Source organism: Streptomyces pactum, from assembly GCF_002005225.1.
GTDB lineage: Bacteria > Actinomycetota > Actinomycetes > Streptomycetales > Streptomycetaceae > Streptomyces > Streptomyces pactum_A.
Genome location: NZ_CP019724.1, coordinates 4,085,302 through 4,140,896, shown reverse-complemented (window position 1 = coordinate 4,140,896; position 55,595 = coordinate 4,085,302). Strand labels below are relative to the sequence as shown.

The 55,595-nt window shown below is 72.4% G+C and carries 54 protein-coding genes (1 of these 54 running past the window's edge); 34 read left to right on the top strand and 20 right to left on the bottom strand.

The window, feature by feature from the left end; all coding sequences use genetic code 11:
- Window positions 1-161 precede the first annotated feature (161 nt).
- From B1H29_RS17365 to B1H29_RS17335, 7 genes are all read left to right on the top strand, one after another.
- Window positions 162-1,097, top strand: a complete 936-nt coding sequence (locus tag B1H29_RS17365; protein WP_055418743.1) for an alpha/beta hydrolase — start codon at window positions 162-164, stop codon at window positions 1,095-1,097.
- 248 nt (window positions 1,098-1,345) lie between these two features.
- Window positions 1,346-2,335 (top strand): alpha/beta hydrolase, encoded by a 990-nt coding sequence (locus tag B1H29_RS17360; protein WP_055418742.1) that lies wholly within the window; start codon window positions 1,346-1,348, stop codon window positions 2,333-2,335.
- Window positions 2,328-3,605 (top strand): acyltransferase family protein, encoded by a 1,278-nt coding sequence (locus B1H29_RS17355; protein ID WP_079160281.1) that lies wholly within the window; start codon window positions 2,328-2,330, stop codon window positions 3,603-3,605. Before B1H29_RS17360 ends, B1H29_RS17355 begins: the two co-directional genes overlap by 8 nt.
- The gene (locus tag B1H29_RS17350) at window positions 3,598-4,974 is read left to right on the top strand and encodes a sensor histidine kinase (RefSeq protein ID WP_055419009.1); all 1,377 of its coding nucleotides are present in this window, start codon (window positions 3,598-3,600) and stop codon (window positions 4,972-4,974) included. Before B1H29_RS17355 ends, B1H29_RS17350 begins: the two co-directional genes overlap by 8 nt.
- Complete coding sequence (locus B1H29_RS17345; protein WP_055418741.1) at window positions 4,971-5,657, top strand: response regulator; 687 nt, start codon at window positions 4,971-4,973, stop codon at window positions 5,655-5,657. The genes B1H29_RS17350 and B1H29_RS17345 overlap by 4 nt, the downstream gene beginning before the upstream one ends.
- 13 nt (window positions 5,658-5,670) lie before the next feature.
- On the top strand, window positions 5,671-7,095 hold the full coding sequence (locus B1H29_RS17340; protein ID WP_055418740.1) for a histidine kinase: 1,425 nt from the start codon (window positions 5,671-5,673) through the stop codon (window positions 7,093-7,095).
- Window positions 7,092-7,766, top strand: coding sequence for a response regulator (locus B1H29_RS17335; RefSeq protein ID WP_055418739.1), 675 nt, complete (start codon window positions 7,092-7,094; stop codon window positions 7,764-7,766). Before B1H29_RS17340 ends, B1H29_RS17335 begins: the two co-directional genes overlap by 4 nt.
- Here B1H29_RS17335 and B1H29_RS17330 read toward each other — a convergent pair.
- Window positions 7,736-8,170: an ATP-binding protein gene (locus tag B1H29_RS17330; RefSeq protein WP_055418738.1), complete on the bottom strand. Its 435-nt coding sequence runs from the start codon at window positions 8,168-8,170 to the stop codon at window positions 7,736-7,738. The genes B1H29_RS17335 and B1H29_RS17330 overlap by 31 nt on opposite strands.
- A 305-nt stretch (window positions 8,171-8,475) precedes the next feature.
- Here B1H29_RS17330 and B1H29_RS17325 point away from each other — a divergent pair, with 305 nt between their 5' ends.
- Both B1H29_RS17325 and B1H29_RS17320 read left to right on the top strand, forming a co-directional pair.
- Window positions 8,476-9,249 (top strand): DUF5753 domain-containing protein, encoded by a 774-nt coding sequence (locus B1H29_RS17325; RefSeq protein ID WP_234393036.1) that lies wholly within the window; start codon window positions 8,476-8,478, stop codon window positions 9,247-9,249.
- Window positions 9,249-9,437 carry a DUF397 domain-containing protein gene (locus B1H29_RS17320; protein ID WP_055418736.1) on the top strand — a complete coding sequence of 63 codons (189 nt, stop codon included), beginning with the start codon at window positions 9,249-9,251 and terminating at the stop codon, window positions 9,435-9,437. Before B1H29_RS17325 ends, B1H29_RS17320 begins: the two co-directional genes overlap by 1 nt.
- 83 nt (window positions 9,438-9,520) lie before the next feature.
- Here the strand turns inward: B1H29_RS17320 and B1H29_RS17315 are convergent, their stop codons facing one another.
- Window positions 9,521-10,660: an endo-1,4-beta-xylanase gene (locus B1H29_RS17315; RefSeq protein ID WP_055418735.1), complete on the bottom strand. Its 1,140-nt coding sequence runs from the start codon at window positions 10,658-10,660 to the stop codon at window positions 9,521-9,523.
- Window positions 10,661-10,817: 157 nt separating this feature from the next.
- On the opposite strand from B1H29_RS17315, the gene B1H29_RS17310 reads away from it, so the two are divergent.
- Window positions 10,818-12,134 (top strand): cytochrome P450, encoded by a 1,317-nt coding sequence (locus tag B1H29_RS17310; RefSeq protein WP_234393035.1) that lies wholly within the window; start codon window positions 10,818-10,820, stop codon window positions 12,132-12,134.
- Here the strand turns inward: B1H29_RS17310 and B1H29_RS17305 are convergent.
- From B1H29_RS17305 to B1H29_RS17290, 4 genes are all read right to left on the bottom strand, one after another.
- Complete coding sequence (locus B1H29_RS17305; RefSeq protein WP_055418734.1) at window positions 12,117-12,377, bottom strand: hypothetical protein; 261 nt, start codon at window positions 12,375-12,377, stop codon at window positions 12,117-12,119. The two genes, B1H29_RS17310 and B1H29_RS17305, sit on opposite strands and share 18 nt — an antisense overlap.
- A gap of 60 nt (window positions 12,378-12,437) precedes the next feature.
- A complete protein-coding gene (locus tag B1H29_RS17300) occupies window positions 12,438-12,902 on the bottom strand; it encodes a cupin domain-containing protein (protein ID WP_055418733.1) in 465 nt (154 codons plus the stop codon).
- Window positions 12,903-13,089: 187 nt separating this feature from the next.
- Window positions 13,090-14,694: an ABC transporter permease gene (locus B1H29_RS17295; protein WP_055418732.1), complete on the bottom strand. Its 1,605-nt coding sequence runs from the start codon at window positions 14,692-14,694 to the stop codon at window positions 13,090-13,092.
- On the bottom strand, window positions 14,691-15,626 hold the full coding sequence (locus tag B1H29_RS17290; protein ID WP_055418731.1) for an ABC transporter ATP-binding protein: 936 nt from the start codon (window positions 15,624-15,626) through the stop codon (window positions 14,691-14,693). The genes B1H29_RS17295 and B1H29_RS17290 overlap by 4 nt, the downstream gene beginning before the upstream one ends.
- A 74-nt stretch (window positions 15,627-15,700) precedes the next feature.
- On the opposite strand from B1H29_RS17290, the gene B1H29_RS17285 reads away from it, so the two are divergent.
- Window positions 15,701-16,195, top strand: coding sequence for a GbsR/MarR family transcriptional regulator (locus B1H29_RS17285; RefSeq protein WP_199832349.1), 495 nt, complete (start codon window positions 15,701-15,703; stop codon window positions 16,193-16,195).
- Window positions 16,196-16,542: 347 nt separating this feature from the next.
- Here B1H29_RS17285 and B1H29_RS17280 read toward each other — a convergent pair whose 3' ends face one another.
- Entirely contained in the window at window positions 16,543-17,436 is an 894-nt protein-coding gene (locus tag B1H29_RS17280) for a hypothetical protein (RefSeq protein ID WP_055418729.1), read from the bottom strand.
- 185 nt (window positions 17,437-17,621) lie between these two features.
- Between B1H29_RS17280 and B1H29_RS17275 the strand changes: the two genes are divergently transcribed.
- The 5 genes from B1H29_RS17275 to B1H29_RS17255 all read left to right on the top strand — a co-directional run bounded on the left by B1H29_RS17275 (window position 17,622) and on the right by B1H29_RS17255 (window position 21,186).
- Window positions 17,622-18,905 (top strand): adenylosuccinate synthase, encoded by a 1,284-nt coding sequence (locus tag B1H29_RS17275; protein WP_055418728.1) that lies wholly within the window; start codon window positions 17,622-17,624, stop codon window positions 18,903-18,905.
- A 129-nt stretch (window positions 18,906-19,034) separates the two neighbouring features.
- Window positions 19,035-19,556, top strand: a complete 522-nt coding sequence (locus tag B1H29_RS17270; RefSeq protein WP_055418727.1) for a DUF3515 family protein — start codon at window positions 19,035-19,037, stop codon at window positions 19,554-19,556.
- Window positions 19,557-19,611: 55 nt separating this feature from the next.
- A complete protein-coding gene (locus B1H29_RS17265) occupies window positions 19,612-19,836 on the top strand; it encodes a hypothetical protein (RefSeq protein WP_055418726.1) in 225 nt (74 codons plus the stop codon).
- Window positions 19,837-19,978: 142 nt separating this feature from the next.
- Window positions 19,979-20,857 (top strand): sigma-70 family RNA polymerase sigma factor, encoded by an 879-nt coding sequence (locus B1H29_RS17260; protein ID WP_055418725.1) that lies wholly within the window; start codon window positions 19,979-19,981, stop codon window positions 20,855-20,857.
- A gap of 38 nt (window positions 20,858-20,895) precedes the next feature.
- The gene (locus B1H29_RS17255; RefSeq protein ID WP_055419008.1) at window positions 20,896-21,186 is read left to right on the top strand and encodes a hypothetical protein; all 291 of its coding nucleotides are present in this window, start codon (window positions 20,896-20,898) and stop codon (window positions 21,184-21,186) included.
- Between the two features lie 73 nt (window positions 21,187-21,259).
- Here B1H29_RS17255 and B1H29_RS17250 read toward each other — a convergent pair whose 3' ends face one another.
- The 3 genes from B1H29_RS17250 to B1H29_RS17240 all read right to left on the bottom strand — a co-directional run bounded on the left by B1H29_RS17250 (window position 21,260) and on the right by B1H29_RS17240 (window position 24,249).
- Window positions 21,260-21,910, bottom strand: coding sequence for a hypothetical protein (locus B1H29_RS17250; protein WP_055418724.1), 651 nt, complete (start codon window positions 21,908-21,910; stop codon window positions 21,260-21,262).
- 144 nt (window positions 21,911-22,054) lie between these two features.
- The gene (locus tag B1H29_RS17245; protein WP_055418723.1) at window positions 22,055-22,756 is read right to left on the bottom strand and encodes a GntR family transcriptional regulator; all 702 of its coding nucleotides are present in this window, start codon (window positions 22,754-22,756) and stop codon (window positions 22,055-22,057) included.
- A 137-nt stretch (window positions 22,757-22,893) separates the two neighbouring features.
- Window positions 22,894-24,249 (bottom strand): aspartate aminotransferase family protein, encoded by a 1,356-nt coding sequence (locus B1H29_RS17240; protein WP_055418722.1) that lies wholly within the window; start codon window positions 24,247-24,249, stop codon window positions 22,894-22,896.
- A gap of 189 nt (window positions 24,250-24,438) precedes the next feature.
- Between B1H29_RS17240 and B1H29_RS17235 the strand changes: the two genes are divergently transcribed.
- From B1H29_RS17235 to B1H29_RS17225, 3 genes are all read left to right on the top strand, one after another.
- Complete coding sequence (locus B1H29_RS17235) at window positions 24,439-25,074, top strand: type 1 glutamine amidotransferase family protein (protein WP_055418721.1); 636 nt, start codon at window positions 24,439-24,441, stop codon at window positions 25,072-25,074.
- A complete protein-coding gene (locus tag B1H29_RS17230) occupies window positions 25,071-25,556 on the top strand; it encodes a MarR family winged helix-turn-helix transcriptional regulator (protein ID WP_055418720.1) in 486 nt (161 codons plus the stop codon). Before B1H29_RS17235 ends, B1H29_RS17230 begins: the two co-directional genes overlap by 4 nt.
- Before the next feature lie 89 nt (window positions 25,557-25,645).
- Window positions 25,646-27,697 (top strand): serine/threonine-protein kinase, encoded by a 2,052-nt coding sequence (locus B1H29_RS17225; protein WP_055418719.1) that lies wholly within the window; start codon window positions 25,646-25,648, stop codon window positions 27,695-27,697.
- Window positions 27,698-27,894: 197 nt separating this feature from the next.
- Here B1H29_RS17225 and B1H29_RS17220 read toward each other — a convergent pair whose 3' ends face one another.
- Window positions 27,895-28,650, bottom strand: a complete 756-nt coding sequence (locus tag B1H29_RS17220) for an SLATT domain-containing protein (protein ID WP_055418718.1) — start codon at window positions 28,648-28,650, stop codon at window positions 27,895-27,897.
- A gap of 262 nt (window positions 28,651-28,912) precedes the next feature.
- Here B1H29_RS17220 and B1H29_RS17215 point away from each other — a divergent pair, with 262 nt between their 5' ends.
- From B1H29_RS17215 to B1H29_RS38145, 5 genes are all read left to right on the top strand, one after another.
- Window positions 28,913-29,260 (top strand): YbaB/EbfC family nucleoid-associated protein, encoded by a 348-nt coding sequence (locus B1H29_RS17215; RefSeq protein WP_079160280.1) that lies wholly within the window; start codon window positions 28,913-28,915, stop codon window positions 29,258-29,260.
- A gap of 73 nt (window positions 29,261-29,333) precedes the next feature.
- Window positions 29,334-29,933 (top strand): recombination mediator RecR, encoded by a 600-nt coding sequence (gene recR / locus B1H29_RS17210; protein WP_055418716.1) that lies wholly within the window; start codon window positions 29,334-29,336, stop codon window positions 29,931-29,933.
- Window positions 29,926-30,585, top strand: coding sequence for a DUF5063 domain-containing protein (locus B1H29_RS17205; RefSeq protein ID WP_055418715.1), 660 nt, complete (start codon window positions 29,926-29,928; stop codon window positions 30,583-30,585). Before recR ends, B1H29_RS17205 begins: the two co-directional genes overlap by 8 nt.
- A 394-nt stretch (window positions 30,586-30,979) precedes the next feature.
- A complete protein-coding gene (locus tag B1H29_RS17200) occupies window positions 30,980-31,165 on the top strand; it encodes a DUF397 domain-containing protein (protein ID WP_055418714.1) in 186 nt (61 codons plus the stop codon).
- 284 nt (window positions 31,166-31,449) lie between these two features.
- On the top strand, window positions 31,450-32,475 hold the full coding sequence (locus B1H29_RS38145; protein ID WP_055418713.1) for a hypothetical protein: 1,026 nt from the start codon (window positions 31,450-31,452) through the stop codon (window positions 32,473-32,475).
- A gap of 229 nt (window positions 32,476-32,704) precedes the next feature.
- On the opposite strand, the gene B1H29_RS17185 is transcribed toward B1H29_RS38145, so the two are convergent.
- Entirely contained in the window at window positions 32,705-34,894 is a 2,190-nt protein-coding gene (locus B1H29_RS17185) for an FG-GAP repeat domain-containing protein (RefSeq protein WP_055418712.1), read from the bottom strand.
- A 303-nt stretch (window positions 34,895-35,197) separates the two neighbouring features.
- Here B1H29_RS17185 and B1H29_RS17180 point away from each other — a divergent pair, with 303 nt between their 5' ends.
- The 4 genes from B1H29_RS17180 to B1H29_RS17165 all read left to right on the top strand — a co-directional run bounded on the left by B1H29_RS17180 (window position 35,198) and on the right by B1H29_RS17165 (window position 39,938).
- Window positions 35,198-36,475, top strand: a complete 1,278-nt coding sequence (locus B1H29_RS17180; protein ID WP_055418711.1) for an aspartate kinase — start codon at window positions 35,198-35,200, stop codon at window positions 36,473-36,475.
- Entirely contained in the window at window positions 36,475-37,551 is a 1,077-nt protein-coding gene (locus B1H29_RS17175; RefSeq protein WP_055418710.1) for an aspartate-semialdehyde dehydrogenase, read from the top strand. The genes B1H29_RS17180 and B1H29_RS17175 overlap by 1 nt, the downstream gene beginning before the upstream one ends.
- A gap of 474 nt (window positions 37,552-38,025) precedes the next feature.
- Window positions 38,026-38,601 (top strand): SigE family RNA polymerase sigma factor, encoded by a 576-nt coding sequence (locus B1H29_RS17170; RefSeq protein ID WP_055419007.1) that lies wholly within the window; start codon window positions 38,026-38,028, stop codon window positions 38,599-38,601.
- Window positions 38,598-39,938, top strand: coding sequence for a hypothetical protein (locus B1H29_RS17165; protein WP_055418709.1), 1,341 nt, complete (start codon window positions 38,598-38,600; stop codon window positions 39,936-39,938). Before B1H29_RS17170 ends, B1H29_RS17165 begins: the two co-directional genes overlap by 4 nt.
- Window positions 39,939-40,066: 128 nt before the next feature.
- On the opposite strand, the gene B1H29_RS17160 is transcribed toward B1H29_RS17165, so the two are convergent.
- A complete protein-coding gene (locus B1H29_RS17160; protein WP_279636555.1) occupies window positions 40,067-40,870 on the bottom strand; it encodes an SURF1 family protein in 804 nt (267 codons plus the stop codon).
- Window positions 40,871-41,012: 142 nt separating this feature from the next.
- Here B1H29_RS17160 and B1H29_RS17155 point away from each other — a divergent pair, with 142 nt between their 5' ends.
- Window positions 41,013-42,872, top strand: a complete 1,860-nt coding sequence (locus tag B1H29_RS17155) for a S9 family peptidase (protein ID WP_055418707.1) — start codon at window positions 41,013-41,015, stop codon at window positions 42,870-42,872.
- 220 nt (window positions 42,873-43,092) lie between these two features.
- Here B1H29_RS17155 and B1H29_RS17150 read toward each other — a convergent pair whose 3' ends face one another.
- On the bottom strand, window positions 43,093-44,988 hold the full coding sequence (locus tag B1H29_RS17150) for an NAD-binding protein (protein ID WP_055418706.1): 1,896 nt from the start codon (window positions 44,986-44,988) through the stop codon (window positions 43,093-43,095).
- Window positions 44,989-45,254: 266 nt separating this feature from the next.
- Here B1H29_RS17150 and B1H29_RS17145 point away from each other — a divergent pair, with 266 nt between their 5' ends.
- Both B1H29_RS17145 and B1H29_RS17140 read left to right on the top strand, forming a co-directional pair.
- Entirely contained in the window at window positions 45,255-45,764 is a 510-nt protein-coding gene (locus B1H29_RS17145) for an NfeD family protein (RefSeq protein WP_055418705.1), read from the top strand.
- 109 nt (window positions 45,765-45,873) lie between these two features.
- Window positions 45,874-47,436, top strand: coding sequence for a flotillin family protein (locus B1H29_RS17140; RefSeq protein WP_055418704.1), 1,563 nt, complete (start codon window positions 45,874-45,876; stop codon window positions 47,434-47,436).
- A 30-nt stretch (window positions 47,437-47,466) separates the two neighbouring features.
- On the opposite strand, the gene B1H29_RS17135 is transcribed toward B1H29_RS17140, so the two are convergent.
- The 4 genes from B1H29_RS17135 to B1H29_RS17120 all read right to left on the bottom strand — a co-directional run bounded on the left by B1H29_RS17135 (window position 47,467) and on the right by B1H29_RS17120 (window position 49,876).
- Entirely contained in the window at window positions 47,467-48,546 is a 1,080-nt protein-coding gene (locus tag B1H29_RS17135) for a PucR family transcriptional regulator (RefSeq protein WP_055418703.1), read from the bottom strand.
- A gap of 116 nt (window positions 48,547-48,662) precedes the next feature.
- The gene (locus B1H29_RS17130; RefSeq protein ID WP_055418702.1) at window positions 48,663-48,974 is read right to left on the bottom strand and encodes a zinc-ribbon domain-containing protein; all 312 of its coding nucleotides are present in this window, start codon (window positions 48,972-48,974) and stop codon (window positions 48,663-48,665) included.
- Between the two features lie 180 nt (window positions 48,975-49,154).
- Window positions 49,155-49,379 (bottom strand): helix-turn-helix domain-containing protein, encoded by a 225-nt coding sequence (locus B1H29_RS17125; protein ID WP_055418701.1) that lies wholly within the window; start codon window positions 49,377-49,379, stop codon window positions 49,155-49,157.
- Complete coding sequence (locus tag B1H29_RS17120; protein WP_055418700.1) at window positions 49,379-49,876, bottom strand: DUF2975 domain-containing protein; 498 nt, start codon at window positions 49,874-49,876, stop codon at window positions 49,379-49,381. Before B1H29_RS17120 ends, B1H29_RS17125 begins: the two co-directional genes overlap by 1 nt.
- 144 nt (window positions 49,877-50,020) lie before the next feature.
- On the opposite strand from B1H29_RS17120, the gene B1H29_RS17115 reads away from it, so the two are divergent.
- The 3 genes from B1H29_RS17115 (at window position 50,021) to B1H29_RS17105 (ending at window position 53,617) form a co-directional block, all read left to right on the top strand.
- Window positions 50,021-51,145 carry an amidinotransferase gene (locus B1H29_RS17115; RefSeq protein ID WP_055418699.1) on the top strand — a complete coding sequence of 375 codons (1,125 nt, stop codon included), beginning with the start codon at window positions 50,021-50,023 and terminating at the stop codon, window positions 51,143-51,145.
- A gap of 345 nt (window positions 51,146-51,490) precedes the next feature.
- Window positions 51,491-51,802: a DUF3040 domain-containing protein gene (locus tag B1H29_RS17110; RefSeq protein WP_055418698.1), complete on the top strand. Its 312-nt coding sequence runs from the start codon at window positions 51,491-51,493 to the stop codon at window positions 51,800-51,802.
- Window positions 51,803-52,057: 255 nt separating this feature from the next.
- Entirely contained in the window at window positions 52,058-53,617 is a 1,560-nt protein-coding gene (locus B1H29_RS17105; RefSeq protein ID WP_055418697.1) for a potassium/proton antiporter, read from the top strand.
- A 457-nt stretch (window positions 53,618-54,074) separates the two neighbouring features.
- Here B1H29_RS17105 and B1H29_RS17095 read toward each other — a convergent pair whose 3' ends face one another.
- Both B1H29_RS17095 and B1H29_RS17090 read right to left on the bottom strand, forming a co-directional pair.
- A complete protein-coding gene (locus tag B1H29_RS17095; protein ID WP_055418695.1) occupies window positions 54,075-55,055 on the bottom strand; it encodes a zinc-binding dehydrogenase in 981 nt (326 codons plus the stop codon).
- Window positions 55,056-55,167: 112 nt separating this feature from the next.
- A protein-coding gene (locus B1H29_RS17090) for an ABC transporter permease (RefSeq protein ID WP_055418694.1) crosses the window boundary here: on the bottom strand, window positions 55,168-55,595 show its 3' portion. It continues 364 nt past the right edge of the window; only the last 428 of its 792 coding nucleotides appear in the window; its start codon lies off the right edge, out of view; its stop codon occupies window positions 55,168-55,170.

The following is a 55,595-nucleotide window of genomic DNA, read 5'->3' as shown; positions in this document are numbered from 1 at the left end:
GCGGTGGTGTGACGGGCGGGTGGGGGCCGGGCGGTTCGCTCGGTCCTCACCCAGCGTTACATCCCCATGTCCGCGCACGTCACCGGCCTGATAACGTCCCGCCAACGGCCGATTTCATTCCCCCGGTCGGCCAACACCGTTTTGCCGCTGAGAGGTTGAGCATGCCGGACGCCGCCGCAGAACCGGGCACCGCTGCCGCCAGGGACGCCGCGAGGGATGCCGCGGAGGCCGCCGAGGAGAAGTCGGCCTTCTCGCACCCGGCGGTCGACCCCGACAGCACCGCCGTGTACGGCGGGCATCCGGACCAGGTGATCGACTTCTATGCCCCGCGTGGCGTGCGGGGTGTGGGCGGCGCCGGTGGTGCGGGGGGATTGGGCGGTGCCGCTCCCGTCGTGGTGGTCCTGCACGGAGGTTCGTGGCGGGCGCCGTACGACCGCCGCCATGTCAGCCCGTTCGCCGGCTTCCTGACCCGCCGTGGCCTCGCCGTCGCCAGCGTGGAGTACCGGCGCGGCACGGAGGGCGGGGACGGTCTCGTCGCGGGGCGCTGGCCCGACACCTTCGACGACGTCGCCGCCGCGCTGGACGCGCTGCCCGCGCTGATACGGCAGTACCTCCCGCAGGCCGACGCGCGCCGGGTCGTGCTCACCGGCCACTCCGCCGGGGGCCACCTCGCCCTGTGGGCGGCCGCCCGGCACCTGCTCCCCGCCGACGCTCCCTGGCGCACCGACCGCCCGGCGCCCCTGCGCGGTGTGGTCGCCCTGGCGCCGATCGCCGACTTCGAGGTCGCCGACAAGCTCGAGGTGTGCGGCGGTGCGGCCCGGCAACTGCTGGGAGGCGCTGAGCTGTTCGCCGAACGCCGGCCCTACGCCGACCCGGCCCTGCTGCTGCCCACCGGCATCGCGACGACCCTCGTACAGGGCCGCGCCGACGTGGACGTTCCGCAGGCGGTCGCCGAGGCGTATGCCGACGCGGCGGCGAAGGCGGGGGAGGTGGTGGGCGTGACGCTGCTGGAGGACGTCGGCCACTATCCGCTGATCGACCCGGCGGCGGACGCGTGCGCGGTGGTGGCGGAGGAGATCGCGCAACTGGCTTGGTGAGAACGGTGCCGGCGCCTCTGGGCTCCGCGGTCGTGCCTTCGGGGTCGGGTCCGGCCGTACGTGGTGGACCTGTTGTACCCGTCGCACCCGCCGGGCCCGTTGTGCCTGTCGGTCGGGCCCGTTGTACCCGTAGTACCTGAGAGCTACGTCGCAGGTGAGTTCCCTGGCGGGACGCGGGTTACCCGGCGCGATTCATAACTTCCTTCACAGACGAGCCCGGTGGTCGGGCGAGCTGGAGGGGAGAGGCCATGGGCGCCGGGACGACGGTACGTTGGCGGCGGCGCGTGAACAGGTGGCGTCGCGGTGTCCTCGCCGCGCTCATCTGTGGCGCCACGGTCCTCCCCCTCTCCGGCGCCGCGCGCCCCGACATCCCCGCTCCGGAGCCCGCCGCGCTCGCCGCCCCGACGGCGGACACGCTGGAGGAGGCGTACGCCGCCAACCGGGCCAACGCCGCCGAGGCGTCCCGGATGTCGAGCGCTCACGGTGACCGGCACCGCGCGGCGGCGGACCGCTCGATGGCCGACCCGGCCCGACGTCTGCTCGCCTTCGACGGCCGGGGAGCCGGACTGGCCACGGAGGTCTTCGGCGACCTGGCCCACGCGGACCGCGTCGCCGTCCTGGTCCCGGGCTCCGACACGAGCCTCGACACCTACGACCGCTTCCGTGCGGCGGCCCTCGCCCTGCACCGGCAGCTCGCCGCCCAGGCTCCCGAGGGCGACGGCACCGCGGTCGTGGCCTGGCTGGGTTACGAGACGCCGGGCACCGTCAGCACCACCGTCGTCACGACCGACCGCGCCGACCGGGCCGCCCCGAAGCTGCGCGCCCTCGTCGACACCCTGCGCGGGGTCACCGCCCCCGGCACCCGCCTCGCCCTCCTCTGCCACTCCTACGGCTCGGTGGTCTGCGCCCGCGCCGCCGGCGGCCTGGACGTCGCCGACATCGCCCTGGTCGGCAGCCCGGGCACCGGCGCCGACACCGCCGCGGACCTGCGTACCGGCGCCCGGATCTGGGCGGCACGGGGCACCGACGACTGGGTGGAGCACGTTCCGCACCTCAGCGCCGACCTCTTCGGCACCACCGTCGGCTTCGGCACCGACCCGGTCTCCCCGGACTTCGGCGCCCGGGTCTTCGCGGCCGGCGACGGCGGCCACAGCGACTACTTCGACACCGGCTCCGTCTCCCTGACGAACCTGGCCCGGATCGTCCTGGGCGAGACCACGGAGGTGACCCATGACTGACGTGACCCGAGCGACCCGGCCGAGTCCTCCGCACGGCGCGCCGGGCCGGTGGAGCGCCGTCGCCCGGCAGGGTCCGCGTCGCGCCGCCGTCCAGCAGGGGCTGCGCCGCGCCGCCGCCCGGATCGACGCCGCGACACCCGCCTCGCGTGACCGGGCCGTCGACGCCCTGCGTGCCTTCGCCATCCTCGGCGTGGTCCTCGGCCACTGGCTGGTGACGGCCCTGGTCGCCGACGGCGACACACTGCACGCGGCCAGTCCGCTGCGGGACATGCCCTGGCTGTCCCCGATCTCCTGGGTCTTCCAGACCCTCGCCGTGTTCTTCCTGGTCGGCGGCCATGTCGCCACCCGCGGCTACGCGTCGGCCCGAGCCCGCGGCACGTCCTACGGCCGCTGGCTGTCCGCCCGGCTCTCCCGGCTGTTCCGTCCGGTCGGGGCCGTCCTCGGCCTGTGGACGGTGACGGCGGTGCTGCTGCTCCTGACGGGCGCCGACTTCGTGACCGTCCACACCCTGGTGAAGCTGGCCCTGTCCCCGCTGTGGTTCCTCCTGGTCTTCGCCGTACTGACGGCGGCGACTCCGCTGCTTGCCCGGCTGCATCCGCTGTGGCCACTGGCCGTCGTCCTCCACGTCGACCTGCTGCGTTTCGGATTCGGCGCCCCGTCCTGGCTCGGCTGGATCAACCTCGCCGCCGGCTGGCTGGTCCCCTACTCCCTCGGTGCCGCCTGGACCCGCGGCGAGCTGGACCACCGCCGTGCGGGCTGGGTCCTGCTCACCGGCGGTACGGCGGCGACCGCGGCGCTCGTCGCCTGGGCGGGCTACCCGGCGTCGATGGTCGGTGTCCCCGGCGCCGAGGTGTCGAACCTCAACCCGCCGACGCTGGCCGCCGCCACCTTCGGCCTGGCGCAGTGCGGTCTGGCGCTGCTGCTGCGCGAGCGGCTGCGCCGCGCGATGCGGCGGCCCGTGGCATGGGCGGCGGTCGCGCTGGTCAACCTCTTCGCGATGACGGTCTTCCTGTGGCACCAGACCGCGTTGATGGCGACCACGGCCACCGGCCTCCTCATGGGCCGCCTGCCCGGCCTGCACACGCTCCCCGACGGCCTGGGCTGGGTCGCGGCCCGGCTCGCCTGGCTCCCGGTGTTCATCCTCGTCCTGGCCGGCTGCTGGGCCGCCTTCCGCTCCTTCGAGCGCGGCGGTGGCCGGCGCCGCACCCGGGTCGTCCGCGCCCCTCGCCCGCCGGGACGGACGAGGGCGGCGGGCGCACGTCATGTCTAGGGTGGGCCGGGTGATGCTTAGGGGGAGCCGGCGGATGATCACGGGGGGCCCGGTCAAGCGTGCGCTGCGGGTGCTCCACGACGACCTGTGGACCTGGCGGGCGGATCCGCTGCCGCCGTCGGTGTGGCTGCGCTGGTTCCCGCACGGGATCGTCTGTCTGGCCGCCCTGGGCGTGCTGCTCGGTGGCGCCGCCCAGCTCAACGACAACGGCAGGGTCGAGCCCGGGTTCGCCTTCCTGATCGCCCTCGCCCAGGCCGGCGCGATGGTGCTGGCGCTGTGGCGGCCGGTCTCGGCGTGGTGGCTGTCGATGGCGGCGATGCTGGTGGGGGCCATCGCCGTGCGGGCCGAGATGGTGGCGGGCGGCTACAAGTTCACCTGGCCCTGGACGGCCGCCGGGATCATCGGGCACCTGTTCGTCCTGCTGCTGCTCGCCCTGCGGGTCCGTACCCGGGTGTCCGCGGAGGCGCTGGCCCTGACCGCGCTCGCCACCTACGTCGTGCAGGGCCTGGTGGGCGGGCTGAACTACCAGCCGACCGGTGAGCTCGCCGTCATCCTGTTCGCGGTCGTCGTCGTGCTCGGCACCGCCCTGCGCGGACTTCGCGAGGCCCGCATGGAACTCGCGCAGCAGACCTCGCTCACCGCCGAGGAGAGAGCCCGGCGCACCCTGCTGGAGGAGCGCGGACGCATCGCGCGCGAGCTGCACGACGTGGTCGCCCACCACATGTCGGTGATCTCCATCCAGGCCCAGGTCGCCCCCCTCCTCGTCGAGAACCCGCCGGACGAGCTGAAGGAGAACCTCGCGGGCATCCGGCAGAACGCGCTGGAGGCCCTCACCGAGCTGCGCCGTGTGCTGGGCGTGCTGCGCTCCGAGCACCCCGACGCACTGGAGACGCCCGACGGGGCGGACGCCGCCCCGCACGCCCCGCAACCCACCCTCGACCGGCTCGACACGCTGGTGGAGAACATCCGGGCCGCCGGTCTGACCGTCACCGCCGAGACGAGCGGGACACGCAGACCCCTGCCGCCCGGGGTGGAGCTGTCGGCGTACCGGATCGTGCAGGAGGCGCTCAGCAACATCCTGCGGCACGCGCCCGGCGCGACCGCCCGGGTCCACCTCACGCACCTTCCGATCGGGCTGCGCGTCGACGTGTCCAACACCCGCCCGCAGCGGGCCCCGGCGCCGTCCCAGGGGGCAGGGCACGGACTGCTCGGCATGCGGGAACGGGTGGCGATGCTCGACGGCACCCTGACGGCGCGGTCACTGCCGGACGGCGGCTACCAGGTGGCCGCGTTCCTGCCGGCCGACGGCCCCGACCTTCTTGCCCCCGACCATTCTGCTCACGACTCCACCGAGGACGACACCCGATGACGACCAGCAGCAACGGCCGCGTGATCCGTGTGCTGATCGCCGACGACCAGCAGATGGTCCGGCAGGGATTCACCGTGCTGCTCAACACCCAGCCCGACATCGAGGTGATCGGGCAGGCGGTGGACGGCCTGGACGCCGTGGCCAAGGTCGCCGAGCTCGCCCCGGAAGTCGTCCTGATGGACATCCGCATGCCCGAGCTGGGCGGTATCGAGGCCACCCGACGCATCACCGTGGCGACCCCGGAGATCAGAGTGCTCGTGCTGACCACCTTCGACCTCGACGAGTACGTGTACGAGGCGCTGCGGGCCGGCGCGTCCGGTTTCATGCTGAAGGACGCCTCCGCCGACCAACTCGCCGAGGCGGTCCGGGTGGTGGCGGCCGGGGACGCGTTGCTCGCGCCGGGCGTCACGCGGCGGCTGATCGCCGAGTTCGCCCGGCTGGACGACCGGCCGCGCGCGCCGCTGAAGGCTCGTGTCGGTGAGCTGACCGAGCGGGAGACCGAGGTGCTCGCCCTGATCGCGCAGGGCCTGTCGAACGCGGAGATCGCCCAGCGGCTGGTCGTCGCCGAGCAGACGGTGAAGACGCACGTCGGCCGGATCCTGGTGAAGCTGGGGCTCAGGGACCGGACGCAGGCGGCGGTGTTCGCGTACGAGTCGGGGCTGGTGCGGCCCTCGGGGTACTGAGGAGCGACGGTCAGTGGCCCATGTAGTACCTGAGACGGACGCCCGGGAACCCGTCTCGGCGGGGACGACCGCCCACGCCTGGTCGGCCTACCGTGTGAACGTGACCGAGACGACTCACCAGCAGCACGGGTACGCGACCCGAAGCCAGGAATACCGGTTGTTCCGGAACGCCCTGCGGGGACTGCGCCAAGACATGTTCCATGACCCCTTCGCCTACCGTTTGCTGCCGCCTCGGCATACGGACGGTCCGTTCGTCCGTCGGCTGCCCGGCCGGCTGAGGGCGGACGCGCGGTACCTCCCGCACGCGGTGGTGGGTGGGATCGCGCTGCTCGCCCTGGTCGTCGGCGCGGTGGGGGGCAGCCTGCCTGGCGGTGACCTACCTGCCCTGGTGACCGGCGTACTGTGCGCTCTCCCGGTGGCCGCCACGCTGGTCCGGCCGATCGGCGCGTTCTGGTTGTCGCTCGTCGTGACCCCGCTGGTCGCGCTCATCAGCGGCAACGGGTTGGAGTGGCCGTGGATGCCCGGCGCGTTCATCTCCCATCTCACGGTCGTGATCGTCGTGGCGCTGCGCACCCGGCCCCGCACCGCTGTCTGGATGTGGGTCCTGACGACCGTGTACGCCTTCCTCTCGGACGTCTTCCTCGGCGGGTCGTACTACTACACGAACAGCGGCCCCATGATGGTGACGTCCGCGTTCGCCCTGCTCCTGGTCTGCCTCTGGCACATCCGGCACACCGCCCAGCAGGAGGTGACCGCCCAGCAGACCGTCACGGCGCACGAACGCTCCCGCCGCACCGCGCTGGAGGAGCGCACCACCATCGCCCGCGAACTGCACGACGTCGTCGCCCACCACATGTCGGTGGTCGCCATCCAGGCGGAGGCCGCGCCCTACCGGGTGGAGAATCCACCGGAGGAGCTGGAGCGGGCCTTCGCCACCATCCGGGAGAACGCGGTGGCAGCCCTCACCGAGCTTCGCCGCATCCTGGGAGTCGTCCGCGCCGAGGACTACGAGGCCCCGGACGCACCCCAGCCGACGCTCTCCGACCTGGACGCCCTGCTTGCCAACGTGCGCGAGGCGGGCCTGGCCGTGGACAAGGTGGTGACCGGCGCGGTGCGCGAGCTGCCGCCCGGTGTGGAGCTGTCGGCGTACCGGATCGTGCAGGAGGCGCTGAGCAACTCCCTGCGGCACGCGCCCGGCGCGACCGCCCGCGTCGAGGTCTCCTACGTGCTGGGCGGCCTGGGCCTTCGGATCGTGAACGGTTCGATGCCCCAGCCCTCCCTGGTCAAGCCGTCGCCGGGCGCCGGGCACGGCATCACCGGCATGCGCGAGCGTGTGACGATGCTGGACGGCGAGATGACGGCGGACTCCACCGACGACGGGGGTTACGAGGTGGCGGTGTTCCTGCCGGTCACCGCGCGGACCGAAGGGGAAGCATGACTGACCACCCGATCCGGGTCCTGATCGCCGACGACCAGATGATGGTGCGCGAGGGCTTCTCGGTCCTGTTGAACGCGATGCCGGGCATCGAGGTCGCCGGTGAGGCGGTCAACGGCCGGGAGGCGGTCGACAAGGTCCGGGAGCTGGCCCCCGACGTCGTCCTGATGGACATCCGTATGCCGGAGTTGAACGGCATCGAGGCGACCCGGGAGATCGTCGCGGCGGACGGCGCGGCGAAGGTCCTCGTCCTCACCACCTTCGACCTCGACGAGTACGTGTACCAGGCGCTGCGCGCGGGCGCCTCCGGCTTCCTCCTCAAAGACGCCTCGGCCCGCCAGCTCGCCGACGGTGTCCGGGTGGTGGCCGCCGGCGAGGCGCTCCTCGCCCCCTCGGTCACCAAGCGTCTGATCACCGAGTTCTCGAAGCTGTCCGATGGCCCGCGTCCGCTCTCCTCGGCGCAGGGGGCGTACGGCGAACTGACCGAGCGGGAGACGGAGGTCCTGGTTCTCATCGCGCAGGGCCTGTCCAACTCGGAGATCGCCGAGCGCCTGGTGGTCGCCGAGTCGACGATCAAGACGCACGTCAGCCGCGTCCTGGTGAAGCTGGGCCTGCGGGACCGCACCCAGGCGGCGGTCTTCGCCTACGAGGCGCGGTTGGTGACGCCGGGCTGAGGGGCACCGAGCTCGCACCACACGTACTTGCCCCGGTTGCCGAACCGGGAGAGCGGTTGCCAGCCCCACAGGTCGGAGCAGGCCCTGACGAGGGCGAGCCCCCGGCCGTTCTCGTCCTCGGCCACGTCCGCAAACCGGGCGGGAGCGTCCGGGGGTTCAGGGTCGGCGTCCCACGCGCCGATCCGCAACACCCCGGCCGACCACCGCACGCGCAGTGCCGCAGGGCCCTTGGTGTGCAGCACGGCGTTGCCGATCAGCTCCGCCGCGAGCAGCTCCGCGACGTCGACGAGACCGATCAGCCCGTGCATGGTCAGGATCAGACGGAGGGTGCGGCGACTGATGGTGACGGCGCGGGGGTCGTTCGGGATGTACAGGGAGTACTCCCAGGAAGTGTCTTCGGGCATGCGTCGACTCCGTTCGTGAGGGAGGGGTGTCGCTGCCGCCGGGCGGTGTCATTGCCGCAGCCGCCATGACAGGACGGAGCGGTGCGCTTCCGGTGCCCCGGGGTTTCGCAGCGTGTGCGTCGCGTCACCGACGGTATTTCCTAGTCTTAGGAAACTACAACCCGCTGTCGTATCCTGACGCTCGAACGAGGGATGCTCCCTGAGGAGTTGGACCAAGGAGGCACGGTTTGCCGCCGAAGAGGCATCTCACCGCTCGACGGGTTCGATTGGGGGCTGAGCTGCGCAAACTGCGTGAGGCGACGGGCATGACGGCCAGGGAGGCCGCAGAGCTCCTGGAGGCCGACGCGGTTCAGGTGAGCCAGATCGAGTCCGGCACCGTCGGAGTGAGCGCCAAGCGCGTGCGCCGCCTCGCGGACAACTACACGTGCACGGACTTGGCGTTGGTCGACTCACTGGTTGCGATGGCGACCGACCGCACGCGGGGTTGGTGGGAGGAGTATCGGGGCGTCCTGCCGCCGGCATTCCTCGACACGGCCGAAGCCGAGTACCACGCGACGTACCTGCGCGAGGTGGTGATCATGCATGTGCCGGGTCTGTTGCAAACCGCCGACTATGCACGTGCGGTCTTCAGCTACATGCGGCCCGAACTGCCCGAGAGTGAGGTGGCGGCGCGTGTGGAGCACCGGATGAACCGACGCGTGATCATCGAACGCGACACTCCGACGCCGTACGAAACGGTTATCCACGAGTTCGCCCTGCGAGTCCACGTGGCTGACCGCCAGGTGTCGCGTGTTCAACTGCACGAGATTCTGGATGCGATTGAGCGTGACCAGGTCACGGTGCGCGTCATCCCCGTCGACTGCGAGGGATTCGCGGGTGCCGGGGCGTCGATGGTGTACCTGGGCGGTCCAGTGCCTCAACTCGATACCGGTCTGCGTGATTCGCCCACTGGTGCTGCCTTCTGCGATGCGGAGGAGCAGTTGGAAAACCTCCGCACGCTGTTTCGTACGGTGAAGAGCGCGTCGCTGGACCCCGTGGCGTCGCGCGGCCTTATCCACCGGCTGGCGAAGGAGCTGTAATGAACTGGCGTAAGTCCACCTATTCCAGCGGCGGTGACGGCGACACCTGTGTCGAGATCGCGGAGTTGGCCACCCACATAGCCATCCGTGACTCCAAGGCCCCCGCTCGCGCCACCCTCTCCGTGTCCGCGCCCTCCTTCACCGCCTTCGTCGAGGGCGTCAAGAGGCTGCCCCGGCCCGGGGTCTGAGCCACGGGGGCGGGCTCCGCCGCGGGGTGTGGGGTGACGGCCCCGCGGCGGACACGGCGGATGTGGTGGGCGGACAGCGGAGGTCAGTGCTTGTGGGCCGCCGCCTTCAGGGTGTGCCGCAGGGCGTGGAAGGCGGGCTTGCGGTGGTAGTCGTCGGTCATGACCGTTGCGGAGCCCTCGCCCTCGAAGAACACCGGCACCCATGAGTACTTGTCGGTGAAGCCCCAGATCGTGAACGAGTTGCAGTCCTCGACGGCCAGGCAGGCCGACAGGGTCCGCTGGTAGTAGTCGGCCTGCTGCTTCTGCTGCGCGGCGGTGGGCTTGCCGTCGGCCGGCAGGTCCATCCGTACGTCCAGCTCGGTGACGGCGGTTTCCAGGCCCAGCGCGTCGAAGCGCTTCAGGTTCGCCTCCAGGTCGCCCGGGAAGCCGTACCGCGTGCTCAGGTGCGCCTGGACGGAGAAGCCGTCCACCGGCACGCCCTGCCGGAGCAGGTCCTGGGTGAGGGCGTAGTAGGCGTCGCTCTTGGCGTTGACGCTCTCGACGCCGTAGTCGTTGAAGAAGAGCTTCGCCTGCGGGTCGGCCTCGTGCGCCCAGCGGAAGGCGTCCGCGATGATGCCGGGGCCGAGTTCGCGGATCCAGATGTTGTCCTGCGTGCGGAGCTTGCCCTGGTCGTCGAAGATCTCGTTCGCGACGTCCCACTGCTGGATCCGGCCGGCGTACCGGCCGACGACGGTGGTGATGTGCTCACGCAGGATCGCACGCAGCTCCTCGTCGGAGAAGTCGCCCTGCTCCAGCCACTGCGGGTTCTGGCTGTGCCACAGCAGCGTGTGACCGCGTACGACCTGGCGGTGGCGCTCGGCGAACTCGACGATGGCGTCTGCCGCCGCGAAGTCGTACCGGTCGCGCTCCGGGTGGATGAACTCCCACTTCATTTGGTTCTCGGGGGACACCGAGTTGAACTGGCGCCCGAGGACCTTCCGGTACTTCCTGTCCGAGGTGAACGGGTCCGGGTAGTCCTGCTCCAGGTGGTGGCCGCCGCCCGCCACGGCGGTGCCGACGTAGAAGCCGTCGGGGGCGGCCTCGCGCAGCCGGTCGAACTTGGCGTGGGAGTGCGGCGCGGGGTGCCGACCGGAGGACGGGTCGGCCGTGGCGGTTCCCGCGACGAGCGGCAGCGTCAGGGCGGCGGTGGTGAGGGCAACGGTGGCGAAACGAATGGTTCTCATGCGGGGAGTCTCATTCCGTCGTGCTCCGAAAGTTTCGAAATGATTTCCGAAACATTGGTGAAGGAAGCTAAGGCTCCGGCGGCGCGAGGTCAAGACCCGTGCACGCGGGGCCGCGGGACTCTGGGCACCGGGCCGGTCGAGGACTTACTGTCCGTCCATGACGGCTGCATCCGATCCCGCATCCGATCCCGCGTCCGGCCCCGCGTCGGGCTCTGCGTCCGGCCCCGCGTCGGGCTCTGCGTCCGGCCCCGCATCGGGCCCCGGGCCCGGCCCCGCGTTCGACCCGTGGGACCCGGCGTTCGTCGCCGACCCGTACCCCGCCTTCGCCGAGCTGCGGGCCCGGGGGCGCGTGCTCTACTACGAGCCGAGCGACCAGTGGCTGGTCCCGCACCACGCGGACGTCTCGGCGCTGCTGCGCGACCGCCGCCTCGGCCGCACGTACCGGCACCGCTTCACGCACGAGGACTTCGGCCGCACCGCGCCCCCGCCGGAGCAGGAGCCCTTCCACACGCTCAACGACCACGGGATGCTCGACCTGGAGCCGCCGGACCACACCCGTATCCGGCGTCTGGTGTCGAAGGCGTTCACGCCGCGCACGGTGGAGAGGCTGAAGCCGTACGTGCACGGGCTGGCCGACGACCTGGTGTCCCGGCTGGTGGCGGACGGCGGCGGCGACCTGCTGCGGGACGTGGCCGAACCGCTCCCGGTCGCCGTGATCGCGGAGATGCTGGGTATCCCGGAGTCGGACCGGGCTCCGCTGCGCCCCTGGTCGGCGGAGATCTGCGGGATGTACGAGCTGAACCCGTCCGAGGAGACGGCGGCGAAGGCGGTCCGCGCGTCGGTCGGCTTCTCGGAGTACCTGCGCGGACTGATCGCGGCCCGCCGCAAGGAGCCGGGCGACGACCTGATCTCAGGGCTGATCGCGGCCCACGACGAGGACGACGACCGGCTCACCGAGCAGGAGATGATCTCGACCTGCGTCCTGCTCCTGAACGCCGGTCACGAGGCCACGGTGAACGCCACGACCAACGGCTGGCTGGCCCTCTTCCGCAACCCCGGCCAGCTCGCAGCCCTCCGCGCGGACCACTCCCTGGTCCCGTCCGCCGTGGAGGAGCTGATGCGCTACGACACCCCGCTCCAGCTCTTCGAACGCTGGGTGCTGGACGAGATCGAGATCGGCGGGACGACCGTTCCGCGCGGCGCGGAGGTGGCGATGCTGTTCGGCTCCGCCAACCACGACCCGGCGGTCTTCACCGCCCCGGACCGCCTCGACCTCACCCGGCGCGACAATCCCCACATCTCCTTCAGCGCCGGCGTCCACTACTGCATCGGCGCCCCACTGGCCCGCATCGAACTGGCGGCATCCATGACGGCCCTGCTGGAACGGGCCCCGGCGCTGCGCCTGGCGTCGGAACCGGAGCGGAAGCCGAACTTCGTGATGCGAGGGCTGGCGGGGCTACGAGTGGAGGTCTGAGCGGCGGCGGCGTTCCAGCAGCCAGGCACCCAGCGCCCAGATCAGGGCCGGCGCGAGGGCCCCGGCGAGCAGGGCGAAGGGCAGTTCGGTGCAGAGCACGCTGAGGTCCATGCCGTTGTTCTCGAAGGCGTGGCCGAAGTGCCGCCGGGTGCGATCCGACATCCCCCAGGCGAGCACCGCCCCCGTGGCTCCCACCGCCGACACCAGGCACCCACCGCACGTCATCGCGTCACGCCGTCCCATGGCCACCAGGACGCTCCCGACGTCCTGCCCGGTTTCGAGGCACCGCCGCCGGGCCCGGGCTCACGCGTGAGGCGGGCCGTCCAGGAGGGCTATGCCGTACTGGGTGAGCCTGTCCGCGTGGTCCGTGTCGCGACGCGCGTCGGCGTCGCCGACCGACCGGAAGTAGCCCTCGACGGCTCCCGGGTTGTTGATGACCAGCACGTCCGCCGTCGTGGTGAGCGGCTGGAAGGTGTGGGGAACCGACCGGGGGCCGAAGGCGTAGGCGCCCGGCTCGGCGTCATGGACCTCGCACGCGTCGAGTGAGGCCGATCCGACCCAGAACCGGACGCGGCCGGCCAGGACCACCCAGCTCTCGTCCTCCCGGCTGTGGACGTGCAGGGGCGGCGCGTCCGACCGGCGCATGCTCAGCCGCGCGACGGTGACCACTCCCCGCGTCTCGGTGTTCGACACGACCTGTTCCTGGACGCTGTCGTAGTAGCGGTAGACGGTGCCTTCGCCGGGGTTGCGCACGAGTGCGATGCTCATGTGCGTTCTCCTCTTGTCTGCGCATGAGGGACGGCGATGGCCGGGCCGTGGGGCAGCCACTCGTCCGGGCATCGCCCCGGGCGTACTAGTTGACGATTCAACCATTGCTCGCGCTGAGATGCCCGCGCAAGAGACCGAGGCGGACCGAGGCCGATTGGCTTGTTCTGGGGGTGCTCTCCCGGCTCGGCTACGTCACATCCCGTCGCCGCAAGCCCACCAGCCCCGCCACCACCAGCACCACCGCGATCGACGTGAGCACCAGCACCGGCGACCAGCTCATCTCCCCGCCCGGCAACTTCGGCAGATGCCCGAACGGCGACACGTCCAGCACGCTCTGCGGCACATCCAGCGCCGGCCCGACCCACCCGAGCAGCAGCACGGCGCCGGCGACTCCCCACGCGGCCACCGCACCCCTGGGCAGCACCCCGTGCAGCAGCACCGCCGCCCCGCCGATCACCCACACCGCCGGCACCTGCACCAGACACGCGCCCAGGATCGCCCCGGCGTCCTGGCCGTACCCGAGCGCGAAACCCAGCCCGGCGAGCAGCATGATGAGCGCCGCGCCGCCGAAGGCGATCACCAGGTGCCCGGCGGCCCACCGCAGCCGTCCCACCGCGCCGGCGAGCACCGGCTCCGCCCGTCCGGACGTCTCCTCGCCGTTCAGCCGCAGTACCGACGCGACGACATACAGCGCGGCGATCAGTCCGAGCATCCCGACCATCGCCGACACGAAGGCGTCGGTCAGCCCGGCCTGCCCGCCCATCCGCTCGATGATCCCGCGGGCCTGCTCGTTGTCCCCGACCAGGTCGGCCGCGCCCTCGGTCATCGAGCCGTAGACGACCCCGGCGAGGAGGAAGCCGATGCTCCAGCCGAGCACGCCGCCCCGCTGCAGCCGCCAGGCCAGCGCACCGGCCGTGCGCAGGCGCCCGGCGGCCGGCCCGGGCCGGGTCGGCAGGAAGCTCATGCCGAGGTCCCGGCGGCCGGCCAGCTCGTAGGCCACCACGCCCTGCACCACCACCGCGCCGGCGATCAGCAGCAGCACCCACCACCGTTCGGCGGCGAAGGCCCGCAGGTTCTCCAGCCAGCCCAGCGGCGACAGCCAGGTCAGTACCGACGAACCGTCGGCCGTCGCCGAGTCGCCCGCCGCGCGCAGCACGAACGCCGCGCCCAGCACCGCCGCCGTCAGCCCCCGGGCCAGGCGCGCGCTCTCCGTCAACTGGGCGACGATCGCGGCCATCGTGGCGAACAGCATGCCGACGCCCGCGACTCCGAGCCCGAGGGCCAGCGCGCCGGCCGCGCCCTGCCCGGCCAGTCCGGCGACGACCAGCAGCGCCAGGACGCCGTTGGCGACCGCCGCCGTGAGCAGCGCCGCGGTCAGTGCGGCCCGGCGGCCGACCATCCCGGAGGCGACCACTTCCTGCCGGCCGCTCTCCTCCTCGTCGCGGGTGTGCCGTACGACGATGAGCAGGCTCATCACGGCGGCGAGCGCGGCCGCGTAGACACCGACGCGCCAGGCCGTGAGCGCGCCGAGGCTGTCGTCGAAGACGGGGCCCACCATCGCGCGCAGTGAGGAGTTGGTCTCCATCTGCCGCACCAGGTCGGCGCGTTCGGCGGCGGTGCCGTACAGGCCCTCGATGGTGCCGGGCATGGAGAGGACCATCAGCGCGTTCACCGCCACCCAGACCGGGATCATCACCCGGTCGCGGCGCAGGGCGAAGCGCAGCAGCGTGCCGGTACCGGCGAGTTGGCGCGCGCCGCCGGACCGCACTCCGGCAGAGGCCACCGCGGTCATCGCGACGCCACCTCCTCGGCGGCCTCCGCGGTCTCGGCGGTCTCGGCGGTCTCGGCCTGGTAGTGCCGCATGAACAGTTCCTCCAGCGTCGGCGGCGTCGACGTCAGCGACCGCACGCCCGACTCGCTCAGGCAGCGGAGTACGGCGTCCAGCCTGTCGGTGTCGACCTGGAGCCGGACCCGGTTGCCCTGGACGTCGAGGCCGTGCACGCCGGGCAGATGGGCCAGCCCGTCCGGAGGCCCCGCGAGTTCGGCGCTCACGCTGGTCCGCGTCAGGTGGCGCAGCTCGGCGAGCGAACCGCTCTCGACGGTCCGTCCCTTGCGGATGATGCTGACCCGGTCGCACAGCTCCTCCACCTCGCTGAGGATGTGGGAGGAGAGCAGGATCGTCCGGCCGCGCTCGCGCTCCTCGGCCACGCACCTCTGGAAGACCTCCTCCATCAGCGGGTCCAGTCCGGAGGTCGGCTCGTCCAGGATCAGCAGGTCGACGTCCGAGGCGAAGGCGGCCACCAGGGCCACCTTCTGCCGGTTGCCCTTGGAGTACGTACGGCCCTTCTTGGTCGGGTCCAGTTCGAAGCGCTCGACCAGTTCCGCGCGCCGCCGCGTGTCCAGCCCGCCGCGCAGCCGGCCGTACAGGTCGATGACCTCGCCGCCGGAGAGGTTGCGCCACAGCGTCACGTCGCCGGGGACGTAGGCGATCCGGCGGTGCGCCTCCACCGCATCCGCCCACGGATCACGGCCGAGTACCTGGGCGGCGCCGGAGTCGGCGCGCAGCAGGCCGAGCAGGACGCGGATGGTGGTGGACTTGCCGGCGCCGTTGGGGCCCAGGAAGCCGTGGACCTCGCCGGCCTCGACGTTCAGGTCGAGGCCGTCCAGCGCGTGCGTCCGGCCGAACGACTTGTGGAGCCCGGAGACGCTGATTGCCTTCGTCATGATTCCGAAAGTACGCTCGCTTCATAAATTTGTGAAGTTAAGAAAACGTCAGGATGGTGAGGGATGATCGAAAGATGACGGAAGCAACGACATCAGGGCGCGACCCCGAGGCGGTGTCGAAATTCGTGGAGGGCTTCGCGGCCCAGCTCGTCGAGGCAGGGATGCAGCGGATGCCGGCCCGTGTCTTCGCCGCGCTGCTGGCCTCCGACTCCGGTTCGCTGACCTCCGCCGAACTCGGCGAGCAGCTCCGGGTCAGCCCGGCCGCCGTCTCCGGTGCCGTGCGCTACCTCTCGCAGCAGCACATGGTCTCCCGCGAGCGCGAACCCGGCTCGCGACGCGAGCGGTACCGGGTGCACAGCAATCAGTGGTACGAGGCGCTCACCAACCGCGAGACCGTCCTCAAGCGCTGGGAGGAGGCGCTGCGCGAGGGCGTCACCAGCCTCGGCGCCGACACCCCGGCGGGCCGCCGCATGGCCGAGACCCTCGCCTTCTTCGAGTTCGTCGACGGGGAGATCGCGGCCATGATGGAGCGCTGGCGCGTCCACCGGCAGAAGACCTTCGGCGGCTGACGCGGGCGGGGCCGGGCGCGGCACACCTGCCGTGCGAGCGGTCACGCGGCCCCGTCGGAGGGAGCCCGCCGCGTCCCGTGGGCCAGCCACGCCGAAGTACCGGCTCACGCCCGCCCCGGCCGGGTCCGCGGAAGCGCCGAGCCCGGGCACCGACGCGTCCGGCCGCGCTCCGTTCGTTGCGCCGCCCTTGGTCGTCCGGCCGCGCTCCGTTCGTCGCGCCGCCCCTGGTCGTCCGGCCGGCCCTCGGCTTTCCGGCCCTCGGCTTTCCGGCCCTCGGCTTTCCGGCCCTCGGCCTCCGGCTCCGGCCCCGGCCTTCCGGCCGCCCCCGGCTGTCCCGACGCCCCCGGTCACCCCGCCGGCAGTGTCAGCCCCCACGCCCCCTCCCGCACCGTCCACGTCCGTGTCCCCACCGGCCCCGAGACCACCGCGTCGGCCCGGTACCGGAAGTGTGCCCCCGACACGGTCACCGTCCGCCCGCTCGCCGTCAGCGGTGACGCCTCCGCGCCCACCGACAGCGGCCGCACCTCCACCACGGCCAGCCCGCCGGCGCCCGGCGTGATCGAGACCCCCTCGACCGGCCGGTCCAGGTCCACCAGCGTCACCCCGTCGACCTCCACCCGCAGCCGGACCGGACCGGTCGCCCCCGGAGCCGCCGTGATCCGGGCCGGGCGCGAGGACGCCAGCGTCCGTACGAGGGACTGGCAGGTCCGCAGCCAGGCGTGGGCCGGGGCCGACGCGCCCGCCACCGCCCCCGCCCCCGCGTCCGCGTCCTCGTGTGTCGCGACCGGCGGAATCCTCACCGCCCCCAGGACCACCCCGTCACTGTCGTCGACGAGCAGGTCGAGGCGGCGTTCCGCCCCGTCCAGCACCGCCCGCGCCGCCGCCACCGCGCCCGACGGCAGCCCGAGCGCCCGGGTCAGGCCCAGCACCGGGCCCACCGGCACCATCGACAGCTCGCAGCCCGCCAGCTCCCGCTGCCGGTGCAGCAGGCCGACGGCCCGCAGCAGCGCACGGTCGTCGCCGACCACGACGGGCCGCCGCGAACCCCTTCGCCGCAGCGCCCGGGAGAATTCCTCCGGACCGTCCGGCAGGCACACCTTGGTACTAGCCGCACCCGCGCTGAGCACGTCTTTCGCGATCCGGACGGACTCCCCGTCCGCCCGCCGGGCGACCGGATCGATGACCACCAGAAGCTGATCGGGCGTCGCGGAGGACCGCGCGGAAGTCGCCACCTCGGCCATGCCTCGCTTCCTCGGGTAGCATCTTTGTGCAAGAGCCCCTTGCGCTATTGCGCCAGGGGCTTCGTCTATTCCGGGGCATCCGGTCCGACGGTTGGCGGCCAACGACGGTCGCGGTGTACGTGGCGGAAACCCACCGCGTACGCCCTCGACCTTGGACATGCCCCGCCCGGAAGGGGTGTACGCGCGTGCCCGCACTTGTGCTGCTCGGTGCTCAGTGGGGTGACGAAGGCAAGGGAAAGGCGACGGACCTGCTCGGTGGTTCCGTCGACTATGTGGTGCGCTACCAGGGCGGCAACAACGCCGGCCACACGGTAGTCGTGGGCGACCAGAAGTACGCCCTCCACCTGCTCCCTTCCGGAATCCTGTCTCCCGGCTGTACGCCGGTCATCGGTAACGGTGTCGTTGTCGACCCGTCGGTCCTGTTCTCCGAGCTGAGCGGGCTGAACGAGCGCGGCGTCGACACGTCCAAGCTCCTGATCAGCGGAAACGCGCACATCATCACGCCGTACAACGTGACCGTCGACAAGGTGACGGAACGCTTCCTCGGCAAGCGCAAGATCGGCACCACCGGCCGCGGCATCGGCCCGACCTACGCCGACAAGATCAACCGTGTGGGCATCCGCGTCCAGGACCTCTACGACGAGTCGATCCTCACCCAGAAGGTCGAGGCGGCGCTCGACGCCAAGAACCAGATGCTCACCAAGCTCTACAACCGGCGCGCGATCGCCGTCGGCCAGGTGGTCGAGGAGCTGCTGGGCTACGCGGACAAGCTCGCGCCGTACGTCGCCGACACCGTCCTGGTCCTCAACCAGGCGCTCGACGACGACAAGGTGGTCCTCTTCGAGGGCGGCCAGGGCACGCTGCTCGACATCGATCACGGCACGTACCCCTTCGTCACCTCGTCGAACCCGACCGCGGGCGGCGCCTGCACCGGCGCCGGCGTGGGCCCGACGAAGATCAGCCGGGTCATCGGCATCCTCAAGGCGTACACGACCCGTGTCGGCGCCGGCCCCTTCCCGACCGAGCTGTTCGACGAGGACGGCGAGGCCCTGCGCCGCATCGGCGGCGAGCGCGGCGTCACCACCGGCCGCGACCGCCGCTGCGGCTGGTTCGACGCGGTGATCGCCCGTTACGCGACCCGCGTCAACGGCCTCACCGACTTCTTCCTCACCAAGCTCGACGTCCTCACCGGCTGGGAGCAGATCCCGGTCTGCGTGGCGTACGAGATCGACGGCAAGCGCGTCGAGGAGCTGCCGTACTCGCAGTCCGACTTCCACCACGCGAAGCCGGTCTACGAGATGCTGCCGGGCTGGAGCGAGGACATCAGCAAGGCGAAGTCCTTCTCCGAGCTGCCGAAGAACGCCCAGGCGTACGTCAAGGCGCTGGAGGAGATGTCCGGCGCCCCGATCTCCGCGATCGGTGTCGGTCCGGGCCGGGACGAGACGATCGAGATCAACTCGTTCCTGTAGGACGACCGCTGAAGACGCCCGTCCAACGCCGCTGGCCGGGGCCCGCTCGGGGCCCCGGCCAGCGGCTTTCGGCCGGCGGATACGCTGGCCGGTGCCAGCAGTGGACGGACAGCGCGGAGCGAGCGGAACATGCGGATCGGTAACCCCCTGCCCGTCGGTCTGCGCGGAAAGCCCACCCTGCGGATGTGGATCTGGCTGGTCGTGGCGGTCGTCGCCGTGACCGGCGGCCTCCTCTACGTCGACGGCCACCGCGTCTCGGCCGCCCCGCACGCCGACGACCCCAAGTGCGACAAGGTGGTCTCCCGCCTTCCGGACGACATACCCGGCGCGTCGCGCGACTGGGCCCTCGGCGACGGCGTCGCCTCCTGGGGCGGCCAGAAGGCGGTGTTCCGCTGCGGCGCCGACGAACTGCCGCCGAACATCAACCTCTGCGTCACGGCCGACGGCGTCGACTGGGTGCTGAACGAGGAGCGGCTGGGGCGCGACGGCGTGAGCGTCCTGCGGACGTACGGCCGCTCACCGGCCGTGGAACTGACGTACACCGGTCCGCGCGAGGAAGTGGGCGGCATCCTCGCCGCGCTGGACCCCGCCGTGAAGTGGATCCCGCAGGAGAGGAAGTGCGTCGGCCTCGAGGACGCCGACGTCGTGTAGCCGTTCGGCCCCCTCCGCCGGGCGCCGGCGGGGCGCCTGTTGTCGGATCGGGGACATGACCGACCGTGAGAACGGGGGCCTGGCCGGCCGGGACCGCACCGCTTCCTGCGGGGGCCCGTACGGCGGCGAGAGCGGACCGGGCGACTGCGGCGACCCCGCCCGCTTCGAGGTCGCCCGGCATCTGAGGGCACCGCTGTGGGTGTGCCCCGTGCACCTGGGGCCGTCCCTGCTGCTGGCCGACGGTGTGCTGTGGCCGCCGGGAATCCGCCTGGTGCGGTGAGCGCCCCCGGGAGCGCCGAGCCGCCGGGGTGGTTCACTTGGGTGACCCCGGGCGGCTCCCGGCCCGTGGGACCGAGGACGCGGAAGGAAGCCGTACGGTGCCCGGACGATCCCCTGACCGGCCCCGTGGCCGATCCGACGCGATGGCACGGCGGTTCGAGCTGGAGCGGCCCCGGCTGCGGGCGGTCGCGTACCGCATCCTCGGCTCCCTGGGTGAGGCCGACGACGCCCTCCAGGACGCCTGGCTGCGCGCCCACCGCGCGGACACCTCCGGGGTGGAGAACCCCTCCGGCTGGCTCACCACGGTCGTGGCCCGGGTCTGCCTGAACATGCTCCGCGCCCGGGACACGCGTCGTGAGCAGCCGCTGGACGACTCCGCGGACCGGGGACCGGCCGCCGCCGTGGCCACCGGGTCCGGGGGGTCCGCCGATCCGGCCGAGGAGGCGCAACTCGCCGACGAGGTCGGCGTCGCGCTGCTGATCGTCCTGGACACCCTGGGCCCCGCCGAGCGGCTCGCCTTCGTCCTGCACGACATGTTCGACGTGCCCTTCGACGACATCGCCGCGATGCTCGGCAAGACCCCCGCGGCCACCCGCCAGTTGGCCAGCCGCGCCCGCCGCCGGGTCCGGGGCGTCCCCGTACCCGACGCGGACCTGCCCCGCAGGCGCCGCGCGGTCGACGCCTATCTGGCGGCCACCCGCGGCGGCGACTTCGACGCGCTGGTCTCCCTGCTCCACCCCGACGTCGTCCTGCGTGCCGACGCGGCGGTCGTTCCGACGCCCGAGCCCGTCGCCGTCGCCGGCGTGGAGCGGGTGGCCAGGGGAGCGATGGTTTCGATGGGCCGGGCCAGGTCCGCCGGTGTCGTCCTGGTCGACGGCCGGGTGGGCATGGCGATGGCCGAGAACGGCCGGCTGCGCGTGGTGCTCCGCTTCACCTTCGCGGACGACGGTCTCATTGCCGGCATCGATGTGATCGCGGAGCCGGAACGCCTGAACAAACTGAACATCACGGGCATAAGCTGATGCTGTACACGTCGCGTCGGCAGGAGAAGGTGAGTGCGATGCGCGTGCTGCTGAAGGCCACGCTGGACACGGAGAAGTCGAACGAGCTCGTCCGCAGCGGCAAGATGGCGGACATGATGAGGGAGACGCTCGACCACATCAAGCCGGAGGCCGCCTACTTCGGCGCCCTCGGCGGTCGACGGACGGCTCTGCTCGTCCTGGACATGCGGGACAGCTCGGAGATGCCGCGGCTCGGCGAGCCGTTCTTCACCGAGATGAACGCCGAGGTCGAGGTCTGCCCGATCATGAACGGCGAAGACCTGGCGAAGGGCCTCTCCCAGCTCCGCTGACCGGCCGACCGCTGACCGGCCGACCGCTGACCGGCCGACCGCCGACCGCCCGTCGGCGACCGGCAGGGTGGGGTCAACTGAAGACGATCATCGACCCCTGCGCCAGGCTGCGCGTGGCCGCGGCGTGCAGGCCCAGCCACACATGGCGCTCGCGGGCGAAGGGGCTGGCGTCGTACGGCGCGGGCACGGCCGGCTCCTCCAGTTCCGTCGGCGCGAGCGGCGGCTGCGGCGGAGGCGGGGGGTTGGCCGGATCGATACCGAGCGCCGGGGCGACGGCCTCCAGTTCCCGCAGGAGGGTGTTCGAGGAGCCCAGAGGGCCGCCGCCCGCGAGGAGTTCGTCGCTGGAGAGCGGGTGCGGGAAGTCGACGGGGACGTAGGCGCCCGCGTGGTCGTAGTGCCAGACCAGGTGCGACTGCTGGGCCGTCGTCTCGAACATCTCCAGCAACTGCTCGTAGTCGCCGCCGAGTTCGTCCACCGGCGTCACCGGCAGCCCGCACACCTGGAGCAGGTGCGCGCGGCGCAGGAAGTGCAGCGCGTCGTAGTCGAAGCCGGCCACCGGGGCGACCTCGCCGGAGAGCCCCGGCATGTACTGGTACACCGGCACCGGCGGCAGCCCGGCCTCGGCCAGCACCTTGTCGTATTGCGCGAGTTCCTCGGCGAACGGGTTGTCCGGCGTGTGGCACAAGACGTCGACGAGCGGTACCAGCCACAGGTCACAGGCCAAAAGAGGGCTCCTCACACAGCACGGTGGTCAGCGAAGGGAAGCGTAGTCGGTGCGTTGTCGGGTGCGTCGTCGGTGCGTGTCGCGTGCAGGTCCCATACCCACCTGGGGCCGGACCACGACACGTCGGCCGTTGGTCATCCCCGGTCACTGCCGGGCGAGCCGCTCGATGAGGGCGAGCGAGTGGGCGTTGTACGCCTCGACGAGCGAGCGCGCGCCCTGGGCGTCGCGGCGGGCGAGGGCGTCGACCAGTTCGGTGTGCCCGCACCACAGCGCGCCGCGCAGATCGCTGAGCCGGCGCAGGTGCTGCACCGTGCACACCCAGCTCTGCACGCGCAGCCGGTGCAGGAAGTCGGAGAGGTAGGGGTTGCCGAACAGGACGGCCAGCTCGCGCCAGTACCGCAGGTCGTAGCCGATGAGGATGGTCAGGTCGCCGGCCGCGGCGGCGCGCTGTGCCTCCTCACCGCGCCGGCGGACCCCCGCGAGGGCGGCGAGGATCCGCGGGTCCTCGGGGTCCGGACCGCCCCGGCGGTCGTCGATGAGGACGAGGAACATCCCGTCCGTGACGAGGCTGCGGGCCTCGATCATGCCGCGGAAGTCGTCGACCGAGTACTCGTGCACGCGGAAGCCGCGGTGGTGGTCGGCGTCGAGGAGCCCCTGTGCGGAGAGGTCGACCAGGGCCTCGCGCACCGGCGTCGCGGACACCCCGTACTGCTCGGCGATCTCCTTGACCGTGAACTCCTGCCCCGGCTGGAGCCGCCCGGCCAGCACCTCGTCGCGGAGCGCGTCGGCGATCTGCTGCCGCAGGGTGCTGCGGGTGACGGCACCGGTGCCGCTGGGGCCGGGCATGGTCGGGCGGTCTCCTCGTCGCGTCCGGGGGGTGTGCACGCACACGTGCCTGTGGCGTGCTCGTACACATGTCCACGTGTACGAGCACGCCACCTTACGCGCTCGGTTCCCTTCCCTGCCCGTATACGGGCAGGGCCCTACTCGGTGTACTCGTCCGCCACGGACAGTGCCGTGTCCAGGGCCGCCAAGCCCTCCTTCAGTTCGGCCTCGGAGACGTTGCACGGCGGCACCACGTGGGTGCGGTTCATGTTCACGAACGGCCACACGCCGTGACTCTTGGCGGAGGCGGCGAAGGCGTTCATCGGGGTGGCCGCCTGTCCGGTCGCGTTGTACGGCACCAGCGGCTCCCGGGTCTCCCGGTTCTTCACCAGCTCCAGTGCCCAGAACACGCCGGTGCCGCGCACGTCGCCCACGCTCGGGTGGCGCTCGGCCAGCTCCCGCAGCGCCGGCTCGACGACCTCGGCACCGAGCCGGGCGGCGTGCTCGACGATGCCCTCCTCCTCCATCACGTTGATCGTGGCGACGGCGGCGGCGCAGGCCAGCGGGTGCCCGGAGTAGGTCAGCCCACCGGGGTAGGGGCGCTCGGCGAACGTCTCGGCGATCCTCCCGGAGATCGCGACGCCGCCCAGCGGGACGTAGCCCGAGTTCACGCCCTTGGCGAAGGTCATCAGGTCGGGCACCACGTCGTACAGGTCGGCCGCGAACCACGTGCCGGTCCGCCCGAACCCGGCCATGACCTCGTCCAGGACGAACACGATCCCGTACTTGTCGCAGATCTCGCGGACCCCGGCCAGGTAACCGGCCGGGGGCATCATGATCCCCGCCGTGCCCGGGATCGTCTCCAGGATGATCGCGGCGACGGTTCCCGGGCCCTCGAAGGCGATCGTCGTCTCCAGGTGCTCCAGCGCCCGGGCGCACTCCTGCTCCTCGGTCTCGGCGTAGAAGCGCGAGCGGTACAGGAAGGGCGCCCAGAAGTGCACGGCGCCGGCGGTGCCGCTGTCCGAGGCCCAGCGGCGCGGGTCGCCGGTGAGGTTGATCGCCTGCTGGGTGCCGCCGTGGTAGGAGCGGTACGCCGACAGCACCTTCGGGCGCCCGGTGTGCAGCCGCGCCATGCGCACGGCGTGCTCCACGGCGTCCGCGCCGCCGTTGGTGAAGAAGATCTTGTCCAGGTCGCCGGGCGTCCGCTCGGCGATCAGCCGCGCCGCCTCCGAGCGCGCCTCGACGGCGAACGCGGGCGCGAAGGTCGTCAGCTTCGCCGCCTGCTCCTGGATCGCGGCGACGACCTTGGGGTGCTGGTAGCCGATGTTGGTGTAGACGAGCCCGCTGGAGAGGTCGAGGTAGCGCTTGCCTTCGTAGTCCCAGAAGTACGACCCCTCGGCGCCGGCGACGGCGAGCGGGTCGATGAGCTCCTGCGCGGACCAGGAGTGGAAGACGTGCGCACGGTCCGCGGCCTTCACGGCGGCGCCGGCCTGGGGGTTGGGCTGAGGGGTCATGCGGCCGAGGGTAGATGTCCGCGATGCGGAAACGGAATCGGCGTCCTGTCTGCGGTCGGGGGCTTTCCACGACAGGTTGTCGACGCGCCGGGCCTCACGGACCCCTGCGGGGCGCGCCCCAGCATTGACAGCATTCTGCCTACCTGACAGTCTTCTGTCATAAGGTCCCGCGCACCCGCTGGAGGAGTCATGAACGGCACCCGCAAGCCCGTCCATCTCGCCGTGTACGACACCCTGGCCGACTGGGAGACCGGTCACGCGACGGCCCACCTCGCCCGCGCCGGGTACCCGGTCCGCACCGTCGGCCCCACCACCGCCCCCGTCACGAGCATCGGCGGCCTGCGCGTCCAGCCCGACCTGGCCCTCGCCGACCTGCGCCCCGAGGACAGCTCGCTCCTGATCCTCCCGGGCGCCGACCTCTGGACCGGTACAGCAGCCGCTGCCGCGGCGGGCTCGGACGACCTCGCCCCCTTCGCCCGCACCGCCCGCGCCTTCCTGGACGCCGGCGTGCCGGTCGCCGCCATCTGCGGCGCCACCGCCGGGCTGGCCCGCGAGGGCCTGCTCGACGACCGCGCGCACACCAGTGCCGTCTCCTTCTACCTGGCGGCCACCGGCTACGCGGGCGGCGAGCGGTACGTGGACGCCGACGCGGTCACCGACGGCAATCTGATCACCGCGGGTCCCACCGAACCGGTCGCCTTCGCCCGCGAGATCCTCGGGCTGCTCGGCGCGTACCAGGGCGAGGTGCTGGATGCCTGGTACCGGCTGTTCCACGACTCCGACCCGCAGGCGTACGCCGTACTGGAGAAGGCGGGCGCCGCGTGAGCGGCCGGGACCGGCAGGACCTGCTCAGCCGCGCCGCGCTCGGTGTCTTCCGGCTCAACGGCCAGTTCCTCGCGGTCGCCGAGGAACTGGCGCGCCCCGCCGGACTCACCGCCGCCTGGTGGCAGGTGCTCGGCGCGGTGCTGCGCGAGCCGCTGCCCGTCTCCGGCGTCGCACGGGCGATGGGCATCACCCGGCAGAGCGTGCAGCGCGTCGCCGACCTGCTGGTGGAGCGCGGCCTCGCCGAGTACCGCCCCAACCCGGCCCACCGACGCGCCAAGCTCCTCGCACCGACCGAGGCGGGTCTCGCCGCCGTCTCCCGCGTCGACCCCGGGCACGCCGCGTTCGCCGGCCGGCTGGCGAAGGCGTACGGGTCGGAGGCCGAGCTGGCGGATGCGGTCGCGGCCCTCGAACGCCTGTCGGAGGTGCTGGGCGGGCTCGGCGGAGCGTCCGGCGCGGACGGCCCGGCCGTTACGGAACCGTAGAACGGGACCGGCTCACCGCACGGCCGCCCCGCACTATCCTCGGTCTGTTGCCCACGTGGGTTCACGTGCGGGGGAAGGCGGCGCGACACATGGAGAAGCTCGGAGGCGGGGGCCCGACGGAGGGCCCTCCAGGCGCTCAGCACCGGGGGAGTATCGGTGCCTACCGGCTGCTGGGGCGGCTCGGCGCGGGAGGTATGGGCCACGTCTATCTGGCCCGCTCGGACCGCGGTCGCACGGTCGCCGTCAAGGTGGTGCGCGAGGAGCTGGCGGCGCAGGAGGAGTTCCGGGAGCGGTTCCGGCAGGAGGTCGAGTCCGCGCGGCGGGTCGGCGGGTACTGGACGGCGCCCGTGCTGGACGCCGACACCGAGGCCGCCGTGCCGTGGGTCGCCACCGGGTACGTCGCCGGCCCCAGCCTCCAGCAGGTCGTCGGCCACGACCACGGCGCCCTGCCGGAGCGCTCGGTACGGACCCTGGCGGCCGGGCTCGCCCACGCGCTCCAGGACATCCACGCCGCCGGGATCGTGCACCGCGACCTCAAGCCGTCCAACGTGCTCGTCACCATCGACGGCCCCCGGGTCATCGACTTCGGCATCGCGCGGGCCCTGCAGACGGTGACCGACGGCGGTCTCACCCGCACCGGCGCGCTCGTCGGTTCGCCCGGTTTCATGGCGCCCGAGCAGGTGCGCGGCGACCGCGTCACGCCCGCGTGCGACGTCTTCTGCCTCGGTTCCGTCCTCGCCTACGCCGCCACCGGCCAACTGCCCTTCGGTACCGCCAACAGCGGCGTGCACGCCCTGATGTTCCGCATCGCGCAGGAGGAACCCGACCTGGACGGCGTGCCCGAGGGCATCGCCGACCTCGTGCGCGACTGCCTGAAGAAGGACCCCGCCGCACGTCCCGCGCTCGCCGAGGTCCTGGAGCGCACGGGCGCGCAGGACACGGTCGCCGAGGGCCGCTCCCGCGACCCCTGGCTGCCCAGCGCGCTGGTGGCCCAGCTCGGTCGGCACGCGGTACGGCTGCTGGACACGGAGACTCCGGAGGCCCCGGAGGCCCCGGAGGCCCCGGAGGCCCCGGAGGCCCCGGAGGCCCCGGAGGCCCCGGAGACGCCGGGAGTGCCGGGAGCGGCCGGAGGGGCGGGAGGGGCCGGAGGGGCGGGAGGGGCCGAGGGCGTCGCCCTGCAGCCGGACGCCCCGAAGCCGGACACCTCACAGCCGGACACCCCGAAGCCGGACAGCCCCGACGCGGATCCGAGCCAGGCCGCGTCCTCCGCGCCGCCGGAGGGTCCGCCGCCACCGCGCGCGCCGGGCGGCGGCGCCCCGCTGGACCACCTGCCCACACTGGTCGCGGGTCAGGGCCCTCCGACACCCCCGCCCGCCTACGGCCACCCTCAGCACCCCCAGCAGCCCCACCACCCTCAGCAGGGTCAGCAGCCGCCCGTCCACGGTTACGCCCCGGCCGCCTACAGCGTGCCGCCCGGCTACCACCCGTACGGCGGCGGCCTGGGCCCGACCCCGCCCTACGGGCCCCCGCCGTCGTACGGCCCGCCGCACGAACCGCCCCGGAGAGACCGCTCCACCGCGCTGCTGATCGTGGTCGCGCTGATCGTGGCGCTGGGCGCCGGAGGCTCGGTCTACGCCCTGATGAGCGGGGACGACGGCAGCGACCGGGCCGGCGACGACCCCACGAACACGGCGACGGCCGGCGCGTCCCGGAACCCGGGCCCCGGTGCGGACGGCTCGACGCCGACGACCGGCGTCGAGCAGCCGACCACCTCTCCGACGGTGCAGGACGGCACGATCCCGACGGCGTACCTGGGCACGTGGGCCACGACCATCGACAACGCCTCCGGCGTCCACACCAGGGAGCTGACCATCCAGCAGGGCGAGGTGGGCGACACGGTCCTGTCCCTCGTCGCCGACGGCCCCGCCGGCAACGGCACCTACCACTGCGTCTTCGAGGCCGACCTCTCCAACGCCCCGGACTCCGACGGCCCCCTGAGCCTCGGACCCTCCACGGTCACGGTGGGCCCGTCCAGCACCTGCACCCCGGGCGAACCGACCCAGGTCACCGTGCTGCCGAACGGCGCCCTGGAACGCACCAACACGAGCACCGGCGAGACGCTGACGTACCGACGCCAGTAGCCGTAACCGCCGCCGCCGCAGCCGCAGCCTCAGTAGCCGCTGCTGCTGCTGCCGCTGTTGCCGCTGTGGGTGGTCGAGCGGGTGTTGGGCGGGCGCCCCGTTCGGGGCTGGCATTCCGCGGCGTCGGCCTGCGCCCGTGCCACCGGCAGCCGTCCCCGCCCGCACCCACGCCGGTCACCGGCAAAACGCCGGACCGGTCACCGTGGCTCCGGCGGCCGCTGGCGAGGCATGTTGGGCCGGGCACCGTTCGCCGACGCCGAGAACCGCCCCGCGACTCCCACCGCCCCCGCTTCCGACCGCACGCCGCCCCCGAACACCGACTGCAACCCCAAGGGCGCCGACCCGGTCCGGAAATCCACCATCCAGTCCGCCGTCTCCGCCCGCACCAGCTCCGTCACGTCCTCCGAGAACCGCCGCAGCACCAGCAGGCACCGCTCGGCCGCCTCGCTCGCCGTGCCGTCCGCCGGCCCCAGCACCTCGCGCACGCTCTCCGACGCCCAGTCGAACTGGAGCACCTGCAGCCGCCGCTGCACCGCCTGCGCCGTGGCGAGGTCCCGCATCCACCCGGCCGTGACCCCGAAGTACCGGTCCCCGGCCACACACGCCACCCCGAACAGCAGCGCCAGATATCCCCAGGGCGCGGCCCCGCCCACCATTCCCGACATGTCGAGCAGCGGCAGCGCCGCCCCGGCGACCGCCCCCGCCGCGGCCCCGCCCCGCAGCGTCACGGCGCCCCGCCGCTTCCGCACCCGGTCCGCCAGGTACCAGGCCGCCGTGTCCAGCGCGCCCCGCTCCACCCACCGGTACAACTCGTCCAGCCGCTCCGCGGGCAGCGCCCAGTCCCCGAGCGGAAACGCCCGGCCCGTGAGGTCACCCGGACGCGGCCCGGCCGCGTCCTCACCGCCCCGCCCGTCGTGCGGCGGCCTCTCGGGCTGCATCTCCGGCTGACCCACCCGGCACTCCCTACTGCTCACCGTCCATGAAGACCTGAAGACCTGAAGACCTCATGCGCCACCACCTTCCTACCGCCCAATGGGTGGCGGAACCTCGGGTTCCGCCACTTTTCCGCCCGGAAGAGGGCGTTGATCAGGTATAGGGCCCCCTCGATATCACTCGAAAGAGTGCTGGAGCGGGGGCCGCGCGGACCACGTAGGCTCGTGCCGAACGGCAAAACCCGCGGCGACCCCGCGGTGACAGCGGAGACAGGAGCTGAACGTGATCCCCGGTGGTGGCCAGCCCAACATGCAGCAGTTGCTTCAGCAGGCCCAGAAGATGCAGCAGGACCTCGCCCAGGCCCAGGAGGAACTGGCGAGGACCGAGGTCGACGGGCAGGCGGGCGGGGGCCTGGTGAAGGCCACCGTCACCGGCTCCGGTGAGCTGCGCGGCCTCGTGATCGACCCGAAGGCGGTGGACCCGGAGGACACCGAGACCCTGGCCGACCTGGTCGTCGCCGCGGTCCAGGCGGCCAACGAGAACGCGCAGGCCCTCCAGCAGCAGAAGCTGGGCCCGCTCGCCCAGGGCATGGGCGGCGGTGGCACCGGCATCCCCGGCCTGCCTTTCTGAGTTCGCCTTTCTCAGACCGGCCGAAGCCCTCTACCGTACGTAGTGCAGGAACCTCAGGAAGGACGGCAGTCCGTTGTACGAAGGCGTGGTCCAGGACCTCATCGACGAACTCGGGCGGCTGCCCGGCGTCGGTCCCAAGAGCGCGCAGCGGATCGCCTTCCACATCCTCCAGGCGGAACCGACCGACGTACGGCGGCTCGCCCAGGCCCTCATGGAAGTGAAGGCCAAGGTCCGCTTCTGCGCGACCTGCGGAAACGTCGCGCAGGAGGAGCAGTGCAACATCTGCCGCGACCCGCGCCGCGACCCGGCGGTGATCTGCGTGGTGGAGGAACCGAAGGACGTCGTGGCCATCGAGCGCACCCGCGAGTTCCGCGGGCAGTACCACGTGCTCGGCGGCGCGATCAGCCCGATCGACGGAGTCGGCCCCGACGACCTCCGCATCCGTGAACTGCTCGCCCGCCTCGCGGACGGCACCGTCACGGAACTGATCCTGGCCACGGACCCGAATCTTGAGGGCGAGGCCACGGCCACGTACCTCGCCCGCATGATCAAGCCCATGGGCCTCAAGGTCACCCGCCTGGCCAGCGGCCTCCCGGTGGGCGGCGACCTGGAATACGCGGACGAGGTGACCCTCGGCCGCGCCTTCGAGGGGAGACGACTCCTAGATGTCTGACGCCACGCTGCACGCGACGAACCAGAACCCCGACGACTTCGCCGTCCAGATCGCCGACCAGATCGAGAGCTTCCTGGTCGCCGTCACCGAGGTCGCCAAGGGCGACGAACCGGACTCGGCGGTGCCCTTCCTCCTCCTGGAGGTCTCCCAGCTCATGCTGGCCGGCGGCCGCCTGGGCGCCCACGAGGACATCGTCCCCGACGAGCGCTACGAGCCCGACCCGGGCCCGGAACTCGACGTGGACGACCTGCGCGAGAACCTCGCCCGCATCCTCGACCCGATCGACGTCTACTCCGAGGTCTTCGACCCCTACGAGCCGCGCAAGGCCCCGGTCCCGGCCCGTATCTCCGACGACCTCACCGACGTCATCACCGACCTGCGCCACGGCATGGTCCACTACAAGGCGGGCCGCACCACGGAGGCCCTGTGGTGGTGGCAGTTCTCCTACTTCTCCAACTGGGGCTCCACCGCCTCCGCGACGCTGCGGGCGTTGCAGTCGGTCGTCGCCCACGTCCGCCTGAACCAGCCCCTGGAGGAGCTGGACGGCCTGGACACCGACCAAGGCCTCGGCGACGACGCCCTGGAGACGGAGGCGGGCCGCGTCATGGTGCAGGAGATCGCGGGTCCGCTGGGCCTGCGGCCCGTCACCTGACGCGCTGCGTCCCTGCGGGCTGGGGAAGGGGCCTCTGCTGAAAAGCGTGAGCAGATGGCAAGGGAGTGTCATCGGGGCGCTCAGATGAGTGCTGCGAGGACAGTGGGGGGTGAATTGTTCACGCCTCCACGGAGCGGTCAGGCGGCGCCGCGTCCCAGCGCGGCACGCAGTCTCGCTCCGCTTACGTACGGCGCTGTCGCCGTCGGCCCGCTGTACCACCGCAGCGGCCAGGTGTTCCCCTCCAGCGCCGGAATGCCGACGTAGGTGACGGTCCGTGCCCCAAGCCACCGGTGGCTGTCGCCTTCACCGTCTATGAGGCGGCTCTGCGCCTATACAGAGAGCCAGTTCGTCAGTGTGCAGTCGGCCCGGTTCATCGAAGAGATGGCGGATCCCCATGACTGACCAGCCGACGTGGTTCAAGTCCAGTTACAGCGACGACGAAGGAGCCGCCTGCGTCGAGGTCGCCCTCACCCCCACCATCCACATCCGCGACTCCAAGACGGCGCCCACCGGTTCCGAACTCCGCGTCTCCGCCCCGGCCTGGTCGGCATTCATCGCCGCAGTTCAGCCCGGAGCTTGAGCCTCGGGATTCGAGCCCTTCCTCTGGTTTTCTGGTCTGGTTGAAATACCCAACCAACCAAGGCTGCACGTGAGTTGAGGCGTCGTACCTCGTACGGGTGACGTTCCGTGATCAGCTTGCGCCGCTGTGTAAAGCCGCTCTAGGTTCGCGGCAAACGACCAGCAAATGAGTCGGCCCCGGCGGTGCGCCAACACCAATCCGGGGCCTGACCTACGGAACGAAAGACAGGTTCGCCCGTGGCTTACGCCAACCCTAATCCCGCCCTGCCGTCCCCGTCCCACCCCATGGCCAATCCGGGCTACGGAAAACGCCCCGCAGGTGACGAAGACCCGCACGCGGACCCGGACTTCGCACACCTGAGCCCACGTGAGGCAGAGGTCGCCGTCTTCATCGACCACCTCGACGACGGCCACGCGATGGGCTGCAAGGTGCTCGCGGCGCAGCACCCCCGCTACGGCCAGCAGGCGATGCGTACGTCTCTCAATCGCCTCGCCGCGGCCGGCCACCTGCGCTGGGTCAGGGAACACATCACCGTCGAGGACAACACCATGCGGTGGGTCACGCGGACCTACTGGTCGCGTACGCGCAGGTCGGAAGCCTGGTGGAAGGAGTTCGCGCGGGAGCGGAACGGCCGGATCGTGCCCGCCGACCACCGACCCGGACTCGCCCGCACCGACGAGCCCGAGCTGCCCGAGCCGGAGGCCGACGCGCAACCCGGTTCCGGTTCCGGCTCCGGCTCCGGCTCCGGGTCCGGCTCCGGCTCCGGTTCCGAGGCCGGGACGTCGTACCTCACCCTCGCCGGAATCCGCGACGCGGACCCCCGCATGTCCCTGTCCGAATCCGACTGCCGGTCCCTCGCGTCGCTGGCGGGGGAGTGGCTGTCGCGCGGTGCGACACCCCAGGACATCACCCGCGCGGTGACCGAAAGCCTTCCCGCATCCGTGAACAACCCGGGCGGTCTCGCCCGCAACCGACTGGAGAACAAGATGCCCCCCAAGAAGGCGAAGATCCGCCAGAAGGCCGCGCCGCGCCGGGCCCGCGTGACCCGTGCGGTCATCTGCTGCATGTCCTGCGACGCGGACGAGCTGACGACGACGATCGAGGGCGGTATGTGCCCGGACTGCCGCGCCGAGTACGAAGCGGCCGTGGCCGCAGAGGAGGCCGGGGAACTGGACGCCGGGTACGTGCCGGACACGTTCCTGGCCGACCCCGACGCCCACGCCGTGTACGAGTGGGTGGACGTCCCCCGCCGCGCGGCGGAGGTGCGCGCGGCGGGCGGCCTGCGGCCGAGGACGGAGCGGGCGCTGTGAGCGTGCAGGAGGCGCCGGTCGGGGCGCCGTGGTGTCGAGGAGGCGACGCCATGAGCCCTGGGGACGAGCACCGGACCGATATGTCCGGTCTATCTCCTCATCGACCGGACAACCGCTCCGTCGTCGTGTTCGGCCAACCGGAGAACGGCCGCTACCGGCTTGCGGAGAAGCGGCCTTTCGGCGCGCCTGTGAAGCTCGGCCCGGGGCGGCGAGCCCCGGGCCGGGCCGGTCAGGACACCGACGTGATGTTCTTCCCGGCCGGAAACAGGGTGGAGACCTCGCGGGCGGCGAAGGGAGCATGCCAGTCGCCGGTGCCCGCGTAGAAGTACCTCGTGCCGTTCGCGTAGGCGAACAGGTCGGTCCGCCCGTCCTGGTTGGCGTCGCCGATACCGACGGTTTCCCGGTAGGCACCCCAGCCGCCGCCGACGCGGGTGCGGGTGGCGAAGGTGCCGTCGCCCATGCCTCGGTAGAGCCACAGGACGCCGGCCTTGTCACGGGCGACCAGGTGGCCGCTCGTGGCGCCGCCGATCGCGGTGAGCTGGTCGTAGATCCCCCAGCCGCCGCCGACCCGGGTACGGCTCGCGAAGGGGGCACGCCAGTTGCCGGTGCCCCGGTAGAGCCACAGGACGCCGCTCTTGTCGGTGGCCAGGAGGTCGGCCTTGCCGTCCGCGGTGATGTCGCTGCCCGCGGCGATCTTGTCGTAGACGTTCCAGCCGCCGCCGATCCGGCTGCGGCCGGCGAAGGTGCCGTCGCCCTTGCCGAGGTAGAGCCAGAGCACGCCGCTCTCGTCGCGGGCGACCAGGTCGCCGGTCCGGGCGCCGCCGAGGTTGGCGGCTGCTTCGATCCGGTCGTAGACGTTCCAGCCGCCGCCGACGAGGACGCTGCCGGTACCCGTACGGTTCAGTCCGCCTTCGCTGGAGAAGTGCGAGTCCTCGCGCCACAGGTGACCGGAGGAGTCGCGCGCCAGGAGATCCGGGCTGCCGTTGTCGTTGAAGTCGTGCGGGGTGGCCCGCGAGCGGACCACCTCGAAGGTGCCGGTCCGGGTCAGTACCGGGCCGATGCCGTTGAGCGGCCGGGCCGAGACCTCCCACGTGTAGTCGCCGTTGTAGGCGCTCAGGGAACCTCGGTCGAGGTCGCCCGTCCAGGCGATGGAGAACCTCCATGACCGCCGGGGCCCCAGGGTGAACTCGGCGGTCTTTCCGGTGCGGTCGTGCCGCAGGGTCACCTTCATCTCGGCGTTCCCCCGCGACAGGTTCCAGACCATGGACGCGGCAGTGCCGTAGCTGAGGTCGATCACCGGGAGGATGTTGTACCGGCTGAGGGTGAGCTCGGTCGGCTCGCCGGTGCTCGCGACGAGGGTCGCGGTCGGGGCGGCGCCGTCCGGGCCGGGGGCGACGCGGTAGATCCCCTCGCCCTGTGCGACCGTGCCGCCGCGGACGTAGAGAGCGCCGGAAGGAGACGCGTAGGCCGAGATGACGTGGTCTAGGAGCTTGGCGGTCGCTCCGTCCTTGAGGTTGTAGGCGGTGAGGGCGTGCAGCGGATCCACCGTGTCGGCGGTGAGGCCGCCCTTCTTGCCGTAGGTCAGGTAGTCACCCTGGAGGCCGATCTCGTAGTCCGAGGGTGAGGCGTCACCCACCGGGACTCGTCGGGTCTCGCCGGTACCGCGGGCGCGGACCACCACACTGGTCCGTCCACCGTCGCGCTCGACCCAGGCGACATGGGTCGGGGAGAGAGCGACGTCGCCGTTCTCGGCGGTCGCGTCCCAGAGGTCGGGCTCCGTCACGGTTCCGGTGGTGACGTCCATCAGGCCCAGATGCCGGTCCGAGGCGCCGGTCGTATACCTGACCAGAGCGTCCGTTGACGAGCTGTTCGTGACGCCGTAGTTGCGCGCGCCGTCCGGGAGACCGGCCACCGCTACCGTCGCGCCGTCCGCGGTGTGCATCCACAGTTCGGAACCGGCCGGTACGTCCCTGTTCGTGGTGAAGACGGCCTCGCCCACGGCGCCCGCGTAGTCGACATCGTCGGCCGGTCGGGGGACGGTGAACACGGACCGGTCGGTGGCCAGGTCCCGCACTTCGATCTCGTCGGCGCCGAGCAGTGCGACCAGGTCTCCCCGCCCGGTGGACAGTACGGGGTCGTGACCCAGCTTGATCAGAGCCCCGTCCGAGGCCCGCACCCAGGATTTGTTGCTCAGAGACCCGTCCCTGACCAGGTAGCCGGACGCGGTGACGCCGACGAGCTCCTGATCGGCCGGAAACGGAACAACGGGCTCGGACGCCACCTGGAGTGTCGTCGTGGAGTCCGGCGCCGGAGACGCGGCCTTCGCGGGTCCGGTCGCGCAGATCAGACCGGCGGTGACGGTGAGAACAGCGGTGACGGCGGCCGCGAGCCGTCGTCTGGACGGACGTACGTGAGACAAGGTGGTGATCCCTCCCCGGAGCGCGGCGCACCGGCGCGCCGCAGCCCTCAGACTCACCACCCGCCCCAAGGGTTGTGCTCCCCGCGCGTGCGGGCTTTACGGAACGAAAAGACACTTGTGAACGTGTGACACACCGCACTTTTCCGAGTGACCCGCGCCCTCCTGGGCATGAGCCAGCCTGAGCGAGTACCCGGGTCTCACCATGCGATACCGCAGGGGGGAAAACCGGACGCTCGGTAAAATGAGCCGACCGCAGTACATATACGTACGTGCGGAAAGAGACGGATTGAGCGAGGAGCGCACGTGGGCCTTGTCGTGCAGAAGTACGGAGGCTCCTCCGTAGCCGATGCCGAAGGCATCAAGCGCGTCGCCAAGCGGATCGTGGAAGCGAAGAAGAACGGCAACCAGGTGGTCGCCGTCGTTTCCGCGATGGGCGACACGACGGACGAGCTGATCGATCTCGCCGAGCAGGTGTCCCCGATCCCTGCCGGACGGGAACTCGACATGCTGCTGACCGCCGGAGAGCGCATCTCCATGGCGCTGCTGGCCATGGCGATCAAAAACCTGGGCCACGAGGCGCAGTCGTTCACCGGCAGCCAGGCCGGAGTCATCACCGACTCGGTCCACAACAAGGCCCGGATCATCGACGTGACGCCGGGTCGCATCAAGACCTCGGTGGACGAGGGCAACGTCGCCATCGTGGCCGGCTTCCAGGGCGTCAGCCAGGACAGCAAGGACATCACCACACTGGGGCGCGGCGGGTCCGACACCACGGCCGTCGCCCTCGCCGCCGCGCTCGACGCGGACGTCTGCGAGATCTACACCGACGTCGACGGCGTGTTCACCGCCGACCCGCGCGTGGTGAAGAAGGCGAAGAAGATCGACTGGATCTCCTTCGAGGACATGCTGGAGCTCGCGGCCTCCGGTTCCAAGGTGCTCCTCCACCGCTGTGTGGAGTACGCCCGCCGGTACAACATCCCGATCCACGTCCGGTCCAGCTTCAGCGGACTGCAGGGCACGTGGGTCAGCAGCGAGCCGATCAAGCAAGGGGAAAAGCACGTGGAGCAGGCCATGATCTCCGGTGTCGCGCACGACACCTCCGAGGCCAAGGTCACGGTCGTCGGTGTGCCGGACAAGCCGGGCGAGGCGGCGGCGATCTTCCGCGCGATCGCCGACGCCCAGGTCAACATCGACATGGTCGTGCAGAACGTGTCCGCCGCCTCCACCGGCCTGACGGACATCTCCTTCACCCTGCCGAAGACCGAGGGCCGCAAGGCCATCGACGCGCTGGAGAAGAACCGCGCGGGCATCGGCTTCGACTCGCTGCGCTACGACGACCAGATCGGCAAGATCTCGCTGGTCGGCGCGGGGATGAAGAGCAACCCGGGCGTCACCGCCGACTTCTTCACCGCGCTGTCCGACGCCGGGGTGAACATCGAGCTCATCTCGACCTCCGAGATCCGCATCTCGGTCGTCACCCGCAAGGACGACGTGAACGAGGCCGTCCGCGCCGTGCACACCGCCTTCGGGCTGGACTCCGACAGTGACGAGGCCGTGGTCTACGGAGGCACCGGGCGCTGATGTCCGACATCAAAGGCGCCGGGCGCACCGGACGGCCGACCCTGGCCGTCGTGGGAGCGACCGGCGTCGTCGGCTCGGTCATGCTCCAGATCCTGTCCCAGCACGCGGACGTCTGGGGCGACATCCGCCTGATCGCCTCGCCGCGCTCGGCCGGCCGCAAGCTGGCCGTGCGGGGTGAGGAGGTCGAGGTGGTGGCGCTCACCGAGGAGGCCTTCGACGGGGTCGACGTCGCCATGTTCGACGTACCCGACGAGGTCGCCGCGCAGTGGGCGCCGGTCGCCGCCGCCAAGGGCGTGGTGGTGGTCGACAACTCCGGCGCGTTCCGGATGGACCCGGACGTGCCGCTCGTGGTGCCCGAGGTCAATCCGCACACGGTGCGGATGCGGCCGCGCGGCATCGTCGCCAACCCGAACTGCACGACGCTGTCCATGATCGTGGCGCTGGGCGCGCTGCACGCCGAGTTCGGGCTGCGCGAGCTGGTCGTCTCCTCGTACCAGGCGGTGAGCGGTGCCGGGCGGGACGGCGTGGAGACGCTGCGCCGGCAGCTCTCCCTGGTGGCCGGCACCGAGCTGGGGACCAGCCCCGGTGACGTGCGGCGGGCCGTCGGCGACGACACCGGTCCGTTCTCGGAGCCGGTCGCGCTGAACGTCGTACCGTGGGCCGGGTCGCCGCGCGAGGACGGCTGGTCGTCGGAGGAGATGAAGGTGCGGGACGAGTCCCGCAAGATCCTCGGGCTGGCGCATCTCCCCGTCGCCGTGACGTGCGTACGGGTGCCGGTGGTCACGACGCACTCGCTGACCGTGCACGCCCGCTTCGAGGGCGAGGTCACCGTCGAGGGGGCCCGGGAGATCCTGGCCACCGCGCCGGGCGTCGTCCTCTTCGACAACCCGGCCGCGGGGGAGTTCCCGACCCCCGCCGACGTGGTCGGCACCGACCCGACCTGGGTCGGCCGGGTGCGGCGGGCCCTGGACGATCCGACGGCGCTCGAACTCTTCGTCTGCGGGGACAACCTGCGCAAGGGGGCCGCGCTGAACACCGCGCAGATCGCGGAGCTGGTGGCGGCCGAGTTCGGCTGAACAGGGATCAGTTCGGCGTGATCCCTGGCCGCTGTGGGCTTCGTTCGTAGGATCCATGGGCGAGATGTGATCCGGAAGTTGGTCCGGGCTACTTGTACCCGGCACCTGTGGCATCAGAGGATTTCCTCCCCGCCCTCCGCAACCGCGTGAAGGGCGGGGGCGTCTTTGCGGTCACCCATTCAGGGCGCGGGGACGCGCGAGTCGGCGTGGGGACGCCGAGGACGGGCGTGGGGACGCTCGTGCACATGGGACATAGGGGAAGAGCGGGACGATGAGGGCCTATGACGCACCGTCAGCCGGGTGGCTGCCCGACAGACCCGGGAACCTGACGCCCGGCACGTACAACCCTCACGGGGGTGAGCGTGTCCAACTGGCGTGGCAGAGGTACTCGAATTCACCGCAGGAACGCGGGGCGCGGCGCTGCGCCCGCCCGGCCGGTCCGTCCGTCCCCGTGTGGCCGGTCCGGCCGGTGGCATGCCGGTGATCGCGCCCATGCCCGCAGCGCGGCCGGCCCGCATTTCGAACCAGCGCGACGGCGCGGAGGACGCGGTGGCGGCGGGTACCACCGTCGACCACCTCACCGAGACGTACCGGGCGCACTACCGCTCGCTGCTCGGCCTCGCCGCCCTCCTGCTCGACGACACCGCCTCCTGCGAGGACGTCGTCCAGGAGGCCTTCATCCGCGTCCACTCGGCGCGCAAACGCGTGCGTGACCCGGAGAAGACCCTGGCGTACCTGCGCCAGACCGTCGTCAACCTGTCGCGCTCGGCGCTGCGCCGCCGCATCCTCGGCCTCAAGCTGCTCTCCAAGCCCATGCCGGACATGGCGAGCGCGGAGGAGGGCGCCTACGACCAGTTGGAGCGCGACTCGCTGATCAAGGCGATGAAGGGACTGCAGCGCCGCCAGCGCGAGGTCCTGGTCCTGCGCTACTTCGCCGACATGACCGAGGCGCAGGTCGCCGCGACGCTCGGCATATCCCTGGGCTCGGTCAAGGCGTACGGATCGCGCGGCATCGCGGCGCTCAGGGTGGCCATGGAGACACCGGCATGAGCGACGGCGACGACGCGCGGCGCGACGCCCGCGACGAGCGCGCACCCCGGGAGGGGCACGCGCCGACCGAGCCGACCGGAACCGCCGGGCTGATCGGGCAAGAGCAGCCGAAGCACACGCACGCTGGGAACGGAACTGTGAACCACGGCCCCGCCGAACAGGGCCCCGACGTCCGGGGTCCCGAGGCCCAGGGACCCGACGCCCAGGGCTCCGCCGAACAGGGGTCCCACGCCCAAGGCCCGGACGGCCAGGGCTCCGAGGCCCATGGTCCCGACGCTCACGGGACGGGCACCCGAGGGACCGATGGGCTCGGCTCCGAGGAGCTGGCCCTGCGCAGGATGCTGCACCAGGCCGTCCAGGACGTGGAGCCGAGCGACGGCACCCTGGACCACCTGCGCCGCGCGGTGCCCGCCCGGCGGGCCCGCAAGCGTCAGGCCGTGGTCGGCGTGGCGGCCGCCGCCCTCTTCATCGGCACGGCGGTTCCGGCCCTCGTGCACGTCTCGGGCGCCACCGGCCCGGGGGCCGACCCGTCCGTCGCGGGTCACGCCTCGCAGGCCCAGGGCGGTGCCTCCCAGGGCAAGGACCCGGCCGGCGGCCAGAGCGGCATCGCCGGCTCCGCGGGCACGGCCGAGGGCAAGGACAAGGCCGATCCCGAGAAGACGCCGGACAAGGGCAGGGAGAGCGGCGCCGCGACGGGCACGGCGCCCGGCACCGACCCGTCCGCCAGTGCCGCCGTCGACGTCCCCGCGTGTACGGCGAAGCAGCTCGGCCCGGCCGTGGCGAGCAGTGCCGCACCCGACTCCACGGGCGTGGTCTACGGCTCCTTCCGCGTCACCAACGTCTCCCCGGACGGCTGCACCGTCACCGGCCCCGGCAACGTGGTCGCCACCCCGCAGGGCGCGGCGGACGCCACGAAGATCGGCACGGCACGGCACGCGGCCGGGGACGCCGCGGCCGGGCTGCCCGACCCGTCCCTGGAGACCACCACGCTGACCCTGGTGCCGAGCTCCGCGTACGAGGTGCGATTCGCCTGGGTGCCCTCGGAGACCTGCCCCACCACGGGCGGCACCACGGAGGGCGGCACCGGCGGTCCCTCGCCCGCCCCCTCGCCCACCGAGCCCGCGACGCCCGCCGCGGGCGGCGCCTCCACCGGCGGCGGGGGCGGCGGCGACACCGCCCCCACGACCCAGCTCGTCACCGAGGACGGCCCGGCCGACGGGAGCGTGGCGGTGACGTACACCCCGGAGGGCGGCGTCGGTTCGGCGACGGCCACGGTGTCCGACGCGTGCGCGGGGACGGTGTACTGGACGGGAGTGCTGGCGGGGACGGGGATGTAACCCTCGGCGGCGGGGCGGTCTCGGGCCTTGCCGCGCGTCCGGAGTCGGACGGCGGGCGCCTCGGGCTTTGCCGCGCGTCCGGAGTCGGACGGCGGGCGCGCGCCCCGGGCCCCGCCGCGCGTGCGGGGTCAGACGCCTGACGGCGCGCGCTGCGGCTCCGGCTCCGGCTCGTCCTCCGTGACCAGGCCCAGTTCCGCGTCCCGGGCGAGCTCGACCTCGCGGCGCAGCAGCCGGAACCACATGAAGACCACGAAGCCCACGAACGCGAACCACTCGGCGGTGTATCCGAGGTTCTGGAACGCCTTGAGGTCCAGTCCCGTGTTCTGCGGCGCGCTCACCGGCACGGCGCGCATCCCGGAGTCGCCCTCGTTGAGCGTGACCCACGCGTCGTACACGTCGTACGGCACCAGGTTGAGCAGGGTCGCCGCGCTGATCGCGCCGGTCTGTCCGGCCGGCCATCCGGTGCGGCCGCTGACGCCGTTGGCGCCGACCGACTCGGCCGCCTGGAGCGCTCCGGTGACGGTGACCTCGCCCGTGGGCGGGGCCGGGACCTTCGCCGGGTCGGGCTCGCCGGGCAGCCAGCCGCGTACGACGGGCAGCGCCTTGTCCGCGTCGGTGCGCAGCAGGGTGAGGACGTAGTAGCCCTCCCGGCCGTCCAGCTTCCGCTCCGGGACGAGGAGCTGATCGTCGTACCGGCCGCTCACGGTGGTCTGGTCGCCGACCGTCGCCTTGTCCACGGGCAGCAGCTCCGCCAGCGGGCGGGCCGCCTCCCGGCGGCCCGACTCGTCCTGCGCGGTCGCGGTCTCGTGGTCCTGCACCCGGTCCTCGAACCGGCCGAGCTGCCAGGAACCCATGAAGACGCAGAACGGGATGGCCAGGACGACGAAGACGTTGATCCCCCACCATCGGGGCGTCAGCAGAAACCGGTACACGCCCTCCACGGTACGGTGCGCGCCCCCGCCACCCGTCCGCGGGGCTGTGGAAAAGTGGCGGGCGGAGGCGGGGCGGGCGGAGTTGTCCACAGGCTGGGGATCTGATCTGCGCGTTGTCCCCGGGACGGGGCAGTATGGGGCCATGACTGAGAGCAACGGGTCCGTGTCACCGGACCAGCGGCGGGGACAGGGCAGCGCGGGGGACGGCCCGCAGGGCGCGGAGATGCCCGACTGGGAGAAGCGGTTCCGGGCACCGCGGGTGTCGCTGCCCGACTGGGCCGAGGACGCACCGGACCGCTCCCTGTTCGTGTCGAACGCGACGGGGACGTACGAGCTGTACGCCTGGGACCGGTCGACCGGCGAGCAGCGCCAGGTCACCGACCGGCCCAACGGCACGACGGACGGCGTGCTCTCGCCGGACGGCGACTGGATCTGGTGGTTCGACGACAAGGACGGCGACGAGTTCGGCGTCTGGCGCCGCCAGCCCTTCCCGGGCGGTGAGGACGAGCTCGCGGTGCCGGGCCTCGACCCCTCCTACCCGGCGGGCCTCGCCCTCGGCCGCGACGGGCGTACGGCGGTGATCGGCCGATCGACCGACGAGGACGGTACGACGATCCACGTCGCGTACGCGGGCGGGGCCCCGGCGGAGATCTACCGGCACCGCGAGTCCGCGGGCGTCGGCGACCTCTCCCACGACGGCACGCTGATCGCCATCGAGCACACCGAGCACGGCGACGCCATGCACTCGGCGCTGCGCGTCCTGCGCCCCGACGGTTCGGTGGTCGCCGAGCTCGACGACACGCAGGGCGGCGAGCAGGAGCTGGGCCTGGAGGTCCTCGGGTTCGCGCCGGTCGACGGCGACACCCGCCTGCTCATCGGCCACCAGCGCCGGGGCCGCTGGGAGCCCCTGGTGTGGGACGTGGCGACGGGCGAGCAGACCGACCTCGCCCTGGAGCTGCCCGGTGACGTCAGCGCCGAGTGGTATCCGGACGGCGGCGGCCTGCTGATCGTGCACGGCTTCGAGGCCCGCAGCGAGCTGTTCCGCTACGACTTCGCCGAGCGCGAGCTGGTGGAGATCGAGACCCCGGCCGGCACCGTCTCCGGGGCGACGGCCCGCCCGGACGGCAGTGTGGAGTACCTGTGGTCGTCGGCCGCCGAGCCGTCGGCGGTCCGCTCGACGACCGGGCGGGTCGTCCTGGACCCGCCCGGCATGAAGTCACCGGGCTCGGTCCCGGTGGAGGACGTGTGGGTGGAGGGCCCGGGCGGCCGCGTCCACGCCCTGGTCCAGAAGCCGGCCGGCACGACCGGCCCGCTCCCGACGGTCTTCGACATCCACGGCGGCCCGACCTGGCACGACAGCGACGCCTTCGCCGCCGGCCCCGCCGCCTGGGTCGACCACGGATACGCGGTGGTCCGCGTCAACTACCGCGGCTCCACCGGATACGGCCGCGCCTGGACCGACGCACTCAAGCACCGGGTCGGACTCATCGAGCTGGAGGACATCGAGGCGGTCCGCGAGTGGGCGGTCACCTCCGGCCTCGCGGACCCCGAGCGCCTGATCCTCACCGGCGGCTCCTGGGGCGGCTACCTCACCCTCCTCGGCATCGGCACCCGGCCCGAGGCGTGGACGCTGGGCATCGCCGCCGTCCCGGTCGCCGACTACGTCACCGCGTACCACGACGAGATGGAGGGCCTGAAGGCCCTCGACCGCACCCTCCTCGGCGGCACCCCCGAAGAGGTCCCCGACCGCTTCGAGGCGTCCTCACCGCTGACCTACGTCGACCAGGTCAAGGCCCCGGTCTACATCTCCGCCGGTGTCAACGACCCGCGCTGCCCGATCCGCCAGGTCGAGAACTACGTCGAACGCCTGGAGGCGAGGGGCGCCGTCCACGAGGTCTACCGCTACGACGCGGGGCACGGGTCACTGGTCGTGGACGAGCGCATCAAGCAGGTCGGACTGGAACTGGACTTCGCGGCGAGGCACTTGCCGACCGCCTCCTAGCCCTTCGGCCGACCGGGCCGGGCGGGCGCGTGACGGGGCCTTCTCGACCGGCCCAGTCGGGTGGCGGGTGGCTTGCTGCCGGGCCGGCCCGGGTGGCGGGTGGCTTGCTGCCGGGCCGGCCCGGGTGGCGGGTGGGCGCACCGGCCGGGGGCCAGCGGGCGGAGCCCTCCGGCGGGGCGGTAGGGGCGGCGTCCCCACACGTCCGCCCTACACGTCCGCCCTACACGTCCGTCCGCTGCCGCGCCCGCCGCCCCAGCAGCTCGGCCAGCCCCCGCCGTGTGGCCGCCAGCACCACCCGGTCCTCGCTCCGCAGGACATACGTGTCGGGCAGCTCCCACACCAACCTGGACCCCCGCTCGCCGCCGCCCGCGCCGTCGGCACGGGCGGCAGCCTCCCGCTCCTCGTCGGGGACCTCCAGCGCCAGCACCCGCCACGCCCCCGCCCGGAACGCCTCACCGACCGTCTTCCCCTCCAACTGCCGATGCCCGGCCACCTTCACCGCCGCGAACAGCAGCACCCGCCGCTCGACGGGGATCGCCCCGAGGATCTGGCGGCCCATCATCGCCCCGGCGAAGGCCGGCGCGGACAGGTGGGTCACACTGCGGCTCCGGGTGAGCGCGCCCGGGTGCGCGGCGCGCAGGGTGCGGTACACGGCGGTCGCGAAGTCGTCGTCGTACAGGCGCAGCACCACCCGCAGGCGGGACCGTACGGAGCGGGCGTAGAGAGCGGCCTCCAGGTTGGTGGTGTCCACGCTGGTCAGGGCGAGCAGCGAGTGCGCGCGGTGGATCTTGGCGGCCTCCAGGACTCCCTCCTGGGTGACGTCCCCGAGCACCACCGGCACCCGCAGCCGCCGTGCGGTCGCCATACCGCGCGCCTCGGGGTCGGCCTCCACGCACACCACGGGGATGTCCATCTCCCGGAGCCGGGTCAGTACCCGCGTGCCGATCTTGCCGAGACCGAGCAGGACGACGTGCCCGCCGAGCCCGCGTGGCGGCTTCCGTACCGCCGAGGCGTTGCGGAAGGTCCCGAGCGCTTCGAGTACGGCGGCCAGCAGCACCGGCAGCAGCAGTAACCCGACGAAGCCGGACAGCAGTTGGAGCACCTGCCGTCCCGCGTCCTTGTTGTGCGCCGGTTCGTTGATGGCGAACAGGTCGAGCAGGGTCACGTAGGTGGCGTGCAGCGGATGGTCGTCGGTGACCACCATCAGTGCCACGGCGAGCGCGACCACGCAGGCGCCCAGACCCGCCAGCGACCAGCGCAGCCGCCGCGAGAACAGCTCACCGAACGGCGGCACGCCGGCGCGCGTGGTGGGCAGTGGCGGACCGGCGTAGGACACCTGCTCCAGGGCGACGGTGCCGCGTCCGGTGGCCGCCTCCACCGCCGCCGCGTCGGGCAGCAGTTGCGGGCCCTGCTCGCCGCTCTCCTCCGAACCGTCCGCGCCCGCCGGGTCGTTGCTCGTCGTGGACAGCAGCGCGAGGGTGCACAGGCCGGGGTCGGCCACCTCACCGGGGCGGGGCGGCTGCCGTTCCACCGCGCGCAGCAGCAGGCCGTCCGTCTCGACGACCTTGCTGGTGCCGACGAGGGCGGTCGCGGCCAGCGCGGGCGCGGCCGTGTCCGCGTCGGACAGCACGGTGGTGGAGGTACCGGCGCCGTCGAGCCCCGACTGCCGTGCGTCGCCGGTCGCCAGCGCGGCGCTCTGGTCGAGGAGTTGCTCGATGTGCCGGCCGAGCCGCCGGTTGTACAGGCGCAGGACCAGGCGCAGCCGGGGGTTGAGCCGACGGGCGGTCAGTGCGGCGCGGATGTTGGTCTCGTCGTCGTCGTACACGAGGGCCAGTGCGGCTGCCCGGTCCACGCCGGCCTCCGCCAGGACGTCCTCGGTGGATTCGGCGGCCTCCAGTTCGCGGCTGGTGCCGCTCTGCTCGCCGTTGCCCGAGCGGTTGACGGCCGCGTTGACCATGTCCAGCAGCGCGGCCGAGGCGGCGCGGGCCCGCCCGACCATCGGCTGGCGCACCCGGCGCCCGGAGGGCGGGACGACGAGCGTGACCTGTTCGCGGTACACACCGCGCAGTTCGGCGGCCAGCCGGTGGGCCAGTCCGTCGTCGCCGCACACCACCATGTGCGCGTATGCGTCGCCCTGCGGAACCTGATTCGGAACGCTCCCCGTTTGAGTGCCCATTTGAGTGAGGACGGTACCGGCGGCAGGTGTGGTTCCCCGTGCGCGCGAAGCGACCGGAGGAGGGATGAAGGAGAGACGGAGGAGGGACGGAGGGCGGCATTAAAGACGCGTAAAGATTGCCGGAACACGGCAGTGACGCCCTCCTCCGCCGCGTGTGACGATTCGTTTCACCGAAGCTCAGCGACGGGCGAGAGGGGGACGGCACGATGGCCTGGTTTCTCGGGCTGGGTATCACGGGGGTCGTGCTGCTCGCCCTGTCGCTGATCTTCGACGGACTGCTGGAAGGCGCGTTCGACGGAGCGCTGGACGGCGTCCTGGAGGGGTGGCTGTCGCTGCCGGTCGTCGCCGGGTTCACGGCGATGACCGGCTTCGGTGGCGCCATCGCCCTCGGCACCGGTCTGGCCGGACCCGCGGGCGCCGCGGGGATCGGCGCGGTCACCGGGGTGGGGGCCGGCTGGCTGACGTACCGCTTCAGCCGCGCGCTGATGCGCGATCAGCCCGCCGACACACCCAGCACGGACGACCTTCTGGGCACGTCCGGCAGGGTCGTGACCGCCATCCCCGCCGACGGCTTCGGCGAGGTGATGCTCCGGCTCGCGGGCCAGCCGCTGAAGTGCTCGGCGCGCAGTGCGGAGCCGGTGGCCCGGGGAGCCGAGGTCTGGGTCGAGGCGGTGCCGACGGGGACGTCGGTCGTGGTGCGCCCGGTCGACCGCTGAACCGCCTGCTTCTCCTGTTTCTCCTGTTTCTCATATCTCTCTTGTCTCTCCTGTTCTTCTGTTCTTCTGTTCCGCCTGTTCCATTTCAATGTGATTCGGGGGCGTTGCCATGAGTCCTGTCGTCATCGCGGTGCTGGGAGTCGTCGTACTCCTGGTACTGCTCGCGCTGGTGGTGGTCAGCCGCTACAAGGTGGCCGGGCCGAGCGAGGCGTTCATCGTCACCGGGCGACGCGGCAAGAAGTCCACCGATCCGGAGACCGGCCGTGTGATCACCGACAACAGCGGCCAGAAGGTCGTGGTCGGCGGCGGCGTGTTCGTCGTGCCGTTCGTGCAGCAGCGCTTCACGCTCGACCTCTCCTCCCGGCACATCCCGGTCGCCGTGCGCGGCGCGGTGACGCTGCGCGGTGTGAAGGCCAACCTGGAAGGCGTCGCGATCGTCAAGGTCGGCGGCACGGAGGACGCGATCCGCGCCGCCGCGCAGCGGTTCCTGATGCAGCAGGACGGCATCGTCGGCTTTACCCAGGAGGTGCTGTCCGGCGCACTGCGCGCGATCGTCGGCCGGATGTCCGTGGAGGACGTCATCCGGGACCGGGCCGCCTTCGCCGGGCAGGTCGCCGAGGAGGCGGAGGCGAGCCTGTCCGGGCAGGGCCTGGTGCTGGACGCCTTCCAGATCCAGGACATCACCACCGAGGGCTCCTACCTGGAGGACCTCGGCCGTCCCGAGGCGGCCCGGGCCAGGCAGGAGGCCGACATCGCCGAGGCCGTGGCCCGGCGGGCCGCCGAGCAGGCGCGGTTGAAGGCCGAGGAGGAGATCGCGGTCGCGCAGCGGACCCTCTACCTGAAGCAGGCCGAGATCAAGGCCGAGACCGACCAGGCGTCGGCCCGCGCCAACGCGGCGGGCCCCCTCGCGGAGGCGGCCCGGGAGCAGGACATCCTCGCCGAGCAGGAGAAGGTCGCCGAGCGGCAGGCCGCGCTGAAGGACCGTCAGCTCGACACCGAGGTGCGCAAGCCCGCCGACGCCCAGCGGTACGCGGCCGAGCAGGAGTCGGAGGCCCGCCGGGTGGCGCGGGTGAAGCAGGCGGAGGCCGAGCGGTCGGCGGAGATCGCCGCGGCCCAGGCCGAGGCCGAGCGGGCCCGCCTCACCGGTGAGGGCGAGAAGCAGCGGCGTGGCGCACTGGCCGAGGCGGAGGCCATCGAGGGCCTCAGGCAGGGTGAGGCCGAGCGTTCCCGGCGTGCGGCGATCGCCGAGGCCGTACGGCTGGAGGGCGAGGCGGAGGCCGCCGCGATCGGCGCCAAGGGCTCGGCCGAGGCCGAGGCGATGCGGCAGAAGGCCGACGCCTTCGGGCAGTACGGCGACGCGGCCGTGCTCCAGATGCTGGTCGAGGTGCTGCCGCAGGTGGTGGCCAAGGCGGCCGAGCCGCTCGCGGCCGTGGACAAGATGACGGTCATCTCGACGGACGGTGCGAGCCGGCTGTCGCGCACCGTCGCCGACAACGTGGCACAGGGCATGGAACTGCTGGGCTCCACCACGGGCGTCGACCTGCCGGCGCTGCTGAAGAACATCACCGGGCAGTACGCGAGGACGGCCGACGGGCCGGGCCGGCCGGAAGGCGAGGACCAGTCGGAGGAGCCGGACCCGGGGCGCAACGGCAAGGTGGAGATCACCGGCTGACAGCCGCCCCGCCGGCCGGGACCGGCCCGCTCAGATCTCCTGGGCGGGCCAGCTCAGCAGCCGCGCCCCGATGACGGCGGTCTGCAGGGTGTAGCGGTGCACCGGGTCGGCGGGGTTGGCCCCGGTCAACTGGTGGATGCGGTCCAGCCGGTAGGTGAGGGCCCGCACGCTGAGCGACAGCCGCCGGGCGGCCTCGGCGGCGGTGCAGCCGGCGTCGAAGTACGCCTCCAGGGTCCGCAGCAGCGGCTCGGCCCCGCCGCGCGCCCCGCGCAGCGGGCCCAGCACGCTCAGCACCAGGTCGGCCATCGCCTGCCGGTCGCGGGTGAGCACCGGGTAGACGAGCAGGTCGGCGGCGCGCAGCACGGGCTCGTCGAGCTCCAGCCGTTCGGCGAGTTCGAGGGTGCTCAGCGCCTCCTCATAGCTGTGCACCACGCCGCCCGCGCCGTTCTGGGGGCGCCCGATGGCCACCCGGCTGCCGTCCGTGGCCGCGTACGCCTGCTTGGCGAAGAAGGCGAGGACGTCCTCCTGGTCGCCCGGCGCGATGCAGATGAGCTGCCCGTTCTTCGTGGTGATCAACACGCGCCGGTCACCGAAGCGGGAGATGAGCGCCGTCTCCACGAGCCGGGTTACCGGGGCGGTGTCGTCGTACGCCGCGGGCCCCTCGGCCACCGCGACGGCGTGGGCGTGGGAGAGGACCAGTCCGAAGCGCTCGGCCCGTTCGGCCAGCCGGCCCAGGTCGCTGCGCCCGTAGAGCAGGTCGTCGATGAACTCCCGCCGCGCGGCCTCCTCCTGCCGTACGGCGAGGTGCTGGGCGCGTTCGTAACCCTCGGCGAAGGCGTCGACGGCCTGCGCGACGGCGGCGAGCACACGGTCCGTGAGACCCGGGCCGGAGGCGGCCGTGGCGTCGGGCCAGGAGGCTCGCGTGGCGTCCAGGTGCAGCCGCACGAGACTGCGCAGACTGTGCCCCGCCTCCGCGGCCTGCTCACCGAAGAGCCGCCGTTCCTCGAGCTCGTCGCGGGTCAGCCGGCGCCCGGTACCGGCCACCCCGGCCAGGATCTCGGCGTACCCGGTCAGATACGTCTCCTGCTGGTCCGTCCCCTGGTCCGTCACCCCGCGCCTCCCCTGCCGTTCACGCCCGGTGCGCGGTGTCCGGCAACGTGAGGGTAGTCAAGGCTGCCGGAAACCGGCAACGCGGGTGGGCGGGGCAGCGGTCGCCGCCCCGGGCCTCACGGCCGCTGGTAGGGATGCTGCTGCGACTGCCCGTACGCCTGGCCGCCGGGACCGCCCTGGCCGCCCTGGCCGCTCACGGCCTGCGTCTGGAGCTGGTCCGCCTGTTCCTTGGTCACCTGCTGCTCGGCGCCGCAGAAGGTGCACTGCGTCAGGTACTTCGTGGAGAACGGGAACAGCGGCACGAAGAACAGCGTGAACTTCGTGACGCGCTTCCTGAGCGTGTGCGCGGAGGGGTTGCCGCACTGGCCGCACACCAGCGTCAGTATCGCGAGCTGGTAGAGGTATCCCTTGGTGCCGAAGATGATCACGAGGTGTCCTTCCGGGTCGGTGCCCGCGGCGCGCAGGGCACGCAGATCTTCTCCCAGATTGCGCCCGCGCGGGCCCCGGAAGCCACTCGCGGCCGCTGACGGCACCGGCGGCGGCATCCCTGACGGCACCGACGACGGCATCGCTGACGGCATCCCTGACGGCACCGACGACGGCCGGCGTCACCCGCCCGCGTCCGCGCCCCCGGCCTCCCAGCGCAGCAGGTCTCCCGGCTGGCACTCGAGTACGTCGCAGAGCGCGGCGAGCGTCGTGAAGCGCACCGCCTTGGCGCGGCCGTTCTTGAGTACGGCCAGGTTGGCGGGAGTGATCCCGACGCGCTCCGCGAGCTCGCCCACGGACAGCTTGCGCTTCGCCAGCATCACGTCGATGTCGACGACGATCGGCATCAGATCACCTCCGCCAGCTCGGCCCGCATCCGCGCCGCCTCGATGTCGCGGGCGACGGCCTGGGCGAGCAGCATCCGCAGCACGAGCACGACCAGCGCGACGCCGAGGATCGCCACGACGGCCCCGCCCAGCAGGAGCACGATGCCGGGCGCGACGGCCTCGCCCGGTGCCAGGAGGACCGCGAGCGTGAACACCAGGAGCGCGGCCGCGACGAAGGCACCGATCACGACATGGACGTACCGGAACGCGCCGAGGGAGAACACGGTGCCCCGCCGCACCATCGTCACCAGCCGCCAGACGCAGACCAGGACGGTCTGGGCCGCCGCGGCTCCCAGGACGACGATCAGGAACACCGGCGTGCGGACGGCCGCCAGGGCGGCGTCGGGGTCGCTCGATCCGGCCGCCAGCAGCCAGACCAGTACGGCCTGGATGAACACCGAGCCGGCGAGCAGCATCCCGATCACGCCGCGCAGCGCGAGCACTGTCAGCTTTCCCATCGCCCCTCCTTCAATCGATCCACGATGGAAATCTATCGAGAAACGATAGGTTCGGCAAGTGTTCGGGGTGGCGGAGCGGGTGTCAACCGTCCGGTCCGGGGCACCCCGTAAGCACGGAGAGCCAGCGATCGGGAGCGGTCAGTCATGGCGGTGGCGCAGGAGCCGGGTGTTGCGGAAGCGGCGGAACCCGCCGCTTCGCCGGTCAGTTCCCACAACGAGTGGGACCCGCTGGAGGAGGTCGTCGTCGGGCGGCTGGAGGGCGCGACGATTCCCTCCGACCACCCGGTCGTGACCTGCAACGTCCCGCCGTGGGCGGCCCGGTTGCAGGGACTCGCCGCCGGCTTCAGGTATCCGCGCGTCCTGATCGAACGGGCGCAGCGCGAGCTCGACGGATTCGTCGCCCTCCTCCAGTCCCTCGGCATCACGGTCACCCGGCCGGACGCCGTCGACCACCGGCAGCGCTTCAGCACCCCGGACTGGTCCTCACGCGGTTTCTGCAACACCTGCCCGCGCGACTGCCTGCTCGTGGTCGGCGACGAGATCATCGAGACGCCGATGGCCTGGCCGTGCCGCTACTTCGAGACCCACTCCTACCGCCCGATCCTCAAGGACTACTTCCGGCGCGGCGCGCGCTGGACGGCCGCCCCGAAGCCCCAGCTCACCGACGACCTCTACGAACCGGACTTCCGCACCCCCGCGGCGGGCGAGCCGATGCGCCACATCCTCACCGAGTTCGAACCGGTCTTCGACGCGGCGGACTTCGTCCGCGCGGGACGCGACCTCTTCGTCACCCGCAGCAACGTCACCAACCGCATGGGCATCGAATGGCTGCGCCGCCATCTCGGCCCCGGCTACCGCGTCCACGAGATCGAGAGCCGCTGCCGCACGCCCATGCACATCGACACGACGTTCGTTCCCCTCGCGCCCGGCCGGGCACTGGTCAACCCGGAGTACGTCGACGTCGACCGACTCCCGGACGTCCTGCGCTCGTGGGAGATCCTGACCGCACCCGAACCCGAGCCGATCGACGACCGCATGCTCAAGATCACCTCGATGTGCGGCAAGTGGCTCAGCATGAACGTCCTCGCCGTCGGCGACGGGCGGGTCATCGCGGAACGGCACCACACCGGCATGCTGCGCGCGCTGGAGAGCTGGGGCTTCGAACCGATCCCGTGCGACCTGCTGCACTACGCGCCGTTCGGCGGCTCGTTCCACTGCGCGACCCTCGACGTACGGCGCCGCGGCACGCTCGAGTCGTACACCGGCTGACGGGGCGTCGCACCACCGCGGCGCTGCTCCCACATCGTCGTCTACACGTCGAACCGGGTCCCTTTTGGGCTCCGTACCGGATAGTGCCCACGGCGTGCGGCGAGCGACGCTGTAACCGGGCCAACCCCATGCAACCCGAGCCCACCCGAGCCCACCCGATCCAACCCGAGCCCACCCGATCCAACCCTTTCCCGGACGAAGTCCGGGGTGGGTCGGCCACGTATGCGCGGCTGCGCCACTTCGCCCTGGTGTGATCGTGACGGTTCCCACCTCGCAAGGAGAGCAGATGGCCCGCCCGACCGACCGCGTCGCCTGCCCAGGGCCCCGCGCCGGGAGGAGGACACCATGCCCGGACCCGACGGATCCGACGACCACCGGCTCAGTGACATCGAGTCCCGCCTGCACCGCGACGACCCCCGGTTCGCCCACGCCCTCGACGCCGGCCGTCCCCGCCCACCACGCGAGTACCGGAACCTCCGGGCCCGGCTGCTGCTCGCCACCGCCCTGGCGGTGCTGTGCTCCGGGATCGTCCTGGCCCACGGGCTGCTCATCGCATCCGGCCTGGTCCTCGCCGGCATCGCCGTGGAGTCCTTCGACCCGCACCGGCACGCCCGCGGCGGCCGGTACCCTCCGCCCCGGTCCTGGCCCCGGTCGTGACCTTGGTTCCGGTCCCGGTTGTGACCTTGGTTCCGGCCTCGGTCGTGGCCTCGGTTGTGGCCTCGGTTCCGGCCTCGGTCGTGGCCTCGGTTCCGGGCAGGGGCGTGGCTTCGGTTCCGGGCAGGAGGGTGGCCTCGGTTCCGGGCAGGGTCTCGGCTTCGGTTCCGGCCCGGGTTCTGGTGGGGGTCGTGGCCCCGGCCCCGGTCCTCACCCCGGCGGGCACCGGCCCGCCCCGGACGGCTCGGGGCCCGGTCGATGACCCTGCCCGAGCTGTACCTGACCTTGCTGATCGGCGGCACGGTGCTGCTGGCCAGCATCGCCGCCGCCCGCGCCGCCCACCGGGTCGGCCTGCCCGCCCTGTTGCTGTTCCTCGCGGTCGGCGTCGTCGCCGGAGAGGACGGGCTGGGGCTGGAGTTCGACGACGCCCAGTTGGCCCAGGCGCTGGGCACCGCCGCCCTGGCGGTCATTCTCGTCGACGGCGGTCTGACCACCAGGTGGAGCGACGTCAGACGGCTGCTCGCCCCCGCCGGCGTGCTCGCCACCGCGGGTGTGGCCGTCTCCGTCGCGGTGACCGCCGCCGGCGCCCACTGGCTGCTGGGCATGGAATGGCACCTGGCTCTGCTGCTCGGTGCGATCGTCTCCTCCACCGACGCCGCCGCGGTCTTCGCCGTACTGCGCGCGCTGCCGCTGCCGCAGAAGGTGACGGGGCTGGTGGAGGCCGAGTCCGGTTTCAACGACGCCCCAACCATCATCCTGGTCCTGATCTTCTCCACCACCACCGCAGGCGACCTGCCCGGCCCCGCCCCGGTCGTCGGCAACCTGCTCTACCAACTCCTCGTCGGCGGCACGCTCGGGGTGCTGATCGGCCGCCTGGGTGCCGCCGCGCTCCGGCACATCGCACTCCCCGCGACCGGCCTGTACCCGCTCGCCACGGTCGGGTTCGGCATCGTCGCCTTCGCCGCGGCCGGAGCGGTGAACGCCAGCGGCATCATCGCCGCCTACCTCTCCGGCCTCGTCCTCGGCAACGCCGAGCTGCCCCACCGCGCCGCCACCCGCTCCTTCGCCGAAGGCGCCGGATGGCTGGCCCAGATCGGCCTGTTCGTCATGCTCGGCCTGCTCGTCGACCCCAGCGAACTGCCCTCCGCGATCCTCCCGGCGCTCGCCGTCGGCCTGGTTCTGCTGCTGGTCGCCCGCCCCGTCTCCGTCGTCCTGTGCCTGCTGCCCTTCCGCGTCCCCTGGCGCGAGCAGGCGTTCATCTCGTGGGCGGGGCTGCGCGGAGCGGTCCCCATCGTGCTCGCCACGTTCCCCATCGTCGCCGGGGTCGCCGGTGCCGTCGACGTACTGAACATCGTCTTCGTCCTCGTCGTCCTCTTCACCCTCGTACAGGGCCCCACCCTGCCCGCCGCCGCCCGCCTCCTGCGTCTGACCCGCTCCGACGCGCTGCGCGAGATCCAGGTCGAGACCGCCCCGCTCGACGTCCTGGACGCCGACCTGCTCACCGTGGCCATTCCTCGGGGCTCCCGCCTGCACGGCGTCGCCGTCTTCGAACTGCGCCTGCCGCCCCCGACGGTCCTCACTTTGATCGTGCGCGACGGCATCACCGTCGTTCCCGACCACGACACCGTGCTGCGCGCCGGCGACGAACTCCTGCTCATCACCACCCCCCTCACCCGGGAGGCCACGGAACGCCGCCTGCGCGCCATCGGCCGACGCGGCAAACTCGCCCGCTGGCTCGGCGAACAGGGCGCCCCGGAACCGGAACCGGAACCGCAGCCGGGGACGCCGACGCGGACCACGGCACGAGCGCCACGCTGACAGCACCGCCGACGCCGCCGCCGCGAAACGGCCGCCCGTCGGCCCCGCCCTCGCCGGCACCGAGACCACGGAACGGCGGCGCCCGTAGACTCCGCGCCCATAGGTGTGGTGCACGGCGGGCGCGAGCGCGGCCGCCGCCGGTGCCCGGCGCCTGGTCGTCACGCACCTCGGCCCGTTCCTGGACCCGGCACAGGCCGTCGCCCGCGCCGGTACGCGCCACGACGGCCCGGTGGAGCATGCCGCGCCCAACCGCACCTTCAGGGTGAGGGGGACGACCCGGTGACCGCGGCACCGGCCGGGGCGTACCGCCGATGACGCGGTCCTGAGGGCAGGCGCGCGCCGCGGGGCCCGGACCGACCGGGCCTCAGCCGGGGCGACCGGGCCTCGCCCGGACCGACCGGGCCTCACCCGGGGCGTCGGGGACGTGACGCGTCGCGGGGCTCGGGCCGGCCGCGCCTCACCCCCGTGCGTCCGGGACGAGAACGACCTTTCCCGTCGTCGCCCGCGACTCCAGGGCGGCGTGTGCCGCGGCGGCCTGCGACAGGGGGAAGGTCTGGAAGGCGGGCACCAGCTTGCCGTCGGCGGCCTCCGCGAGCGCGCGAGCCTCGTCGGCCGACCGGTCCTGGCCCTCCAGCAACAGGGCAAGCGCGTCGGTGAAGCGGACGCCGCGCTCCTTCAACTCCGCCTCCTCCGGCCGGAACTCCTCCCGGGAGGCCGCGCCGATGGTGACGTAGCGCCCGCCCTCGGCCAGCAGCCCGAACGCGGCCCGCCCCTTGTCGCCCTCGACACCGTCCACGACGACTGTGACACCGCGCCCGCCCAACGCGTCCCGGACGGTGCCCGCCCAGTCCGCCAGGTCGTAGTCGACGGCCACATCGGCCCCCAGCTCCCGCACGGCCGCGGTCTTGGCCGGTCCGCCTGCCGCGCCGATGACCGTGGCACCGAGGCGGCGGGCGAACTGGACGACCAGACGGCCGATCCCACCGGCCGCGGACGTGACGAGGACGACGTCGTCGGAGGTGAGCCGCGCGATGTCGAGCAGGCCGATGGTGGTGCTGCCGGTGACGACCATGGTGACGGCGGCCTCGTGACCCAGTCCGGCGGGGATCCGGTGCAGGGAGTCGACAGCGGCGACGGCGAGCTCCGCGTAACCTCCCGGGCTGCCGTGCGAGGTCACCACCTCGGCGCCGATCCAGGCCTCGTCCACGTCCGGCCCGGTCGACTCGACGACGCCGGCCACCTCTCCACCGAAGATCGCCGGGAGCCGGGGAAGCGGCGGGCCGATCTCCAGACCCGCCCGCATCGCCGTCTCGATCTGGTGGACTCCCGCGGCCCTCACCGACACACGGACCTCGCCCGGCCCCGGCACGGGGTCGGGCACTGTCTCGTAACGGAGGTTCTCAGCCGAACCGAACTCGTGCAGCACGACGGCGCGCATGGTCGTTCCTTCCGGTGGGTCTGTCGACGAACCCCCACTGTGCGACCTCTACTTGACTTGAGGTCAAGCCTCTGGCGCCGGGGCACCGGCCGTGCGCTCCCGTCGGTCCCGGTTACTCCGGGTCTCGGTTGAACTTGGACGCGGACCAGACGTAACCGAGTACGGCCAGTCCCAGGCACCAGGCGATGGCGAGCCAGCCGTTGTGGCCGATCTCGGTGCCGAGGAGCAGTCCGCGGAGGGTTTCGATGGCGGGGGTGAAGGGCTGGTACTCGGCGATCGGCTGGAACCAGCCCGGCATCGCGTCGATGGGGACGAAGGCGCTGGACAGGAGGGGCAGCAGGATCATCGGCATCGCGTTGTTGCTCGCGGCTTCGGCGTTGGGGCTGATCAGGCCCATGCCGACGGCGATCCAGGTGAGGGCCAGGGTGAAGAGCACGAGGAGTCCGAGGGCCGCGAGCCATTCGAGGGCGGTGGCGTCGGTGGAGCGGAAGCCGATGGCGACGGCGACGGCGCCGACGAGGACGACGCTCATGACCGACT

Coding starts and splice junctions, on each gene's coding strand:
- B1H29_RS17150 (WP_055418706.1), bottom strand. CDS start 44,988: ATGGTGGTGTGCGGCGACGACGGACTGGCCCACCGGCTGGCCGCCGAA.
- B1H29_RS17365 (WP_055418743.1), top strand. CDS start 162: ATGCCGGACGCCGCCGCAGAACCGGGCACCGCTGCCGCCAGGGACGCC.
- B1H29_RS17320 (WP_055418736.1), top strand. CDS start 9,249: ATGAACTGGCGTAAGTCCACCTATTCCAGCGGCGGTGACGGCGACACC.
- B1H29_RS17175 (WP_055418710.1), top strand. CDS start 36,475: ATGTCCGACATCAAAGGCGCCGGGCGCACCGGACGGCCGACCCTGGCC.
- B1H29_RS17240 (WP_055418722.1), bottom strand. CDS start 24,249: ATGACCCCTCAGCCCAACCCCCAGGCCGGCGCCGCCGTGAAGGCCGCG.
- B1H29_RS17350 (WP_055419009.1), top strand. CDS start 3,598: ATGTCTAGGGTGGGCCGGGTGATGCTTAGGGGGAGCCGGCGGATGATC.
- B1H29_RS17310 (WP_234393035.1), top strand. CDS start 10,818: ATGACGGCTGCATCCGATCCCGCATCCGATCCCGCGTCCGGCCCCGCG.
- B1H29_RS17330 (WP_055418738.1), bottom strand. CDS start 8,170: ATGCCCGAAGACACTTCCTGGGAGTACTCCCTGTACATCCCGAACGAC.
- B1H29_RS17095 (WP_055418695.1), bottom strand. CDS start 55,055: ATGCGCGCCGTCGTGCTGCACGAGTTCGGTTCGGCTGAGAACCTCCGT.
- B1H29_RS17260 (WP_055418725.1), top strand. CDS start 19,979: ATGGCACGGCGGTTCGAGCTGGAGCGGCCCCGGCTGCGGGCGGTCGCG.
- B1H29_RS17255 (WP_055419008.1), top strand. CDS start 20,896: ATGCGCGTGCTGCTGAAGGCCACGCTGGACACGGAGAAGTCGAACGAG.
- B1H29_RS17290 (WP_055418731.1), bottom strand. CDS start 15,626: ATGACGAAGGCAATCAGCGTCTCCGGGCTCCACAAGTCGTTCGGCCGG.
- B1H29_RS17355 (WP_079160281.1), top strand. CDS start 2,328: ATGACTGACGTGACCCGAGCGACCCGGCCGAGTCCTCCGCACGGCGCG.
- B1H29_RS17345 (WP_055418741.1), top strand. CDS start 4,971: ATGACGACCAGCAGCAACGGCCGCGTGATCCGTGTGCTGATCGCCGAC.
- B1H29_RS17200 (WP_055418714.1), top strand. CDS start 30,980: ATGACTGACCAGCCGACGTGGTTCAAGTCCAGTTACAGCGACGACGAA.
- B1H29_RS17125 (WP_055418701.1), bottom strand. CDS start 49,379: ATGCCGATCGTCGTCGACATCGACGTGATGCTGGCGAAGCGCAAGCTG.
- B1H29_RS17170 (WP_055419007.1), top strand. CDS start 38,026: ATGCCGGTGATCGCGCCCATGCCCGCAGCGCGGCCGGCCCGCATTTCG.
- B1H29_RS17270 (WP_055418727.1), top strand. CDS start 19,035: ATGCGGATCGGTAACCCCCTGCCCGTCGGTCTGCGCGGAAAGCCCACC.
- B1H29_RS17145 (WP_055418705.1), top strand. CDS start 45,255: ATGGCCTGGTTTCTCGGGCTGGGTATCACGGGGGTCGTGCTGCTCGCC.
- B1H29_RS17325 (WP_234393036.1), top strand. CDS start 8,476: ATGACGGCCAGGGAGGCCGCAGAGCTCCTGGAGGCCGACGCGGTTCAG.
- B1H29_RS17140 (WP_055418704.1), top strand. CDS start 45,874: ATGAGTCCTGTCGTCATCGCGGTGCTGGGAGTCGTCGTACTCCTGGTA.
- B1H29_RS17105 (WP_055418697.1), top strand. CDS start 52,058: ATGACCCTGCCCGAGCTGTACCTGACCTTGCTGATCGGCGGCACGGTG.
- B1H29_RS17110 (WP_055418698.1), top strand. CDS start 51,491: ATGCCCGGACCCGACGGATCCGACGACCACCGGCTCAGTGACATCGAG.
- B1H29_RS17360 (WP_055418742.1), top strand. CDS start 1,346: ATGGGCGCCGGGACGACGGTACGTTGGCGGCGGCGCGTGAACAGGTGG.
- B1H29_RS17295 (WP_055418732.1), bottom strand. CDS start 14,694: ATGACCGCGGTGGCCTCTGCCGGAGTGCGGTCCGGCGGCGCGCGCCAA.
- B1H29_RS17280 (WP_055418729.1), bottom strand. CDS start 17,436: ATGGCCGAGGTGGCGACTTCCGCGCGGTCCTCCGCGACGCCCGATCAG.
- B1H29_RS17225 (WP_055418719.1), top strand. CDS start 25,646: ATGGAGAAGCTCGGAGGCGGGGGCCCGACGGAGGGCCCTCCAGGCGCT.
- B1H29_RS17305 (WP_055418734.1), bottom strand. CDS start 12,377: ATGGGACGGCGTGACGCGATGACGTGCGGTGGGTGCCTGGTGTCGGCG.
- B1H29_RS17335 (WP_055418739.1), top strand. CDS start 7,092: ATGACTGACCACCCGATCCGGGTCCTGATCGCCGACGACCAGATGATG.
- B1H29_RS17115 (WP_055418699.1), top strand. CDS start 50,021: ATGGCGGTGGCGCAGGAGCCGGGTGTTGCGGAAGCGGCGGAACCCGCC.
- B1H29_RS17205 (WP_055418715.1), top strand. CDS start 29,926: ATGTCTGACGCCACGCTGCACGCGACGAACCAGAACCCCGACGACTTC.
- B1H29_RS17285 (WP_199832349.1), top strand. CDS start 15,701: ATGACGGAAGCAACGACATCAGGGCGCGACCCCGAGGCGGTGTCGAAA.
- B1H29_RS17155 (WP_055418707.1), top strand. CDS start 41,013: ATGACTGAGAGCAACGGGTCCGTGTCACCGGACCAGCGGCGGGGACAG.
- B1H29_RS17120 (WP_055418700.1), bottom strand. CDS start 49,876: ATGGGAAAGCTGACAGTGCTCGCGCTGCGCGGCGTGATCGGGATGCTG.
- B1H29_RS17235 (WP_055418721.1), top strand. CDS start 24,439: ATGAACGGCACCCGCAAGCCCGTCCATCTCGCCGTGTACGACACCCTG.
- B1H29_RS17315 (WP_055418735.1), bottom strand. CDS start 10,660: ATGAGAACCATTCGTTTCGCCACCGTTGCCCTCACCACCGCCGCCCTG.
- B1H29_RS17300 (WP_055418733.1), bottom strand. CDS start 12,902: ATGAGCATCGCACTCGTGCGCAACCCCGGCGAAGGCACCGTCTACCGC.
- B1H29_RS38145 (WP_055418713.1), top strand. CDS start 31,450: ATGGCCAATCCGGGCTACGGAAAACGCCCCGCAGGTGACGAAGACCCG.
- B1H29_RS17265 (WP_055418726.1), top strand. CDS start 19,612: ATGACCGACCGTGAGAACGGGGGCCTGGCCGGCCGGGACCGCACCGCT.
- B1H29_RS17165 (WP_055418709.1), top strand. CDS start 38,598: ATGAGCGACGGCGACGACGCGCGGCGCGACGCCCGCGACGAGCGCGCA.
- B1H29_RS17245 (WP_055418723.1), bottom strand. CDS start 22,756: ATGCCCGGCCCCAGCGGCACCGGTGCCGTCACCCGCAGCACCCTGCGG.